This is a genomic window from Enterobacter sp. KBR-315C3_2022, from assembly GCF_041399425.1.
GTDB lineage: Bacteria > Pseudomonadota > Gammaproteobacteria > Enterobacterales > Enterobacteriaceae > Enterobacter.
Genome location: NZ_JBGKEB010000025.1, coordinates 1 through 56,019 on the forward strand (window position 1 = coordinate 1; position 56,019 = coordinate 56,019).

Sequence of the window (56,019 nt, forward strand, 5' to 3'; positions counted from 1 at the left end):
GGGCCCCCCCTGTTTATTCTTGGGGGTTGGGGGGGGGGCCCCCCGCCGCCCCCCGGGCTGGATTCCCCGCCCCCCCCCCCCCCGGCGGGCCGCCCCGGCCTTCAGGAAACACTTCGGCGATTTTCAGTCGGACCAGGGTGTCGCTTTAACTTATTAATTTTATTGATAAAAACGTAATCGCTTCTGGTTAAAAATTTTCTGGGGATCCCTCAGCCCACGGGGAGAGGGTGCAAACACTAAAAACGGTCACCTTCGGGTGATCGTTTTGCTTTTACCTTCGGCTTTTTTGTGCGCCAACCCCCATACAACGGTTACCGGCTCTGAGAGAATCCTTATCATAACTAAGGTTATGACAAGGAAAGTGATCATGAGTGATATCGCGTTAACCGTTAGCGTGTTGGCCCTGGTCGCGGTGGTTGGGCTATGGATTGGCAATGTCAAAATTCGCGGCGTCGGGTTTGGCATCGGCGGCGTGCTGTTCGGCGGGATTTTTGTCGGCCATTTCGCCGAGCAGCTTGGGCTTACGCTCAGCGCCGATATGCTCCACTTCATTCAGGAATTTGGCCTGATCCTCTTCGTGTACACCATCGGCATCCAGGTGGGGCCGGGCTTTTTCGCCTCGCTTCGCGTCTCCGGGCTGCGGCTAAACCTCTTCGCCCTCGGCATCGTGGTGATGGGCGGGCTGGTCACCGCCGTCCTGCACAAGATTTTTGCGATACCGCTTCCCGTGGTGCTTGGCATTTTCTCCGGCGCGGTCACCAACACGCCCGCGCTGGGCGCGGGGCAGCAGATCCTGCGTGATTTAGGCATCGCCCCGGACGTCGTTGACCAGATGGGGATGAGCTACGCCATGGCCTACCCGTTTGGCATTTGCGGCATCTTGCTGTCTATGTGGCTGGTGCGCGTCCTGTTCCGCGTTAACGTCGATAAAGAGGCCAGGGACCACGAAAGCACGCTCACCAACGGCCACGCGCTGATCAAAACCATCAATATCCGCGTGGAAAATCCCAACCTGAACAACATGGCGATTCAGGACGTGCCCATCCTGAACAGCGCCACCATTATCTGCTCGCGACTGAAGCGCGCCGATATGCTGATGGTGCCCTCGCCGGGCACGGTGATCCAGCACGGCGACTTGCTCCATCTGGTCGGGCAGCCGGCGGACCTCAACAACGCCCGGCTGGTGATTGGCCAGGAGGTCGATACGTCGCTCTCGACGCGCGGTACCGACATGCGCGTCGAGCGCGTCGTGGTGACCAACGAGAAGGTGCTGGGCAGGAAAATCCGCGATCTGCAGGTAAAAGAACGCTACGACGTGGTGATCTCCCGGCTTAACCGCGCGGGCGTTGAGCTGGTCGCCAGCCCGGAGGCCAGCCTGCAGTTTGGCGATATCCTCAACCTCGTCGGACGGCCGTCCTCCATCGACGCCGTGGCGGACATGGTCGGCAACGCCCAGCAGAAGCTGCAGCAGGTGCAGATGCTGCCGGTGTTTATCGGCATTGGGCTGGGCGTGCTGCTCGGCTCCATTCCGCTGTACGTGCCCGGCTTCCCGGTGGCGCTCAAGCTGGGGCTGGCGGGCGGGCCGCTGATTATGGCGCTGATCCTCGGGCGCATCGGCTGCATCGGCAAGCTCTACTGGTTTATGCCGCCGAGCGCTAACCTGGCGCTGCGCGAGCTCGGCATCGTGCTGTTCCTGGCGGTGGTTGGGTTGAAGTCCGGCGGCGACTTTGTCGACACGCTGGTTCAGGGCGAGGGGATGAGCTGGGTGGCTTACGGTATTTTCATCACCGCCATTCCGCTGCTCACGGTCGCGATACTGGCGCGAATGTTCGCCAAAATGAACTATCTGACGCTGTGCGGCATGCTCGCAGGCTCGATGACCGATCCGCCCGCGCTGGCCTTTGCCAATAACCTGCACGCCACCAGCGGCGCGGCGGCGCTGTCGTACGCCACGGTTTATCCGCTGGTGATGTTCCTGCGTATTATCACCCCGCAGCTATTGGCGGTGCTGTTCTGGGGGATAGGCTAGCAGGTCGTCCGGGTGAATGCGCCGCAGGTGATAGTCTACCTGATAGTCGCTGGTATTGCGGAACATCACGGAATAATTAAGGAACTCGCCGCTGTCGCTGTAGGAAAGAGAGGTAATGCGCAGTAGCGGCGTCTGTTCCGGCAGGTTCATATAGCTTGCCAGCTGCCTGTCCGCCAGCACCGGCGTCAGGCTCTCATAGTTGCCGCTGATGGTTATCCCGCACTCCTTCTCGATGTAGTCAAACTTCGACCCTTCAAGATGCGCCAGCGAGAGGTTGCGGAACAGCTTCACCGGCATAAAGCTGTCTTCCAGCATCAGCGGCTTCCCCTCAACGTAGCGCACGCGCCGTGAAAAATAGATCCGCTCGTCGACCTGAATCCGCAGCTGGCTGGCGATCGCGGGCGGGGCGGGCATCACCTCAAACTGCAGCACCTTGCTCAACACCTCTTTTCCCTGCTGGCGCAGCACCTCCACCAGCCCGGTCAGGTTGGTGGTTTCATGGTGAACGTCCTTGCGCGCGACGAACGTCCCGCTGCCGTGGCGGCGCTCAACCAGCCCCCAGCTCACCAGCAGGTCCAGCGCCTTGCGGATGGTCATCCGCGCCACGCCAAACTCGTGCGCCAGCGCTTTCTCGCCGGGCAGCGGGCTGCCGACGTTGTAGTCCGACGAATTGAGCCGCAGCCGCAATCTGTCAGCAATAGATTTGTAGATCACCAGTAGACCTCTCTGCCTGCTTCAGCGCGTGGATTACGTCCTTACATGTCCATATTTACCGCAAAAAGTAGACCTCATTGGTCAAATTAAAACCATGAATGCGATCACGAATCGCAGCGGCGCGCCATGTTCACACATTAGTAAATTCTTATGCTCCCTTCAGGCCAGCAAAAAATTACAAAGGCCACTCTCCCCTACAGGTTGTTACGTGAGGATTTAAAAATGCTCAGTCAAATACAACGTTTTGGCGGTGCCATGTTTACCCCGGTGTTGCTGTTTCCGTTCGCCGGGATCGTGGTGGGAATCGCCATTATGCTTCGCAACCCGCTTTTCGTGGGCGAGGCCTTAACCGCGCCCGATCATCTGTTCGCGCAAATTGTTCACATCATTGAAGAGGGCGGATGGGCGGTCTTTCGCAACATGCCGCTGATTTTTGCCGTCGGCCTGCCGATTGGCCTCGCGAAGCAGGCGCAGGGTCGGGCGTGCCTGGCGGTGCTGATTAGCTTCCTGACCTGGAACTACTTCATTAACGCGATGGGGATGACCTGGGGCCATTTCTTTGGCGTCGATTTCTCCGCCGAACCGACCGCCGGAAGCGGGCTGGCGATGATAGCGGGCATTAAAACGCTCGACACCAGCATCATCGGGGCGATCGTCATTTCAGGCATCGTCACCGCCATTCACAACCGCTATTTCGACAAGCCGCTGCCGGTCTTTCTGGGCATTTTCCAGGGCACCTCGTTTGTGGTCATCCTCGCCTTTTTCGTGATGATCCCCTGCGCGTGGCTGACGCTGCTCGGCTGGCCGAAGGTGCAGATGGGCATCGAGTCGCTGCAGGCCTTTCTGCGCTCCGCCGGGGCGCTCGGCGTGTGGGTTTATACCTTCCTCGAGCGCATTCTGATCCCAACCGGGCTGCACCACTTCGTCTACGGCCCGTTCATCTTCGGCCCGGCGGCGGTTGAGGGCGGCATTCAGGTTTACTGGGCGCAGCACCTGCAGGCGTTCAGCCAGAGTACCGAACCGCTGAAAACCCTGTTCCCGGAAGGCGGCTTTGCGCTGCACGGCAACTCGAAGGTGTTTGGCTCCATCGGCATTGCGCTGGCGCTGTGGTACACCGCGTCGCCGGAAAACCGCGTTAAGGTCGCGGGCCTGCTGATCCCCGCCACGCTCACCGCCGTGCTGGTCGGCATTACCGAGCCGCTGGAGTTTACCTTCCTGTTTATCTCTCCGCTGCTGTTTGCCGTCCACGCCGTGCTGGCGGCAACCATGGCGACGGTGATGTATGCCTTCGGCGTGGTCGGCAACATGGGCGGCGGCCTGCTGGACCAGTTCCTGCCGCAGAACTGGATCCCGATGTTCCATAACCACGCGTCGATGATGTTCACCCAGATTGCCATTGGCCTGTGCTTCACCGGGCTCTACTTCGTGGTCTTTAAAACGCTGATTGAGCGGCTGAACCTGAAAACGCCGGGCCGCGAAGAGAGCGAAATCAAGCTCTACAGCAAGGCGGACTATAAGGCGGCGCGCGGGCAAACCACCGCCCCGGCGGCGGCCAGCCAGCAGGTCGGGCAGGCCGCGGGATTCCTGCAGGCGCTCGGCGGCGCGGCCAACATTGAAAGCATCAACAACTGCGCCACCCGCCTGCGCATCGCGCTGGTGGACATGGCGAAAACCCAAAGCGACGACGTCTTCAAGGCCCTTGGCGCGCACGGCGTGGTGCGGCGCGGCAACGGCATCCAGGTGATTGTCGGCCTGCACGTTCCCCAGGTGCGCGACCAGCTTGAATCGCTGATGAAAACCCCTTTAACCCACGAACAAACCACCCTGACAGAGGCTATATCATGAAAAAATTCTCAGTTGTCATTGCCGGCGGCGGCAGTACCTTTACGCCGGGTATCGTCCTGATGCTGTTAGCCAACCGTGACCGTTTCCCGCTGCGCGCCCTGAAGTTCTATGACAACGACGGCTCGCGCCAGGAGACCATTGCCGAGGCGTGCAAAATCATCCTTCAGGAGCAGGCGCCGGACGTCGAGTTCAGCTACTCCACCGATCCGAAAGCGGCCTTTACCGACGTGGACTTCGTGATGGCGCACATCCGCGTGGGCAAATACCCGATGCGTGAAAAAGACGAGAAAATTCCGCTGCGCCACGGCGTGCTGGGCCAGGAAACCTGCGGACCGGGCGGGATCTCCTACGGCATGCGCTCCATCGGCGGCGTGCTGGAGCTGGTCGATTACATGGAGCAATACTCCCCGAACGCGTGGATGCTGAACTACTCCAACCCGGCGGCCATCGTCGCGGAAGCCACCCGCCGCCTGCGGCCTAACGCCAAAATCCTCAACATCTGCGATATGCCGATCGGCATTGAAGGGCGAATGGCGCAGATCGTCGGCCTGAAGGATCGTAAAGAGATGCGCGTGCGCTACTACGGCCTGAACCACTTCGGCTGGTGGACGTCGATTGAAGACCTGAACGGCAACGATTTGATGCCGAAACTGCGCGAATACGTGGCGAAAAACGGCTATGTGCCGCCGTCGGAAGACGCGCACACCGAAGCGAGCTGGAACGACACCTTCGCCAAGGCCAAAGACGTGCAGGCGCTGGACCCGGACACCATGCCGAACACCTACCTCAAGTATTACCTGTTCCCGGACTACGTGGTCGCGCATTCCAACCCGGAACGTACCCGCGCCAACGAGGTGATGGACCACCGCGAGAAGCACGTGTTCAGCTCGTGCCGGGCGATTATCGAAGCCGGAAAATCCTCCGCGGGCGAGCTGGAAATCGACGAACATGCGTCCTACATCGTCGATCTGGCGACGGCTATCGCCTTCAACACCCAGGAGCGGATGCTGCTGATCGTGCCGAACAACGGGGCGATTCATAACTTCGACGCCGACGCGATGGTGGAAATTCCGTGCCTGGTGGGCCATAACGGGCCGGAGCCGCTGACCGTCGGGGACATTCCACACTTCCAGAAGGGGCTGATGAGCCAGCAGGTGGCGGTGGAAAAACTGGTGGTGGACGCCTGGGAGCAGCGCTCGTACCAGAAGCTGTGGCAGGCGATTACGCTGTCGAAAACCGTGCCGAGCGCGTCCGTCGCGAAAGCGATTCTGGATGACCTGATCGAGGCGAATAAGGACTATTGGCCAGAGCTGCACTAACCCTCACGACCGGCATCGCCCGATGCCGGTTTTTTGTCCCTGTCGATTTACGCTATGCTGAAGCCTGCCCGCAGCACGACAAGGAACCTCCATGAAAATTTCCCGCCTCGGCGAAGCGCCGGACTACCGCTTTTCTCTGGCTAACGAGCGCACCTTTTTAGCGTGGGTCCGCACCGCGTTGGGCTTTCTCGCCGCGGGCGTTGGCCTGGACCAGCTGGCCCCCGACTTCGCCACGCCGCTGATCCGCGAAGTGCTGGCCCTGCTGCTGTGCCTGTTCGCGGGCGTGCTGGCGATTTACGGCTATCTGCGCTGGCTGCGCAACGAGAAGGCGATGCGCCTGAAGCAGGATCTGCCCTACACGCGCGGGCTGCTCATTATCAGCGTCCTGTTGCTGGCGGTGGCGGGCGTGGTGATGGTGCTGGTGTTCTATGCCGGATAGCCGCCGGGCGCGGCGCGAAGCCGATCCCGGCCTGCAGCCGGAGCGAACCTCTCTTGCCTGGCTGCGCACGCTGCTGGGATACGGCGCGCTGATCGCGCTGGCGATTAAGCACAACTGGCACCGCACCGGGGCGCCGTTCTGGATCTCAATCGTCGTGCTGGCGCTGGTGGCGGTCATTTTGTGGCGCTACACCCGCAGCCGCAACCTGATGGACGTGGCGCAGGATGATTTTGTCCAGCCGAAAGCGGTGCGGGATAAGTTCCTGATCGCGCTGGCGGTGCTGCTGCTGTCCTTACTCTTTGCCGTTACCCACATTCAGCAAATATTGCACCTGTAGGCCCGGTAAGGCGCAGCCGCCACCCGGCATAATTACTTTCCCTTAGCCAGATACGCCGCCATTTCGTCTTCCGGCACCATGCCGCCGCCGGTCGCCCACACGAGGTGGGTGACGTTGGCCCCCGCGGGGAAGCGCAGCGGCCCGGCCATTCCCGCCAGCGCCGACGGCTCCAGGCGAATGCCTTCCTCCTGCGCCAGCCAGCCGAGCATGTCGTACATGCTCTGGTCGGACAGCGTGTAAAACCCGTCGAGCAGCCGCTCCATCGCGCGGCCCACGAAGCCGGAGGCGCGTCCTACCGCCAGCCCGTCCGCTGCCGTGACGTTATCGATGCCCAGATCCTGCACCGCAATCTTATCGTGCAGGCCGGTATACACCCCCAGCAGCATGCACGGCGAGTGCGTCGGCTCGGCGAAGAAGCAGTGCACGTGGTCGCCAAACGCCAGCTTCAGGCCAAACGCCACGCCGCCGGGGCCGCCGCCGACGCCGCACGGCAGGTAAACATGCAGCGGGTGTTCGGCATCCACGGCGCGGCCCTGCGCGGCAAACTGCGCCTTTAGCCGCTCGCCCGCTACCGCGTAACCGAGGAATAGCGTGCGCGAGTTTTCATCGTCGATAAAGAAGCAGTCAGGGTCGCTCTCCGCCGCCCTGCGCCCCTGCTCGACCGCCACGCCGTAATCCTGCTCATACTCCACGACGATCGCGCCGTGGCTGCGCAGCTTCGCTTTCTTCCACTCGCGGGCGTCGGCAGACATATGCACCGTTACCTTAAAGCCGAGGCGGGCGCTCATGATGCCGATGGACATACCCAGGTTGCCGGTCGATCCCACGGCGATGCTGTACCGGCTGAAAAAGTCCTTGAAGCGCGGCTCCAGCAGGATGCTGTAATCATCATCTGTGTTGAGTAATCCCGCGCGCAGCGCCAGCTTTTCCGCGTGGGCCAGCACTTCATAAACCCCGCCGCGCGCCTTTATCGAGCCGGATATCGGCAGATGGCTGTCTTTTTTCAGCAGCAGCGTGCCGGGAATGGATTTGCCGGACGCTTTCTCCAGCCGCGCCCGCATTGCCGGAATGGCAACCAGTTCAGATTCGATAATCCCGCCCGCGGCTGCCGTTTCCGGAAACGCCTTAGCCAGATAGGGCGCAAAACGGCTGAGGCGCGCGTGCGCCTCGTCCACGTCGGACTGGGTCAGCCCAACGTGCGGAAGACCTTCCGCCAGCGATGCGGCGCGCGGATTCAGCCAGGTGACGTCTTTCAGGGCCATCAATTCCTCAATAAGAGGAAACCGTGCGGCCAGCGCCGCTGCGCGTGTGTTTTCCATTGTTTATCTCGTCGCAATCGGATCGTGTGGGCTATTGGACAAAAAAAAGAGGCATGCTGACAAATGATATATATTGCGTTTCAGGTGAGCCAGATTGGATCAAACCCGGAGGAAAAGCGTGACGGATGGCCAAAATCGGCTGCTTAACGGCTGGCAGCTTTCAAAAATGTACACCTTTGAGGTGGCGGCGCGGCATGAGTCCTTTGCGCTGGCGGCCAGGGAGCTGTCGCTCAGCCCCAGCGCGGTGAGCCACCGCATCAACCTGCTGGAAGCGGAGCTGGGCATTCAGCTGTTTGCGCGCTCGCACCGAAAGGTGGCGCTGACGCAGGAGGGCAGGCGCGTTTACTGGACGCTCAAATCCTCGCTCAATACCCTGAACCAGGAGATCCTGGATATCAAAAACCAGGCGCTGTCCGGCACGCTCACCGTCTACTCGCGCCCGTCCATTGCCCAGTGCTGGCTGGTGCCGATGCTCGGCGACTTCACCCGCCGCTACCCGGCGATTTCGCTGACCATGCTCACCGGCAATGATGACGTCAACATGCAGAGTACGGGCGTCGATCTGGCGATCTACTTCGACGCTGCGCCGCCGGGCCATCTTGCCCATGAATTTCTGATGGACGAGGCGATTCTGCCCGTATGTTCGCCGGAATATGCTCGCGAACACGGGCTGCTTAATAACCCGCAAAATCTCAGCCGCTGCACGCTTCTGCACGACCGACAGGCCTGGAGCAATGATTCGGGCACCGATGAGTGGAACGGCTGGGCGCAGCAATTTGCGGTGAACATGCCGACATCGTCGGGCATTGGGTTCGATCGCTCTGATTTATCCATTATCGCAGCGATCAACCACGTCGGCGTGGCAATGGGGCGACAGCGCCTGGTGCAAAAGCGCCTTGAGCGCGGAGAGTTAATCGCGCCGTTTGGTGAGAAGACGTTGAAATGCCGCCAGCACTATTACGTTGCAACGCTTTCAGGCCGCCAGTGGCCGAAAATTGACGCCTTTATCGGCTGGCTGAAGGAACGGGCGAGCTGAAGAAATTATTACGCATTGGCGCTACACCAAATGTGAAAAAGCGTGCTAAATACAGGCTATTGCTTTTGATTTTTTTCATAAGGTACGCCGTGTTAAAGCCTTTGATTGCCGCTGCGCTCGTGTTGTCTTCCGGCTGGGCCATTGCCGCAGAGCCGCCGCTGACGGCTGCGCGCTACGCGCAGCAGCTCGGCGTGGGCATGGACGTCGACTGGGCCCGCACCGAGCGCGGCATCCGCGAGTTCGATCCGCTGGTGGTTCGCGACTTTCGCGCGAAGGGCATCACCCACGTGCGTATCCGCGTCGCCGGTGAACCGACCGAAGCGCGGCTGATCCACCTGCGCAAGCTGGTCGAGGCCTGCGAGCAGTACGGTGCGATCCCGATTATTGCCTATCAGGCCGATGAATATAAAAACAGCCCGAACGCCGATAACGAAAAAGAGGTGGTTAACTGGTGGATCGCCGTGGCGCACTACTTCGGTAAAAGCGCGCCGCTGCTAGGATTCGATCTTATTTACGAACCGGCGGACAAGCTCAACCATAACCTCGCCTCGCTTAACCGCGTCTACGAAAAAACGATCAAAGCCGTTCACGAGATTGACCCGCAGCGCATGATATTCATCGCACCCCGCCTGCGCGCCGCGCCGGAAGATCTCACCAGCCTCAAGCTTCCCGCACGCAGCCAAAGCTATCTGCTGGCGGAGTGGCATATTTTCCCGTGGGGGCCGCTCAAAAATAACGGTAAATACCCGTGGACGTCGGGAACGGCTCAGGAAAAAGCGGCAATCCGCAGCCGCATTTCTGCCGCGCTGCGCTGGCAGCAAAAAACCGGGCACGTCAGCTGGGTGGGCGGCTGGGGCGTGGGCGAGTCGATTCGCTTTACGCCAACCGCGCCGCAAATGGCGTTCGCCACGTTTATGGCCTGCGAGCTGCAAAAAGCGAAAATCCCGTACGCCATCAATGCCGATATTCAGTTTTATGACGGGGAAGAGGGGGCATGGCGGCCTGCGTCAGAGCCCTTGCTGCAGGCCATGATCGCACCCGTCTGTGAAAAGCCCGGCGAGAAGCCGGGCCATCATGCGGTTAAACCGGCTGCTCGTGATGCGAAACGCGCGACGCCAGCGGCAGCCAGCACAGTAAAATCAGCAGCCCCATCAGCGTCATCAGCAGGCCAAGGCTAGCCTGGCCGGTCTGCGGCATCATCGCCGAGAGCCACGCCAGCGCGCCGGAACCGATATTCTGCAGCCCGCCGACCAGCGCGCCCGCCGTTCCGGCGAGGAACGGGAACGGCTCCATTGCGCCGCTGGTGGCGAGCGGGAACAGCATCCCCGCGCCGAAGAAGAACAGCGCGGCGGGGATCAGCAGCGTCCAGACCGACATCACGCCGAACAGGCCCGGCACCCACATCATCACGCCCGCCAGCAGGCAGCTGATCACCGCCTGCCACATCAGGGTGGAGAACCGTTTGTTGGGGCGTCCGGCAAACCATGCACCGAAAAATGCCGCCGGGATCGGCAGGATAAACAGAATACTGACCACCATGCTGCTCAGGCCAAGCCCTGCGCCCAGCAGCACGCCGGAACAGGCTTCGAACACCGCGATGCCCGCCAGGCCGCCGATCAGCATCAGCAGGTAGCAGGTAAACGATCCGTTGCCGAACAGCGTCTTATAGCTGGCGAGCAGCTTCGTGCGCGGCGCGTCCACCGGACGTGTTTCCGGCATCCAGCGCGCCATGCTGAAGGTGACAATCACGCACAGCACCAGCAGGAAGGCGTAGCAGGCGCGCCAGGACCACATCGTGTCCAGCAGGCCGCCAATCAGCGGCGCCAGCAGCGGGCTGACCAAAATCCCCATATTGAGCAGGCTGTTAGCGTGGCGAAGCTGCGTGCCCTGGTACATGTCGCGCGGCAGCGTGCGCGCCATCACCCCGCCCACGCCCGTCCCGACGCCCTGCAGGGCGCTGGCGGCAATCAGCACGGTAAGGCTGGAGGTGGTAATGGCAATCACGGTGGCCACCATGAATATGCACATGCCGACCAGAATCACCGGGCGGCGGCCAACGCGATCGGACAGCGGGCCGTAAAAGAGCTGCGAGACGCCGTAGGTCAGCAGATAGGCGGCCATCACGCTCTGGACCGCGCCCTCGCGGACGTTCAGTTCCTTTGCCATATCGGCAATCGCTGGAATGTAGATGGTTTGCGCCATCTGACCGACGGCCACCAGCAATACCAGCATCAACAGTAAGTTAACGTTCCTTTGCTTTTTCATGTCGCTGAATACTTTTGCCAAAAGAGAGAAATCAAGAATAAGTGACTACGCATTCCCATAAATGCGCGAGGAATCTACCACACTCAGATGACAAGTTAAGTATTGCTGCGATGAATGCATGAAGGGGATAAGTCAGGTTTTGTACACAACATCGGCAACATAAGTTGCCATTGTGTTACGCCAGGCGCAGCAGGATCGCGCCCCCCGCAATGCCGAGCGCCGCAATAATGCGGATGCCGGCAACCTTCTCTTTTAACAGCAAAAACGCGATCAGCGCGCCGAAGAGGATGGAGGTCTCGCGCAGGGCCGCCACTACCGCCAGCGGCGCCTGGGTCATCGCCCACAGCGCCAGGCCGTAGGAACCCATGGTGCCGACGCCGCCGAGCAGCCCTTTTTTCCCGTGCTGGTGCAGGTAGCGGGACGCTTCGCGGCGGCGCGCCGCCATCGCCCAGCAGAGCAGGCAAAAGCCGTTCATGAAGAACGTCCACAGGGTATAGCCCAGCGCCGTTTCCGACAGCCGCACGCCGGTGCCGTCCACCAGCGTATACCCGGCAATAAAGCAGGCGTTGAGCAGCGCCAGCCAAATCCCCTTGCGCGACTGCATTCTGCCGTTCATCGCCATCGCCAGAATGGACAGGCAAATCACGCCAATGCCTGACCAGGCCAGCCAGGACAGGCTATCTCCCAGCGCCAGCACGCTGATCAGCGCCACCAGCAGCGGCGCCGTGCCGCGCATCAGCGGGTAGGTCTGGCTCATATCAGAAACCTGGTAGGTTTTGGCCACCAGCACGGTGTACACCACCTGCAGCGCACAGGAGACGATCAGGAAAGGCCAGCTTTCGACGGAGGGCTGCGGCGAGAACGGGAGCAGGAACGCGGCGATAAGCGCGGCGGAGCCGCTCACGCTAATGGCGGAGTAGAGCTTGTCCGTTCCGGCTTTAACGATGGCGTTCCAGCTGGCGTGCAGCAGCGCGGCAAACAGCAGGATGCAGAAAACGGTGATGGTCATGGCGCGTCAGGTGGTGAATTGTCATCCAACTGTAACATTCGCACCCTGAAGCCGCCACCGCTTACACCGCGCAAAAAAGACGGTGCGTAACGCGCGGCTCGTCCATCACCGGCGAGAACCCGGCGCGGTGGTAGAACCCGTGCACGGCGTCCGGGGCATGGGCGTTAAGAAAATCAAACCAGATGCTGGCATCGGCCATCACCACGGTTAACAGCTGTTTGCCAATGCCCAGCCCGCGGCATTTTTCGCTGACGTAAAGATGGCGGATACGTCCGGCGCGCGGCTGCTGGCTGAACGGGTCGCGGTTTAACCCGCACACGCCGACCAGCTTGCCGCCAAGAAACGCTCCGAGCAGCTTTTCCCCCGGCGCGTTAAAGCGATTTTCGCCCCGCAGCCAGTTCTCTTCCAGCCTGCGCAGCATGTTGAAATTCAACGCGATACTCTCTGCCTTCAGGGCGATATAGCCCGGTTCATCCGGCGTAACAGGCTCAATTAACAGACGCGACATAGCATTCCCTCGTTATTAAAGAGGGGCGGTTGCCCGCCCCTCTCAGGTGCGACTTGAACCTGAATTACCGAACGTATTTCAGGACAGCATCAAGCAGTTGCAGTACAGCAACAATGAGTTTGAGGACAAGTACAACCATATCCACGACGCTCATACGCGTCTCCTTTTGGTTAAAAGGAGCACGATGCTGGCGTACCTTTCCGCCGCCTGTGGCCAGCACCTGGATTGACGTAACACAGTGTGCTCACTTCAGGGGTTAAGGCACTGACGGCACCACCCGTTTCAGCCAGGACTTCGTTGCGCCGGTAGAACTGCGGCCCCCTCGCTCACTGCGAACACCCTCAGTATAGATAAATACTGTATGCATGAACAGTATTTTATGGACAAAAACGTGAAGCCGATCCATACTCAAAAACGTCAAAATCCGTGCCTGAATTGCGCGGTCGTCTGCGATCGCGTATACTTTTTGCGTTGACGTAACACAGTGTGTTCCGCGGTCACCAGCCGCAAAACCCTGAAAAAAACCTCGCTTAGGCGAGGTTTTTTGTTTTCTGGGCTTCTCACAAAAAATGCCCGTTGACATATTGGCAATAAATGTCACCATTGCCATAATGGCAACGGACGCGGCAGGCATGCAGTATGCATTTAATCTCTATGAAAGCTATTTTGGATGCGGTAACCCAGTTTCCGCAGCACAAAGAAGAACTCCTCTTTTTGGGCCGCACCATAGAAAAGAGCCACTGTCCGACGCCTGCTGCGCTGAAAAAACTGTTTCCTACGCTGGATAACTTGAAGTATCTGGATAAGCATTATGTTATTGATATTGCAAACAACAATCTTAGAGTAGTGGCTCTCATCTTCTTTGAAAGCCAAAAGTTTTATGTGCGCCATGTTTTTACTCATAAGGAATATGACCGTTTTACGGAGAAACATCGCACTAAGGGGAAGAAATGATGATCGTCGCTGATGCAATGAAAGCTACGCATGCCCTTGTTGCGGCCGTTCCTTTACTGGGTGAACAGCCGAACGAGAAAGATTATAAAGATGCGCTTGAGCTGGTTGAGTATCTGCTTATGAACGAGCCCGATAGTCCCTTGCTGGATATTGTGTGCGCCAGGATTAGCCGTTACGAAGCCAATCGGCCAGAGATAGTCGCATTACGCAAGGAGATGGAGTCCGTTCCTGTCGGTATTGCGGTTTTAAGAACCTTGATGGATCAGTACAACCTGACGATATCGGATTTTCAGGATGAAATTGGCAGTAAATCAATGGTTTCACGGGTGTTAAATGGTCAAAGACAGCTTACATTGAACCATATAAAAAAGCTGGCAGCCCGCTTTGGCGTATCGCCAGCGCTGTTTATCGAGTGAGGCAAATCGCGCATTTGCCGTTTTCACTACCCAACAAACGAAACGTGATCCCTGACGCATTTTCGTCCAGATGAAAATATTTCCATTGTCACGCTGAAAAACCTGTGGTTGTATAAATTCCATCAATGATTCCAGAAACAGGTTCCTAATGACTCCATCTCTGTTCACCTCGACCCTACTAAAAACTGCGCAACCAGCCGCAGTGGTCGTCGTGCGTGTGGTGGTGGTCGTCGGCAGTGCGCCGTAGGGACTGGATCAACACACGAATCCAAAACCCCGCCGGCGCAAACCGGGCGGGGTTTTTAGTTTAGAACCCTCCCCGGAAAGTCGGCCCAGAAGAAAAGGACTGGAGCATGGCAAGTTCGGGCACAACATCCACCAGAACGCGTTTTACCGGCGCGCAGTTAATCGTGCATTTACTGGAACGACAGGGCATTACCACCGTCGCGGGTATTCCGGGCGGGACGGTGCTGCCGCTGTACGATGCGTTAAGCCAGAGCACGAAAATCCGCCACGTGCTGGCGCGCCACGAGCAGGGCGCGGGCTTTATCGCCCAGGGCATGGCGCGCACCCAGGGCAAACCGGCGGTCTGTATGGCCTGCAGCGGCCCGGGCGCGACCAACCTGGTGACCGCCATCGCCGACGCGCGCCTCGACTCCATTCCGCTGGTCTGCATTACCGGCCAGGTGCCCTCTTCGATGATCGGCACCGACGCGTTCCAGGAAGTGGACACCTACGGCATCTCTATCCCCATCACCAAGCATAACTACCTGGTTCGCGACATCGCCGAGCTCCCGCAGGTTATCAGCGATGCGTTCCGCATTGCGCAGTCCGGCCGTCCCGGCCCGGTGTGGATAGACGTTCCTAAGGATGTTCAGACCGCAGAGATCGAAATCGACGTGCTGCCGGAGCCGGGCGAGCGCGCCCCCGCGCCGGAATTCAGCGCCGAGAGCGTGCGCGACGCGGCGGCGATGATTAATGCGGCCAAACGTCCGGTGTTCTATCTGGGCGGCGGGGCGATCAACGCCGCTGAGGAAGCGCGTCAGTTCGCCGAAAAAGCCAACCTGCCCACCACCATGACCCTGATGGCGCTCGGCATGCTGCCAAAAGCGCACCCGCTCTCTCTCGGCATGCTGGGGATGCACGGCGCGCGCAGCACCAACTTCATCCTGCAGGAGGCGGATTTACTGATCGTGATGGGCGCGCGTTTTGATGACCGGGCGATTGGCAAAACCGAGCAGTTCTGCCCGAATGCGAAAATCATTCACGTGGATATCGACCGCGCCGAGCTGGGCAAAATCAAGCAGCCGCACGTGGCGATTCAGGGCGACGTGGCGGAAGTGCTGGCGCAGCTGATCCCGCAGACTGACGCCAATCCGCGTCAGGAATGGCGCCAGCTGGTGGCCGATCTGCAAAACGAGTTCCCGAGCGCCATCCCGACCGAGGGCGATCCGCTGAGCCACTACGGGCTGATCAACGCCGTAGCCGCCTGCGTGGACGACAGCGCGATTATCACCACCGACGTGGGCCAGCACCAGATGTGGACCGCGCAGGCGTACCCGCTGAACCGTCCGCGCCAGTGGCTGACCTCCGGCGGCCTGGGCACGATGGGCTTCGGCCTGCCCGCTGCGGTCGGCGCGGCGCTGGCGAACCCGGATCGCAAAGTTATCTGCTTCTCCGGCGACGGCAGCCTGATGATGAACATTCAGGAAATGGCGACCGCGGCCGAAAACCAGTTAGACGTGAAAATCATCCTGATGAACAACGAGGCGCTGGGGCTGGTGCACCAGCAGCAGAGCCTGTTCTACAAGCAGGGCGTGTTTGCCGCGACCTATCCGGGGATGATTAACTTTATGCAGATCGCCGCCGGGTTTGGCCTGCACACCTGCGATCTGAACGCCGAAGAGGACGCGCAGGCGGCGCTGCAGGCGGCGATTTCTCGCCCCGGCCCGGCGCTGATCCACGTGCGTATCGACCCAGAACAAAAAGTGTATCCGATGGTGCCGCCGGGCGCGGCCAATACTGAGATGGTGGGGGAATAAGCCATGCAGAAACAACATGATAACGTCATTCTGGAGCTCACCGTCCGCAACCACCCGGGCGTTATGACCCACGTCTGCGGGCTATTTGCCCGCCGCGCGTTTAACGTGGAGGGCATCCTCTGCCTGCCGATTCAGGGCAGCGAGCACAGCCGCATCTGGCTGCTGGTCAACGACGACCAGCGTCTGGAGCAGATGATGGCCCAGATCGACAAGCTGGAAGACGTGACCAAAGTGGTGCGCAACCAGTCCGATCCCACCATGTTTAACAAAATTGCGGTGTTCTTCGAGTAAATCACTTAAGGTAAGCGGCTTTTGCCGGATGGCGCTGCGCTTATCCGGCCTACAAGGACGTAACCCGTAGGCCGGATAAGGCGTTTACGCCGCCATCCGGCGCGTTCACGCATCAGGATCACACCATGACCACCATCGCCCTTATTGATGACCACCTTATCGTCCGCTCCGGATTTGCCCAGCTTCTGAACCTCGAACCGGATTTTCAGGTCGTGGCGGAGTTTGGCTCGGGCCGCGAGGCGCTGGCGGGTCTGCCCGGGCGCGGCGTGCAGGTCTGCATCTGCGATATCTCGATGCCCGACCTTTCCGGGCTGGAGCTGCTGAGCCAGCTGCCGAAAGGGATGGCGACCATCATGCTCTCCGTCCACGACAGCCCGGCGCTGGTGGAGCAGGCGCTGAACGCGGGTGCGCGCGGGTTTCTCTCCAAGCGCTGTAGCCCGGACGAGCTGATCGCTGCCGTGCGCACCGTCTCGACCGGCGGCTGCTACCTGACGCCGGACATCGCCATCAAGCTGGCGGCGAGCCGCCAAGACCCGCTCACTAAGCGCGAGCGCCAGGTGGCGGAAAAGCTTGCGCAGGGCATGGCGGTGAAGGAGATTGCCGCCGAGCTGGGGCTGTCGCCGAAAACCGTGCACGTCCACCGCGCCAACCTGATGGAAAAGCTCGGCGTCAGCAACGACGTGGAGCTTGCGCGACGCATGTTTGACGGCTGGCAATGAGCGCCGTCTTTTCGCGGCTGATCGCCGTACTCGCCAGCTTTTTTATCTTCTCCGCCGCGTGGTTCTGCCTGTGGAGCATCAGCCTGCACCTGGTAGAGCGCCCCGAGCTGGCGGTGCTGCTGTTCCCCTTCGGCCTGCGCCTGGGGCTGATGCTCCAGTGCCCGCGCGGCTACTGGCCCGTTTTGCTGGGCGCAGAGTGGCTGTTGCTGGTCTGGCTGGCGCAGGAAGTGGCGCTCGCGCATCTGCCCTTATTGATGACCGGAAGCATTCTAACGCTGCTCCCGGTCGCGCTGATCTCCCGCTATCGCCACCAGCGGGACTGGCGAACGCTGCTGCGCCAGGGGGCGGCGCTGATTGCCGCCGCGCTGCTGCAGTCGCTGCCATTGGTGGGCGAAAAAGAGATGCTGAACGCGCTGCTCCTCACGCTCACGGGCGGCCTGACGCTCGCGCCGACCTGCCTCGTCATCTGGCACTATCTCACCAGCACCGTCTGGCAGCCGCTCGGGCCCGCGCTGGTTTCGCAGCCGGTGAACTGGCGCGCCCGGCACCTCATCTGGTATCTGCTGCTGTTCGTGGTGAGCCTGTGGCTGCAGCTCGGCCTGCCCGCCGAGCTTTCACGGTTTACGCCGTTTTGCCTCGCGCTGCCGATCATCGCCCTGGCCTGGCACTACGGCTGGCAGGGGGCGCTGATCGCCACCCTGATGAACGCCATCGCGCTGATCGCCAGCCAGACCTGGCACGACCACCCCGTTGATTTGCTGCTCTCGCTGCTGGCCCAGAGCCTCACCGGGCTGCTGCTCGGGGCGGGCATTCAGCGGCTGCGCGAGCTGAACCAGTCCCTGCAAACCGAGCTGGCGCGCAACCGCCGCCTGGCGGAGCGGCTGCTGGAGACCGAAGAGAGCGTGCGGCAGGAGGTCGCGCGCGAACTGCACGACGACATCGGCCAGACCATCACCGCCATTCGCACCCAGGCGGGCATCGTGCAGCGCCTGGCGGCGGAGAACGCGGGCGTGAAGCAGGGCGGGGCGCATATCGAGCAGCTTTCGCTTGGCGTTTACGACTCGGTGCGCCGCCTGCTCGGCAGGCTGCGCCCGCGCCAGCTGGACGATCTGTCGCTTGAACAGGCGGTGCGTTCCCTGATGCGCGAGATGGAGCTGGAAAGCCGCGGCATCGTTAGCCATCTCGACTGGCGTATTGATGAACGGACGCTGAGCGAAGGCCAGCGCGTGACGCTGTTCCGCGTGTGCCAGGAGGGGCTGAACAACATCGTGAAGCACGCCAGCGCCAGCGCGGTCACGATACAGGGCTGGCAGCAGGACGAACGCCTGATGCTGGTGATTGAGGACGACGGCTGCGGCCTGCCGCCGGGCTCGGGCCAGCAGGGGTTTGGCCTGGCGGGGATGCGCGAGCGCGTGAAGGCGCTGGGCGGCACGCTAAGCATCTCCTGCACCCACGGGACGCGCGTCAGCGTCAGCCTACCGCTACGGAGCCACCATGTTTAATACGCCTGCTAACGCCGCGCCGCTCGTCGACAAAGCGGAAATCGACGCCCGCTACCGCTACTGGCGTCAACACATCCTGATCACCCTCTGGCTCGGCTATGCGCTTTTCTACTTTACGCGCAAAAGCTTCAACGCCGCCGCGCCGGAGATCCTCGCCAGCGGCGTAATGACCCGCACCGATATCGGCCTGCTGGCGACGCTGTTTTACATCACCTACGGCCTGTCGAAGTTTTTCTCCGGTATCGTCAGCGACCGCTCCAACGCCCGCTATTTTATGGGCGTCGGGCTAATGGCGACCGGCGTGGTGAACATTCTGTTCGGCTTTTCCACCTCGCTGTGGGCCTTCGCGCTGCTGTGGGCGCTGAACGCCTTTTTCCAGGGCTGGGGCGCGCCGGTGTGCGCCCGCCTGCTCACCGCCTGGTATTCGCGCAACGAGCGCGGCGGCTGGTGGGCCATCTGGAACACGGCGCACAACGTGGGCGGGGCGCTGATCCCGATGGTGGTCGGCGCGGCGGCGCTGCACTACGGCTGGCGCGCGGGGATGATGATTGCGGGCGGGCTGGCGATTATCGCCGGGCTGTTTCTCTGCTGGCGGCTGCGCGACAGGCCGCAGGCCGTCGGGCTGCCCGCGGTGGGTGACTGGCGGCACGACGAGATGGAGATCGCCCAGCAGCAGGAGGGCGCGGGGCTGACCCGCAAAGAGATCCTCACCAAATACGTGCTGAAAAACCCGTACATCTGGCTGCTGTCGCTGTGCTACGTGCTGGTGTACGTAGTGCGCGCGGCGATCAACGACTGGGGCAACCTGTACATGTCCGAGACGCTCGGCGTCGATCTGGTGACCGCCAACTCGGCGGTGACGATGTTCGAACTCGGCGGCTTTATCGGCGCGCTGGTGGCGGGCTGGGGCTCGGACAAGCTGTTCAACGGCAACCGCGGGCCGATGAACCTGATTTTCGCCGCCGGGATTTTGCTCTCCGTCGGCTCGCTGTGGCTGATGCCGTTCGCCAGCTACGTGATGCAGGCGGCGTGCTTCTTCACCATCGGCTTCTTCGTGTTTGGCCCGCAGATGCTGATCGGCATGGCGGCGGCGGAATGCTCGCACAAGGAGGCGGCGGGCGCGGCGACGGGCTTTGTCGGGCTGTTTGCCTACCTCGGCGCGTCGCTCTCTGGCTGGCCGCTGGCGCGGGTGATCGACATCTGGCACTGGAGCGGCTTCTTCGCGGTGATCGCCATCGCGGCGGGCATCTCCGCCCTGCTGCTGCTGCCGTTCCTGCACGCGCAGGCGCCGCGCGAAGCGTGATGCGCCTCACCTTTCCGCTCCGAATGGCGCAAAACTAGGAAATTTTCCCGGTTTTACCTGGACGCTGTCTCAGGCGCGTTGCCCGGCTGATTTTTACAATGCCTGCAAAAATCAGCTCAGGAGTAACTCAGTCATGCTGGCCTTCTTAAATCAGGTGCGCAAGCCGACCCTGGATCTGCCGCTCGACGTGCGGCGCAAGATGTGGTTCAAACCGTTCATGCAATCCTATCTGGTGGTCTTTATCGGCTACCTGACCATGTACCTGATCCGCAAGAACTTTAACATCGCGCAGAACGACATGATCTCGACCTACGGGTTGAGCATGACGCAGCTGGGGATGATTGGCCTGGGCTTCTCCATCACCTACGGCGTGGGGAAAACGCTGGTGTCGTACTACGCGGACGGCAAAAACACCAAGCAGTTCCTGCCGTTTATGCTGATCCTCTCCGCCATCTGCATGCTCGGCTTCAGCGCCAGCATGGGGTCCGGCTCCATCAGCCTGTTCCTGATGATCGCCTTCTACGCCCTGAGCGGCTTCTTCCAGAGCACCGGCGGGTCGTGCAGCTATTCCACCATCACCAAGTGGACGCCGCGCCGCAAGCGCGGGTCGTACCTTGGCATGTGGAACATCTCCCACAACCTTGGCGGCGCGGGCGCGGCGGGCGTGGCGCTGTTTGGCGCGAACGTTCTGTTCGACGGCCACGTCATCGGCATGTTCATCTTCCCGTCGATTATCGCGCTGATCGTGGGCTTTATCGGCCTGCGCTTCGGCAGCGACTCTCCGGAATCCTACGGCCTCGGCAAAGCCGAAGAGCTGTTCGGCGAGGAGATCAGCGAAGAGGACAAAGAGACCGAAGAGAACGACATGACCAAGTGGCAGATCTTCGTGGAGTACGTGCTGAAGAACAAAGTGATTTGGCTGCTGTGCTTCTCGAACATCTTCCTCTACGTAGTGCGTATCGGCATTGACCAGTGGTCTACCGTGTACGCCTTCCAGGAGCTGAAGCTCTCTAAAGAGGTGGCGATTCAGGGCTTTACGCTGTTTGAAGTGGGCGCGCTGGTCGGCACGCTGCTGTGGGGCTGGCTCTCGGACCTCGCCAACGGCCGTCGCGCGCTGGTGGCCTGCGTTGCGCTGGCGCTGATTATCGCCACCCTCGGCGTGTATCAGCATGCGAGCAACCAGTACGTGTACCTGGCGTCGCTGTTCGCGCTCGGCTTCCTGGTGTTTGGCCCACAGCTGCTGATCGGCGTGGCCGCCGTTGGCTTCGTGCCGAAAAAAGCGATCGGCGCGGCCGATGGGATTAAGGGCACCTTCGCCTACCTGATCGGCGACAGCTTCGCCAAGCTGGGGCTGGGGATGATCGCCGACGGCACGCCAATCTTCGGCCTCACCGGCTGGGCGGGCACCTTTGCCGCGCTGGACGCCGCCGCCATTGGCTGTATCGTCCTGATGGCGATGGTAGCGGTGCTGGAAGAACGTAAGATCCGCCGTGAGAATCGCGCGCAGAAATTGAAAGCAGCCTGAGTGTGCAGGTGACTTTTTGCCCGGCGTGATGGCCGGGCTTTTTTTTATTCGTTGATTTGAGACTTAGCCCAGAACATACACGTCGCCCGTTGACGGGGAGACGGCGTCCGGCAACCACACATTGCCCCACCTGCCGGTGCAATGGCAGCCCATGACACGATCGGGTTTCAGATCGCGTAAAAACTGCCTGACTGCCCAGAGCTTTTGCGGGGATGCACTGCGCAGATGAAAGCCGCCGAAAAGCGCATGAACGTGATGAATGCCGGTTATGCTCTGGCAGTGACGCACAATATCGATCAGCCCGCGATGCCCACAGCCGATAAAAATGACCAGGCCACGGTCAGATTTATAGAGAAGCACCCCTTCATCCGTTACGTAGTCTTCATCCGCATTGTCAGCGCCGAGAACACCGTATGCGTGCGGTACGGCAACGGGGATCTCCCCGGACCACATAAAGCGCTCCCCAATCTGGAGCGGGGCGCGGCTGTATGCCATGCGAAAACGTGAATAGTCATTGTTCAGCGACAGTTTTTTTATTCGCGCGGTATAGCCTGAAAAGCGTATCGCCGAGTAGCGTTCGCTGGCGATAAGGGGATGGCATACGATCCGGCACGCCTCTGGCAGCCAGGGGACGCCGCCACAGTGATCGTAGTGGCCGTGTGAAAGCACCGCGGCGGTCAGGCCGGTCAAATCGACCCCCATCAGCGCCGCGTTGTGGAGGAAGCTATCATCAGGTCCGGTATCAAACAGAATCGAATCATTCTCATCCTGTATAAACAGACTGAGTCCAGCTTTAGCGCGCAGTGAAGGGTTAGCGCTGGAATGAAGTCGGTTTTCCAGCAGGACGCTGATCGTAATGGACATGTTCGCTCTTTCCCTGGCGTGAATATTCGCTATCGGCGGGTATGATTTTTCATCGACGATACACCATTGAGATAGCGCTTTCCTCCTGGCACCTCAAACTTCTGAAAAGGGGAATGCCAAAGGGCTACGCACGCTGGCTGGTCTCCAGCAGCAACCCCCTCAGCCATACCTGCGCCGGATTGCGGTGCGTGCGCCCGTGCCAGGCCATGCTTTTGGTGAAACCCGGAATGTCTACCGGCGCGTTGCAAACGTACATTCCCGTGCGGTTTTCCGCCATCCGCTCCGGCACTATGGCGATCATGTCGCAGATCGCCAGCACGTCCGGTAGCACTAAAAAGCTGCTTACCGATAGCCCCACGCGGCGCGTGCGTCCAATCCTTACCAGCGCGTCGTCCGTCACGCCGTGAAAACTTTCCCCTTCGTAGGAGACCAGCACCTGCTCCAGGGCGCAGAACCGATCTAACGTCAGCGGGCTTCCGGCGTCGGGGTGATCGGCGCGCATCATGCAAGCGTACCGTTCATCATAAAGCGCGCGGCTGTGAAGCTCGTCAGGCGTGGTGTGCGGCGTTAAAAGCGCCAGGTCGATTTTCCCCTGCTCAAGCTGGCTGACCAGACGCTCGGGCTCAACCGGCACCACGCGCACGCGGATGTTAGGCGCCTGCACCTTCAGCGCGGCGATAAACGGCACAACCACCGCGCGCAGCGCGTAGTCGGTGGCGGCGAGGGTCAATGTCAGGTCGGCGTCAGCCGGGTCAAACGCCACGGGCTGCAAGAGGACGTCGATGTCCGCCAGGATGCGCTTCACCGGCGCAGCAAGATCTTCCGCGCGCGTGGTCGGCACCATGCCGTGCGGGGCGCGGATAAACAGCGGGTCGTCGAAGTAGTCCCGCAGGCGGTTGAGCATGCCGCTTACCGCAGGCTGCGTGAGCGCAAGACGCGCCGCCGCGCGGGTGACGCTGCGTTCGTCCAGCAGGGCATCGAGCGTTTTCAGCAGGTTAAGATCCAGCGTGCGCAGATCTGCTTTCATGGCCGTTTTCCACCTCTTTTCAGTTCACTATTATGGCGTTGCCCGCTGTCGACGCCGCGCGTTTCCCGCTATGATGAGCAGCTATTCTAAGGAGAACGCATGGTCTGGATAATGCTGGCAACGCTTGCCGTGGTGTTTGTGGTTGGGTTTCGCGTCCTGACCTCGGATTCTCGCCGCGCCATCAAACGCTTAAGCGAGCGGCTGGGGATCACCCCGATGCCGGTCGAGTCGATGATCGACCAGTTTGGCAAATCGTCCGGCAATGAGTTTATCCGCTACCTTGAGCGCCCGGACGAGGCGCATCTGCAAAACGCCGTCCAGGTGCTGCTCATCTGGCAGGTTTGCATTGTCGACGGCAGCGAAGAGAACCTGCACACCTGGCACCGCCTGCTGCGTAAAGCCCGCATGGCTTCGCCGATCACCGACGCGCAAATCCGCCTCGCGCTCGGCTTTATGCGCGAAATAGAGCCGGACCCGCAGGAGCTTAACGCCTTCCAGCTGCGCTACAACCAGCTTTTCCTGCCAGAAGAGGGCGTGTTTTACCTGCACTGATATCACGAAACGTGATGAAGAGTATAAGGCATTGTCATTAGATTTATACCACTCACGGGCGCACCATCACCTCATCCACTAGCTGATGAGGTGAACTATGAAACAATCCGCCATTATCTGGCCGAACGACTATCTGCCGGGCACTACCGATAACTTTGCATCCAACGAAATCATCGTCGCGGGGATCGGCGCGAAAGAGGTCTGGGCACAGCTCAACGACACTACCCTGTGGCCAACCTACTACAGCAACGCTCAGGATATCCGCTTCCTCGACGGCAGCGGCCCGGAGCTGAGCGCAAACGCCCGCTTCCGCTTCACCACCTTCGGCTTCCCGGTTGAGGCGCTGGTGACGGAGTACGTCCCGCCCGTTGAGGGAGAAGCGGCGCGCATTGCGTGGCACGGCTGGGTGGAAGGGGATGCGAACGCGCGGCTGGACGTGATCCACGCCTGGCTGTTTGAAGACCTGCCGGGAAACCGAGTGCGCATTCTGACCCAGGAGTCCCAAAAGGGCGTTCCGGCGCAGGAATTAGCGCGCGCCGTGCCGAACCCGATGATTAACGGGCATCAGGAGTGGATCGTGGGTTTAGCGAATGCGGCTCGTAAAGTGAACGGAATAACCACCACAGCCGTATGTTCCCCCTCACCCCAGCCCTCTCCCTGAATGGAGAGGGAGTATTCTGTGCCAGCCTGTAGTTCGTGGGGATACCCCTCCCCGTGAGAGAGGGCACGACACTACAACAAAAAACTGCAAAAGTTGTCGAAACGTTAAATTGGTCACACTTTTGATGATAAACTGCGCGACTTTTCCGCACGTTTATATCTTCAGGTGACGCCATGACAGAACACATTCACTCCGCTTCCCACATTAGCGAGGTCTCACGCCCCAACTGGTCGGCGGTTTTCTCCGTGGCGTTTTGCGTTGCCTGCCTGATCACCGTAGAGTTTCTGCCGGTGAGCCTGCTGACGCCGATGGCGCAGGATCTGGGTATTTCCGAAGGCGTGGCGGGGCAGTCCGTTACCGTCACCGCCTTTGTGGCGATGTTCGCCAGCCTGTTTATCACCCAGGCGATCGGCGCTATCGACCGCCGCAAAGTGGTGATTCTGTTCAGCGTGCTGCTGACCGCCTCCTGCCTGCTGGTGTCGTTTGCTAACAGCTTTACCCTGCTGCTGCTCGGGCGCGCCTGTCTGGGATTAGGGCTCGGCGGCTTTTGGGCGATGTCGGCTTCGCTGACCATGCGCCTGGTGCCCGCGCGCACGGTGCCAAAAGCGCTCTCCGTTATCTTCGGCGCGGTCTCTATCGCGCTGGTGATCGCCGCGCCGCTGGGCAGCTTCCTCGGCGGGATTATCGGCTGGCGCAACGTGTTTAACGCGGCGGCGGTGATGGGCGTGCTCTGCATCATTTGGGTGTGGAAAGCGCTCCCGTCCCTGCCGGGCGAAGCGGCGCATCACAAGCAGAACATGTTCAGCCTGCTCAAGCGCCCGGGCGTGCTGGCGGGGATGACCGCCATCTTCCTGGCGTTCGCCGGGCAGTTTGCCTTCTTTACCTACATCCGCCCGGTCTTTATGACCATGGCAGGTTTTGACGTCGACGGCCTGACGCTGGTGCTGTTGAGCTTCGGCATCGCCAGCTTTGTCGGCACCTCGCTGTCGTCCCAGTTCCTGAAACGCTCCCTGAAGGTGGCGCTGGCGGGCGCGCCGCTGGTGCTGGCGATGAGCGCAGCGGTGCTGGTGCTGTGGGGAAGCGACAAGTGGGTTGCGTCTGCCGTTGCGATCGTCTGGGGCTTCGCCTTTGCGCTGGTGCCGGTGGGCTGGTCAACGTGGATCACCCGCTCGCTGGCCGATCAGGCGGAAAAGGCCGGGTCGATTCAGGTGGCGGTTATCCAGCTGGCAAACACCTGCGGCGCGGCGGTGGGCGGCGTTGCGCTGGACCATTTAGGGCTGACGTCGCCGCTGGTGATTTCCGGCACGCTGATGCTGCTGACCGCGCTGCTGGTGGCGGGAAAGGTTAAAGCTAAGTAGTCAATTTTCCCCCCTCACCCTAACCCTCTCCCCAAAGGGGAGAGGGGACTGCTCGGTGCTGTCTTTTCACCCTCGCCCCTTTGGGGAGAGGGCCTGGGTGAGGGGTGATTAGGCTAAGCCGATGCCTTCACCCGCCTTCTCGAATCCATCGAAATCAACACCACCGACGAGACGATCAGCAGCGTGCCCAGCCAGTCCGGCAGGGTGAACGCCACGCCCAGCAGGATCACCGACAGCAATGCGCTGCTCAGCGGCTCGGCGCAGCTCAGGATGCTCGCCTTCGGGCCGCCGATCATCTGCGCGCCCTTCAGGTACAGGCTAAACGTCAGCGCCGTGCCGATCACCACCAGATAGAAAAACGCCAGCAGCAGGCTGCCGTCAATCGCGAACGTGGTCCCGCGTCCGGCGTAGAACGGCGTCAGCACCAGTCCCGCAATCAGCATGCTCCAGCCGACGATCGGCAGCGTGCCGTAGCGGGCGATCAGCGTCGAGGGGTAGGTGGTGTAAAACGCGGCGGCGAACGCCGAGGCGATGCCGAAGAACAGCGCGGCAGGCGAGATGGAAAGCGACGTGGGGTCGCCGTGCGTCACCAGCAGGAAGGTGCCGATAAGCGAGGTCATGATCGCTGCCAGCACAAACGCGCCGGGGCGCGTTTTCCGCGCCAGCGCAAACCACGCGACAATGATGGTCGGCGACAGGAACTGCAGCACGGTGGCCGTCGCGGCGTTGGACTTTTCAATCGTCAGCAGGAAGGTGAGCTGCACGGTAAGCGCGCCGACCAGCGAGAAAAACAGCAGGCTGATAGCGTCCCTGCGATTTTTGATGACCGAGAAAATTTTGTCGCCGTGAACGAAGGAGAGCGTCAGCAGGATCACGCCGGTAAACAGCAGGCGGATCATGGTCAGATAGGGCGAAGAAATGTGGCTTTTCTCCATGATGTACTGCGCGCAAACCCCTGAACTTCCCCACAGAACGGCGGCTATCAGGACGTTAAGCATTCCTTTACGTGTGGAACCCATGTTCTCCCCTGCGATGTTGGTTTTTTTCTAGCATAACACGGGAGCGCGCGCCGCGGCCCACCGGAAACTGGAGTAGGCGGCGAAATCGGGCTATGCAATAGTGGAACGCACAAACGATAAGGAGAATCCTATGCACCTGAATATTACCGATAACGTCACCCCGCAGGAGAAAGACGAGCTGCTAACGGGGCTGCGCGCCTACAACGCGAAGTTTCTGGATCTGGCGACCTTTAGCGGCGACGTGGGCGTTTACGTGCGGGACGAGCAGGGGAAGATGCTCGGCGGGTTAATCGGCGTGCGCAAGGGCGACTGGCTAAACATCGATTTTCTCTGGGTCAGCGACAGCGTGCGCGGCACCGGCGTCGGCAGCCGGATAATCAACGCCGCAGAAGAGGAAGCCAGGCGCAAAGGGTGCAGGCACGCGCTGGTGGATACCGCGAGCTTCCAGGCGCGCCCGTTCTATGAAAAGCAGGGCTACCGGCTGCAGATGTCGCTGCAGGACTACCCGTATCAGGGGATGCAGCGGCACTATCTGACGAAGGCGCTTTAAGGCATATAACCTATCCTTCTTATTGATTCCTTTTCGATTTTTAGCCAGCCGCCGCGTTGTGGATATAGTCATTGAAACAACTTTCAAAGGGATACCTCAGTGAAACGTCAATTCAGCGCATTACTCCTCGCTGGCCTGCTGCTGGCAGGCTGCGACCAGGGCAGCAAAGACGCCAAACACATTAAGGTCGGCGTGATTAACGGCGCGGAGCAGGACGTGGCGGAAGTCGCGAAAAAGGTGGCGAAGGAGAAGTATGGCCTGGACGTGGAGCTGGTGGGCTTTAGCGGCTCGCTGCTGCCGAACGACGCCACCAACAGCGGCGAGCTGGATGCCAACGTCTTCCAGCACCGTCCGTTCCTCGCGGAAGACAACAAGGCGCACGGCTATAAGCTGGTCTCGGTGGGGAACACGTTCGTCTTCCCGATGGCAGGCTATTCCCGCAAGGTGAAATCGGTGTCTGACCTGAAGGATGGCGCAACCGTCGCCATCCCAAACGATCCGACCAACCTTGGCCGCGCGCTGCTGCTGTTGCAAAAAGAGAAGCTGATTACCCTCAGGCCGGACGTGGGGCTGCTGCCGACCGCGCTGGATATCACCGCGAACCCTAAAAACCTGAAGATTATGGAGCTGGAAGGCGCGCAGCTGCCGCGCGTGCTGGACGACCCGAAGGTCGACGTTGCGATCATCAGCACCACCTATCTCCAGCAAACCGGACTGTCGCCGGTGCACGATAGCGTGTTTATCGAAGACAAAAACTCGCCCTACGTGAACATTATCGTGACGCGCGAAGACAACAAAGATGCCGAAAACGTGAAGGAATTTATCCAGTCCTATCAGTCGCCTGAGGTGGCGAAAGCGGCGGAAACCCTCTTTAACGGCGGTGCGGTGCCGGGCTGGTAGACCGCTAGCCCAGCCGCGCCATCCGCGTTTCGCCCTCGTCCATCGACAGCTGGTAGAGCGAAAACGAGCGGTGCTTTTCAATTAAGTTCGCCAGCTCCGGCGAGTGGCTGGTGAGCCAGATCTGCGTATAGCGGCTGGCCTCGGCGATCAGGCTTGCCAGCGCGGGCAGCATCTGCGGGTGCAGGCTGTTTTCCGGTTCGTTGAGCGCGATAAAGGCGGGCGGGCGCGGGCTGAGCAGCGCGACCGCCAGGCACAGAAAGCGCAGCGTGCCGTCCGAAAACTCCGCCGGCTCCAGCGGTCGGCCCAGGCCCTCGCGCTGCATCATCATCCGAAAGCGTCCGCCCGAGTTGTCGCTGTAAAACATGCAGCCGGGGAAGGCCTGGTCGAGGATGCGCATCAGCAGCATCTCGTCGCCGATCTCCACGATGGTCTGAAACGCCGCCGCCAGGTTGGCGCCGTCGCTTGCCAGCACCGGGGAGCGGAAGCCCACCTGCGGCGCGCGGATGGCGGAACCCGACGACACGGAGAACTCGTGGTAGAAGCGCCAGTTGCGCAGCGATTCGCGCATCTGCGAAACCTCCGGGTAGAGATGCGGCTCGCCGAGCTGCCCAAACACCGATTCGTTCTCATACAGCGTGCCGCTGTGCGTCACTTTTTCATGGTGGATGTTGTTCAGAAATACGGTCTGGTTTTTGCGCTGCATCAGGCGCGCAGAGGGGCGGCGGTGTTGGCCGCTGAGCCAGATGCTCTCCTCTTTAATCACCGGATCGAGCTGAAACTGCGAGGGATAGGGCAGCCTTTCAACAAACCCCACCTGCAGTTCGTATTCGTACGTTTCCGTCTCCACCGCCAGGTTCACGCGCCGCAGCTGGTCGGTTCGCGTTTTGCCCGCCCAGAACACCTTTAAAATCCCGCCGTCGTTCGCCAGCGCCTGCGAAAACTGCCCCTGCGCCGCGCTGTGCATCAGGTATATCGCCTTGTAAATATTGGATTTACCCGTGCCGTTCGGCCCGAAGACGATATTCAGCTGTTCAAGATCCAAAGACATCCGGCGAATGGAGCGATAGTTTTCAATGTGCAGCGTTTTGATCATCTGGCGGGCCCGGTGAAGAATAAAAGACCTGTATATAATGCCAGTATTTTTAAGCGGAATGCAAAAAAAAGACGACAGTGAGGTGTCGTCTAACACGGGGTACTGCTTTGGGCCTCTTATAAAGAAAGGGCCTTCGGTTTACTGCTTAGGTTACGGCCAGACGGAGTCCTAAATCATTGGGATAGGGGTCGAAGTAGTTTTGCGTCAGAAGATAACGGTCCGGGTACTCCGCCAGATAGTGCTTCAGCAGGGTGAGCGGCGCGAGGATCGGCAGCAGCCCGTCGCGGTAGTGCAGAATGACGTCGCGCAGCTCGCCGCGCTGGCGGCTGTTCAGGCGCGGGCGGAAATAGCCCTGAATATGCATCAGCACGTTGGTGTGGTTTTTCCGCGAGGCCGGTTTTTTCAGGATCGTCATCAGCTTTTCGCGATAGGCGACGAAGAAGGCGTCCAGATCTTCCCACTCGTGCAGCGAGGCCACAAACGGGCCGATCTCGCGATAGCCTGCCTGGTGGTGCGCCAAAAGCTGGAGCTTGTAGCGGCTGTGGAAGTCCAGCAGCGCGCGGCGCGTTAGCCCATTGGCGCGCAGGGTGTTCAGCTCGTGGAGGGCGAAGACGCGCTCGATGAAGTTTTCGCGCAGCACCGGATCGTGCAGGCGACCATCCTCCTCGACGGGCAGCCACGGCCAGGTTTTAAGGAGGGCGGCGGTGAACAGCCCGACGCCCTCCTTGCGGCCCCGGTTGCCGTTTTCGTCGTACAGGCGCACGCGCTCCATCCCGCAGCTTGGGGATTTCGCGCAGACGATAAATCCGGCGAGATCGCCGATTTTCGGCAGGTAATCGGCGGCGAAATCCGCCATTTTCTGCGTGACGTCCTCGTGCGGCGGCTTGCTGAAGCGCATCTGCGCTTCCCCGTCGGACATCATCACCAGGCGCAGCGCCGGGCGCGGCGTCGGCAGGCCAATTGCCATTTCCGGGCACACCGGCCTGAAGTTTACCCACTGGGCCAGCTCATCCATGACAAAGCCCATGCGCTTATGCCCGCCGTCGAATCGCACGGCGGAGCCGGTCAAACATCCGCTAATACCCAGCACAGGTTTAGTTGTCATGGTGTGTACCTCCCGTTTCTCTACTTTAAAACTTACACAACATGACTGATTTGTCCAAGTATTGACGGCGCTATTTTTTTTTATTTAATAATATCAGCGGGTTCAGCTGCCCTTATACGTTGAGTAACCGTACTGGCTCAGCAGCAGCGGGATGTGCAGCTTTTCATTTGTGGCCGTAACGGTGAACAGCACCGGCACTTCCGGGAAGAAGGAGCCCTGCTTCTGGGCCTTGAAGTATTCGCTGGTTTTGAACGTCACCTTATACACGCCGGGCTGCATGTCCTGGTCTTCCGGATAAAGTGATTTGATGCGGCCATCGCGATCGGTTTTGCCGCTGGCAACCTGAGTCCATTTATCCTGCTGCTGTTTTTCCAGCATCACGGTGACGTCCTGCCCCGGCAGGCCGGTCTGCTGGTTAAGAACGTGCACGCTCAGGGTGCCGGTCGGGGCGCTGAATGCGGCAGGGGCGAAGGCCATCGCGGCCAGAAGCAGCAGGGGAGAAGTCTTTTTCATCGCGTTTTCCTTTTGAGTGAGAAGTCACAGGAAAACGTTAGCACTCGCGTCGCGATAAAAACTTCAATTTTTCGTGATAACTCTCAACGACGTAAGGCGTTAGAGAATAATCACGTCGATGGCGATAAAAGCCTGCCACTGCTCGAGCTGCTTTTTGCGCGCGGCGTTGAGCTTGCCGCTGGTGACCAGCAGCCAGCGGCGATCGGGGAAAATTTCCGGTGCCAGCGCGGCGGGAGGTACGGGCAGCACGTCGATGCGGTGTCCCTGACCGGTGCGCGTCAGCGCCTCGAGCCAGACTTCACACGGATCGCTCAGGTGCCAGCCGCACAGGAGAAGGTTATCGCCCGGCGCTTTTTTGTCGCCCTCAAGGCAAAACGAGGTGTAGGCGACGATGATGCCGTCGAGGATTTCGCGCAGGGTCATCACGGCGGGCACGTTGGCCGACACCTGGCCGCGCAGCGGGCGCAGCACGTGGATGACCAGTTCCGGCCTGGGGTATTCGCGGCCCGCGTCGTAAATCATCTGGCGCAGGGCGTCGATTTTTCCCGCCTTGAGGCGGTCGAGCATGGTTTCCTGAAGCGTCTGCCAGTTGTTGGTGCGCCGCGGCTCCGGGCGTTCCATCAGGGATTTTACCTGGCCGATCGGGACGCCTTTTTTTACCCAGTCGAGGATTTTCAGCGCCTGCTGGACATCGTCCTCACTGTACTGGCGGTGGCCGCCGTCCGTGCGCTCCGGCTTAAGCAGGCCGTAGCGGCGCTGCCAGGCGCGAAGCGTGGTGGCGGTGATGCCGCTGAGTCTTGCAAATTCGCCGATGGAGTAAGCCATGTCTGCGCCCGTGAGGAGGAATAATCTCAATATACTACGAATTCTTGCCGCCCGAATGAAGCCTCTGCCGGGTGCACTACACTAAAAAACCAAACGACAGTGAAAGGAGCTCTCATGAAACTATGGCCTGTTGTGACCGGGGTCGCTATTGCGCTGACGCTGGTTGCCTGTAAATCCCCGACGCCGCCGAAAGGCGTGCAGCCCATCACCGGCTTTGATGCCAGCCGCTATCTGGGCAAATGGTATGAAGTTGCCCGTCTGGAAAACCGCTTCGAGCGCGGGCTGGAGCAGGTCACCGCCACCTACGGCAAGCGCAGCGACGGGGGCATTAGTGTGCTAAACCGCGGCTTCGATCCGAAGAAAAATAAGTGGAGCGAGAGCGAGGGGAAAGCCTACTTTACCGGCGAGCCAACCACCGCCGCGCTGAAGGTGTCATTCTTCGGGCCGTTCTACGGCGGCTATAACGTCATCAAGCTGGACGACAAATACCAGTACGCGCTGGTAAGCGGCCCGAACCGCGACTACCTGTGGATCCTGTCGCGTACGCCAACCATTCCGGACGCGGTGAAGCAGGACTACCTGAACACCGCGCGCGGGCTGGGCTTCCGCGTCGATCAGCTGGTGTGGGTAAAGCAGTAGCGCGCTAGCTGCACATGTCGCTAAACGGTCCGCGCGGGCAGGGACGCAGGATGACGTGGACCTTATCCTCCTTCAGCGTATACATACCGCCGAAGAACGGATCGACGATCAGCCAGCCCGGCACGCCCAGGAAGATCACGTTCCCCATGGTGTACCAGTGGCTAAAGCGGTACGTCAGCGGCGTGCTGGCGGAGTAATAGCCCGGCTGCCTGAGCGTGAGCGAGTACTCGCGCTTGCCGAAATAGCTGCCGTCGGATTTCTTCAGCGTGACGGTTTGCGGCGTGACGCCGGTGGCGGTGATGGCGCCGGTGCGGTCGATAACCGCAAACGGGACGTTGTCCGGCGTGCTGCTGATGGTGACGGTTTCTTCATTGCTGCCGACGATGGCGGCGCAGCCGGTCAGCATCCATGCGGTTAACAGCAGTAGGGTAAGTTTTTTCATCGGGGCGCTCCGTGTCGATATCGATTAAGAGCGACACGGAGGGGATGAAAGTTAAGTGCGAGGCTGCGGAGAAGTGGTTGATTTATCGCGGCAAGCCGAAGATGATCCCCGCATGAAAATTGAAATCGCAGTGCCTGAACAGTTTGAACGTCTCGTCGCGATCTGGGAATCCGCCGTTCGTGCGACTCACCATTTCCTGCAGGAAAGCGATATTGCGGCGCTGCGCCCGCCGTTGCTCAACGCCTATTTGCCCAACCTCAGGGTTGTAATCGCCCGCGATGGGGCGGGAAACATTCACGGCTTTTTAGGCGTGGATGAAAACCGGATTGAGATGCTGTTTGTTGATGACGCCAGTCGGGGAAAAGGCGTGGGGAAATGCCTGCTGAACAACGCGGTTGAGCAGTGCGGTGCGAACGAGGTGGACGTCAATGAGCAAAACCCGCAGGGCGTCGCGTTTTATCGCCATATGGGGTTTGCGCAGGTTGGGCGCTCCGAGCTGGACGGGCAGGGGAATGCGTTTCCGTTGTTGCATATGAAGCTCCGGGATTAGCGCTTAGCCTGCTTATCCCATTTTACTAAGCCGATGATATCTTTCTCACCTTCGGCTTCTTTCAGCAGGCGCTGCTTTTTTTCAAACTCAATGTATTCTGAGCATGCCTTTTCATCAGCCGCTTTCTTGCTGATTTTACCAGCCCCTTCTAAAACGTCCCGATCGTTAAATTGCAGGAACTGATCGAGTTTGGTTTGCCAGTCTCGTAAAAATACCTGCTTGCGGCGTTTGGCCTGATCTTCGGCAAAATCGAGCCACATATTCACGACGCGATTAAGCTCGCTGACTTCATCCTGAGAAAGATAGTTTTTTGCGGTGGTAACATCGCTTTTATGAACTTCTTCACCTTTGTAGCTCGTCAGCCCCATGTGCGGTTGGCTGGCATCTGCGCGGTGGTGAATCAACTCCGCAGCGGTGTAGCCCGTGCAGGCAAAATGCAGTTTATTCTGGATGGTCTGGAAGAATTGTGTGGTTTCTTTGAGCGATGGCTGATAGTCGGCGGCGAGTGCAAAAATCTCCCTCACGCGGAGATAGACCCGGCGTTCGCTGGCCCTTATATCGCGAATGCGTTCCAGCATTTCATCAAAATAGTCGGGAACGGCGGACGATCCGACAGGCGGATTTTTTAGGCGTTCGTCGTCCATAACGAAGCCTTTGACAAGATATTCCCGTAGCGTTTGGGTGGCCCACTGGCGGAACTGGACGCCGCGAGGCGAGCGGACACGGTAGCCGACGGCAAGTATTGCTTCAAGATTGTAGTGCTCGATCTCTCTGGAAACCTGACGTTTTCCTTCCTGGCGAACTATCCGGAATTTCCGGAAAGTTGAGTGTTGATCGATTTCGCCATCGGAAATTATATTCATAAGATGCTCGTTAATGGTGCGAACATCTTTACCGTACAGTTCGGCCATTGCTGCTTGAGATAACCAGAGGGTGTCTGATTCGAAGCGACATTCGACACGCACTCTTCCGTCGCCGCTGGCAAACATAATAAATTCCCATGCCGGAGATTGGATTACGCCTTTATCTGCCATGTCGCCTCCACATCCTCTACGTTTAACGCTTTAAGGGTGTAGTATGCCAGAAACAACCGCTAAGCTAGGTGGTTTGTATTTGATTTTGCGAGGCGCTTTCCAAGATGCTGAGTTTGGATCGCTATAAGCGCGTCCTCAATCTCAATGAGTTTGGCTTTCGTCCGTTTGTAATCGTCCTGCAATCCCCTGCCAGCACCAGCACTGGCGTGCCCTGAGGCCGGTCATGCACCTGCATTAAAAGCGCCCCTTAAGCTGGCAGGCGTGGCGGGGAGAGCATTGCGCGCAAGGTACATGAATTAAGCTCGAAATTCCCATAATTGGTGGTTGAAATGTAGTTAAGGATTATCTTAATTTATTGGATTGTGTAACAAAGTGTTGACTAGAATCTTGAGGATAGTATATGCGTGAGACGGTTTCCCTATATGGTAAAGGAGAGTTCACCCAAGGCTCGGTATTTTCTGGTCTTGAAACATCTGCTGGTAATCCATGTATGGGTATAATAATTACTGCAAGATGTGATCTTGAACACAGGAAACTTAATAAAATTGTTTGCTTACCTGTTTATAGATTTCTCGACTGGATGACTCTATATGGTGATGATGATATTATCGAAAAATCAAAATCTGATGTAATACAACAGCTCGATGCCCTTCTTGTTAAATATGGTCTAAGTTACGAATCCTTCAGGGTGTTCAAGTCTGATGAGGTTATAAGGATTTTAACCGAAAAGAAAATAAAAAAAACAGAGCAAGATAAAATTGAACAGTTTTCTAGCTTCTTAGAAAATAAAAAAATAAAGTGTGGCGTTAAATCTGTTCTTGAGAATGAAAAGAAATATCTAGAATCTTTATTCAATCACTCGAAAGCAAATGTCTATTTCATCGAAGGGCTTATGGGAGATACATCTGAAGCCTATATAATTGATTTAGGTGAGCCAATTACTTTATCCATGCAAGTTATTGTGGATATAGATAAAATATTATACTTTCAAAAATATAATAGAAGTAAGAACACGCTCTATAAGAATTTGCATATTAAAGAGTCTGAAGAAGCTAAATTTTTTTCAACACTAAATTCACCGTATACGGAACGTTTGCTTCAAAGGTTTTCGCAATTTTATAGCAGAATCGGTACTGAAGATATTAATTCTGATACACTCTCGATTATAAAGGATGTTTATGAAAAGCGTTGATTATTTAGGGATGACTGAAGATGCAGTGAAAGCTATTATATCTAATAGGGAACTGCAAAGTTACGATTTTGAGCGCGCACAAGATTTAGTTTCAATTTTTTTAGGTGAAGGAAATAAAGAATCTGCTGAAAATCTTGGTTTAGAAATGGTGGAGTCCAAGAATGGTTATGTTCTTGTTACTTCAGAAGAAAAGTTTTCATCTGAAAAAAATACGCTAACAATAGATCTTGAATGTTTGGATTTTAGTATTGTAAATCACAGTTTAATTGTGGCAGCCGTTCAAAAAACACTACGTTTTTGTGTGAAATATTGGGGCAACTTAAACTTCAATAATAATGAATACATCCCACCAAGTTCAAGTAAAGCAATTGTTTTTCCTTTCCCAATGAACTCCGGAGCACCTTATCGAATTACACTAGAGCGACAACCTAGCGAAAAAAGAATGTCACGAAGATTTCCTGGGAAACATTTGCTCGCCTATAGATTTGGTACAAATGGAGGCGATGGAACAAAAGAAGAATATCCTTCAACTAATTTTAATAAATCTATTGAGATATTGTTCTCCCATGAGTCATATCAAAAGAATAAAAATGAAGAAATACATCTTCAGGCATCTTTTATAACTGCAGATTTAACTGAGGAGAAGATCGACACCTCTAGTATTTTAGGATTTTCAGATCCCTTCAAAAAACTATCATCAAAACAGCTTACATTTATAAAGACTGTATATAATGAACCCGCTAGAATTGAGGGGCCTGCAGGGTCTGGTAAAACAATATGTATGGTGCTTAAAATACTTTATTGGTTAAATGAAGTTAATAGACAAGGGAAGAAAGTTAAGTTTCTGTTTATTGCTCCGAGTACGGAGATGGTAAATAATGTCCATTATTTTTTTGAAGTTTTAAGTGGCAGTGTTGAAGATTATGATGAGAATCTTTTAGACCAAGTTGAGATAAAAACCTTACAAGATGTATGTACTGAGTTTTTAAAACAGGATATACATGAGACTGAATTGTTGGATGAAGATACTTTTGAATCTAAAAACATCCAGCTACTACATCTTGTAGAATTAGTATCAGACGAGAAAAGTACTTTAGAAGAAAAGAAAGGTTTTATAAGTCCTGAGCTTTATAAGTTTATTTGCGATGAAGATGAGTTTCACATAGCTGACATGCTTAGGCATGAGATAAGTGTGGTTATCAAAGGTCGCTCCGATGAAAACCTCGACAGCTACAAAGATGTTAAACGTCCTTCCTATGGCTTACCTATCCAAAATAATAATGATAGAAGCTTTATATTCGATGTTTTTAACAAGTATTCAGAGATATTAAATAATCTTTCCCAGTTTGATGTTGATGATGTGGCTATTTCAGCCCTTTCGAAACTGGATTCACCTATTTGGCGTAGGCGGCGTAAAAACGATGGGTTTGATGCAATTTTTATTGACGAAGTTCATCTGTTTAACATGAATGAATTGTCACTTGTACATTATTTAACGAAGGATAGTAGTTTGTCTCCTATATCTTATGCTATTGATTTAGCACAAGCGCTTGGAGATATAGCTTGGAATGATGTTGATTTTAATAATTCGGTAGGAATAAAGAACGAAACTGAAGAAGTAAAACTTAATGCTGTATTTAGATCCTCTCCTCTAATTACTGATTTGGCCTTCTCAATTACTTCACATGGTGCTAATATATTTACCAATTTTGATAATCCTATATCTGAAGCTCCATATATATATATAGCGACCAATTTGATGACGAACATCCTAAGTACTATTTGATTGACTCCTCATCAAATATATATAGTAAGGCTTTTGAACTTGCAGATACTATAAGAGATAAACTTGGTGCCAGAAAACATCAGGTAGCAATAATATTTTTCGATAGATTTACCTACAGTGAAGGTGTTTCATACGTTAACGATAATAAAAAAAGGATTATTGAAATTACGAAGCGTGGAGATTTATCATCAGTAAACCTTGCTGATAAAGGAAGCCTTTATATTCTTACGATGGCTGACTTTGTTGGTGGCTTAGAATTTGATGCTGTCATATTAGTTGGTGTGGATAAAGGACGAATTCCTGATATTGCTAAAGCAACATCAACCGCAACAAAAATGTATCAAAACTATATCGCACACAATAGAATGTATGTTTCAGTTACTAGGGCGAGGAAAGTTGTGAATATTATAGGTGAAGCAACTCGTGGAGAGAGTGAAGTTTTAGAACATGCTATAAAAACTTCTAAGATTGAAGTTATCAAATAGAACTATGGGGCTGATTTTTAATCAGCCCCATAGTTTGGATAAAGTAAATCAGCATACCATTGCATCATTTCTCTGCGTTGCGATATATATAAGGCATGGTTGTATGTACCACGAATGTGATTTTTATCAGCATGTGCCAACTGCATTTCAATACAAGCAGTATCAAAGCCGTTTTCGTGTAAAACTGTAGACATAGTATGCCTGAATCCATGGCCTGTAGCGCGCCCTTTATCTCCCAATAACTCAATTACTTGAGTTACACTCTCTTTTGAAATAGGCTTTTTACGATTATTTCTACCTATGAAAATAAATGGATAGCAATTTGTAATAGGCTTAAGTTGTTTGAAAAGATCAATTGCCTGAGTAGAAAGAGGCACAATATGTTGCCTACGCATTTTCATTCTTTATGCCGGTATTTCCCATACATCTTTTTCTAAATCAACTTCATCCCAAGTCGCAAAACGCATTTCCTGAGTTCTTACACCTGTTAGCATAATTATTTTTGTTGCATTTTAAGTTATGATGCTACCTGTGTACGCTTCTAAATCGCGAATAAAATCTTGTAATTCTTCGGCAAATAAATACGGGTGATGTTTTTTTGGGGAACGAACAGAGCTACAGCCAGATCGGGGGCTGGGTTATACTCTGCACGACCAGTTATGATTGCGTAGCGAAACACTTCAACGCATCGCTGGCGTACTTTACGTGTTTTTTCCAGTGCTCCACGTTTTTCAATGCGTCGCAGCACTTCAAGCAACACTATTGGCTTAATCTCACCTATTGGTCGTTTACCAATGAAAGGGAAAACATCCTGCTCAAATGTTTTGATGATTTCCTCTCGATAAGCAACCGTCCAACGATCGGCTCTAGTGGAATGCCACTCACGGCTTACTGATTCGAAAGAGTTTTCTGTTGATAGCTTTTGAGCGAGTTTGAATGCTTTGCGTTCCTCTACCGGGTCAATGCCATTAGCAACTTGCTTACGGGCGGTGTCACGCTTCTCACGGGCTTCTGCAAGGCTTACCAAATCGTAGCTACCAAATGACATTAACCGCGCTTTCCCGGCAAAGCGGAAACGGAAACGCCAGCCTTTCGAGCCGTCGGGATTGATAAGCAATGACAGGCCTTGCCATCGTTCAATGTAAATGGCTTGTTTCATGGCTTTGCTCGTTTAATTTGTATATCTGTTAGTGCCATGTGTATAAGCCAAAAATATATATAAAAAATCTATACACATAACTATAGATATTTTCATGGATTCAGGGAGAAGTTGTCGGATGGTTACGGATGAGTGATTTTCTATGTATATTGAAAATAAAGGATTTTAGACCTTTTCAAATGGTGGCGGAGCAACTTTGGCGGAAGATCACAGGAGTCGAACCTGCCCGGGAACGCTGGCGTCCCCAACTGGATTTGAAGTCCAGCCACCTCACCGGAGATGACGATCTTCCGCGCCTCGATTGCTACATGGAGGCGGGGCGCATTATAGCTACTTTCAGGCATTTACCACATACCCCGGCACGCTTTTTTCACGTCTCTTTTGACCTTGACCCACCTGTTTCAGTTAATTCCTAAGAAAATCCTCAGGTTAGCTTTTGATGCCAGCCCACCTTTACCGCGATCACAAAAAACAAGAAACGTAATTTAATAACCATAAAACGCAATACCCGCTCGTGAAACAATGGTTTAAAAACACAGTCACCGGTCTCAGCGCCTCCTACAGCGTGAAGGATATATAAAATATGAGCGAAGTACTGTCCGTTAAAGAGAAGATTGGCTATGGCATGGGCGATGCCGCTAGCCACATCATTTTTGATAACGTCATGTTGTACATGATGTTTTTCTACACCGATATCTTCGGTATTCCCGCCGGATTCGTCGGCACCATGTTTCTGCTGGCGCGCGCGCTGGATGCGATCTCCGACCCGTGCATGGGCCTGATTGCCGACCGCACCCGCAGCCGCTGGGGCAAGTTCCGCCCGTGGATACTGTTCGGCGCGATTCCGTTCGGTATCGTCTGCGTGCTGGCGTATACCACGCCTGACCTCAGCCATAACGGCAAGCTGATTTACGCCGCCGTCACCTACACCCTGCTGACCCTGCTCTATACCGTGGTCAACATCCCTTACTGCGCGCTGGGCGGCGTCATCACCAACGACCCGACGCAGCGCATCTCCCTTCAGTCCTGGCGCTTCGTGCTGGCGACGGCGGGCGGCATGCTCTCGACGGTGCTGATGATGCCGCTGGTCAAGCTGATTGGCGGGGAAGACAAAGCCTTCGGCTTCCAGGGCGGCATTGCCGTGCTGTCGGTCATCGCGTTCCTGATGCTGGCGTTCTGCTTCTTCACCACCAAAGAGCGCATTCAGGTGCCGCCTGCTACCACCTCCATGCGCGAAGACCTGCGCGACATCTGGCAAAACGACCAGTGGTGCATCGTCGGCGTGCTCACCATCCTCAACATCCTCGCCGTCTGCGTGCGTGGCGGCGCGATGATGTACTACTGCACCTGGATCATGGGCTCGCCGGAAGTGTTCGTCGCGTTCCTCACCACCTACTGCGTCGGCAACCTGATCGGCTCCGCGCTGGCGAAACCGCTCACCGACTGGAAGTGCAAGGTGAGCATCTTCTGGTGGACCAACGCCGCGCTGGCGGTGGTGAGCGTCGCGATGTTCTTCGTGCCGATGCATGCCACCGTGGTGATGTTCGCCTTCATCTTCGTGATTGGCGTGCTGCACCAGCTGGTGACGCCCATCCAGTGGGTGATGATGTCCGATACCGTCGACTACGGCGAATGGACCAACGGCAAACGCCTCACCGGCATCAGCTTCGCGGGCACGCTGTTCGTGCTGAAGCTCGGGCTGGCGCTGGGCGGCGCGATGATCGGCTGGATGCTGGCGGGCGGCGGCTACGACGCCGCGGCTAAAACCCAGAACAGCGCCACCATCAGCATTATTGTCGGCCTGTTTACCCTGGCCCCGGCGGTCTGCTACGTGCTGAGCGCCATCATCGCCAAGCGCTACTACACGCTGAAAACGCCGTTCCTGGTGAAGATCATGCGCGAGCTGGCGCAGGGCGCGCGCCGCAACCAGCAGGAATTTGACCCGCTGCCGGGCAGCAAAGAATTACAGAACTAAGAGGACGAAAGTATGAAAATCAGTGACGGAAACTGGCTCATTCAACCGGGCCTGAACGTGACGTACCCGGTGCAGGTGTTCGACGTGGAGCAGCAGGGCAATGACCTCGTGGTCTACGTCGCCCCGCGCGACGTGCGCGAGCGCACCTGGCAGCTCGACACATTGATGTTCACGGTTCGTCTGTTTGCCCCGCAGGAGGGGATTGTCGGGGTGCGCATCGAGCACTTCCAGGGCGCGCTGGACAACGGCCCGCACTACCCGCTGAACGTGCTGAAAGACGTGAAGGTCGAGATTGAAAACAACGACGAGTTTGCCGAGCTGAAAAGCGGCAGCGTCAGCGTGCGCGTCACGAAGGGCGAGTTCTGGGCGCTGGACTTCCTGCGCAACGGCCAGCGCATCACCGGCAGCCAGCTGAAAAACAACGGCTACGTGCAGGACGGCAACAGCGATCGCAACTATATGTTCGAGCGCCTCGATTTGGGCGTGGGGGAAACGGTCTACGGCCTGGGCGAGCGCTTCACCGCGCTGGTGCGCAACGGCCAGACGGTCGAAACCTGGAACCGCGACGGCGGCACCAGCACCGAGCAGTCCTACAAAAATATCCCGTTCTACCTCACCAACCGCGGCTACGGCGTGCTGGTGAATCATCCGGAAAACGTCTCGTTTGAGGTGGGTTCCGAAAAGGTCTCCAAGGTGCAGTTCAGCGTGGAGGGCGAGTACCTCGAGTATTTTGTGATCGACGGCCCGACGCCGAAAGAGGTGCTTAACCGCTATACGCAGTTCACCGGCCGTCCGGCGCTGCCGCCCGCATGGTCGTTCGGCCTGTGGCTCACCACCTCGTTCACCACCAACTACGACGAAGCGACGGTAAACAGCTTTATCGACGGCATGGCCGAGCGCGACCTGCCGCTGCACGTCTTCCACTTCGACTGCTTCTGGATGAAGGCCTTCCAGTGGTGCGACTTCGAGTGGGACCCGGTGACCTTCCCGGATCCGGAAGGGATGATCCGCCGCCTGAAGGAGAAAGGGCTCAAGGTCTGCGTGTGGATCAACCCGTACATCGGCCAGAAGTCGCCGATATTCAAGGAGCTAAAAGAGAAAGGCTACCTGCTCAAGCGCCCGGACGGTTCCCTGTGGCAGTGGGACAAATGGCAGCCGGGGCTGGCGATTTACGATTTCACCAACCCGGACGCGTGCCGGTGGTACGCCGATAAGCTCAAGGGTCTGGTCGACATCGGCGTCGACTGCTTTAAAACCGACTTCGGCGAGCGTATCCCGACCGACGTTCAGTGGTTCGACGGCTCCGATCCGCAGAAAATGCATAACCATTATGCCTACATCTACAACGAACTGGTGTGGAACGTGCTGAAAGAGACGGTGGGCGAAGAAGAAGCCGTGCTGTTTGCCCGCTCCGCCTCCGTCGGCGCGCAGCAGTTCCCGGTGCACTGGGGCGGCGACTGCTACGCCAACTACGAATCGATGGCGGAAAGCCTGCGCGGCGGGCTGTCGATCGGCCTGTCCGGCTTTGGCTTCTGGAGCCACGACATCGGCGGGTTCGAGAACACCGCTCCGGCGCACGTCTATAAACGCTGGTGCGCGTTCGGGCTGCTCTCCAGCCACAGCCGCCTGCACGGCAGCAAATCCTACCGCGTGCCGTGGGCGTACGACGACGAGTCCTGCGACGTGGTGCGCCACTTCACCCAGTTGAAGTGCCGGATGATGCCGTACCTGTATCGTCAGGCGGCGCTGGCCCGCGAGTGCGGCACGCCGATGCTGCGCGCGATGATGCTCGAGTTCCCGGACGATCCGGCGTGCGACTATCTCGACCGCCAGTACATGCTCGGGGATGCGGTGATGGTCGCGCCGGTGTTTTCGGAAGCGGGCGACGTGCAGTTCTACCTGCCGGAAGGCCGCTGGACGCACCTGTGGCACAACGACGAGATCCAGGGCAGCCGCTGGCATAAACAGCATCACGACTTCCGAAGCCTGCCGGTCTACGTGCGCGACAACACCCTGCTGGCGCTCGGTAGTAACGATCGGAAGCCGGACTATGCGTGGCACGAGGGCACGGCGTTCCAGCTGTTTAGCCTTCACGACGGCGCGACGGCGGTCAGCGAAGTGCCTGCGGCCGACGGCTCCGTCATCTTTACCCTGACGGCTACCCGCCGCGGCGATACGGTGACGATCAGGGGCGAGGGCGACGCGCGAAGCTGGTCGATTTGCTTACGCAACGTGCAGAAGGTCGCGGGCGTGCAGGGCGGATCGCAGGCGGGAAGCGAATGGGGCGTGGTCGTGAACGCCGAGGGCAACGAGGTGGTTGTTCAGCTCTAATGCCCAACAGGCGCTCCCTCTCTCGTCAGAGGGAGGGAGCGCTGTGCGCGTTAATGCCAGCAGAAGTGATGCACAACCTGGGTTATCAGCTCGCGCGTTGGCTTGATGAACCGGGTTTCCAGATACTCATCCGGCTGGTGGGCCTGGTTAATCGAACCCGGGCCAAGCACCAGCGTCGGACACAGGGTCTGGATGAACGGCGCTTCGGTGCAGTAGTTCACCACGTCGGTTTTCTCCCCAAGCAGTTTCTCCACCACCGCAACCAGCTGGTGATCCGGCGGGCATTCGTAGCCCGGAATCGGCGGATGCAGCTCGGATACGGTTAAACGCCCCGGCCAGCGCTCGCTCACTGGCGCAAGCGCCTCGTTCAGCAGGCCGTCAAGATCGCTCAGCGTCATGCCCGGCAGCGGGCGAATATCCATATGCAGCTCGCAGCAGGCGCAGATGCGGTTGGACGCATCGCCGCCGTGCAGGCTGCCGAGGTTCAGCGTCGGATACGGCACGGTGAACGCCTCGTAGTGATAGCGCTCTTTCAGGTCGTCGCGCAGCTGCATGATGCGGCCGATGGCGTCGTGCATCAGCTCGATGGCGTTGACGCCGCGCGCCGGATCGCTGGAGTGGCCGGACTGGCCCAGCACGCGCACCGCCGTGGAAATGTGGCCTTTGTGGGCGCGGATCGGCTGCAGCGAGGTTGGCTCACCGATGATGGCGCAGTCCGGGCGAATCGCGGTGTTTTCAGAGAAGTAGCGCGCGCCCGCCATGCTGGTCTCTTCGTCGGCGGTCGCCAGAATGTAGAGCGGCTTTTTCAGTTTTGTCACGTCCACGTCACGCAGCGCGTCGAGGATAAAGGCGAAGAAGCCTTTCATGTCCGCGGTGCCCAGGCCGTAGAGCTTGTTGTCGTGCTCGGTCAGGGTGAACGGGTCGCGCGTCCAGCGGCCATCGTCAAACGGTACGGTGTCGGTATGACCGGCCAGCAGCAGGCCGCCCGCGCCGCTTCCGGTACTGGCGAGCAGGTTAAATTTGCGGCGCGTGCCGGGAACGGGCTGAACCTCAACGTTAAATCCAAGATCGCTAAACCAGCCCGCCAGCAGAGTGATTAAAGACTCATTGCTCTGATCCAGCGATTCTTCGGTTGCGCTGATGGAGGGTGTGGCAATCAGGGCGCGGTAGATCTCGATAAATGGCGGTAAATTCATTTTCATTGTTGACACACCTTAGGTCGTGATAGTATCAATATTCATGCAATAAATGTGAATAAAAATACATTAACGTTGAGCATAAAGGAACCCGATGTTGAATACGCTGATTGTAGGCGCTAGCGGTTATGCGGGCGCAGAGCTTGTAAGCTACGTGAATCGCCACCCACATATGACCATAACCGCTTTGACCGTGTCAGCGCAAAGCAATGATGCCGGAAAGTTAATTTCCGATTTGCATCCGCAGCTCAGGGGCATTGTTGACCTGCCGCTGCAGCCGATGTCCGACATCAGCGCGTTTACCGACGGCGTCGACGTGGTGTTTTTAGCCACCGCGCATGAGGTCAGCCACGATCTGGCACCGCAGTTTCTGGCCGCTGGCTGCGTGGTGTTCGACCTCTCCGGCGCGTTCCGCGTTAACGACGGCGCGTTCTACGAAAAATATTACGGTTTCACCCATCAGCACCCGGATCTGCTTGAGCAGGCGGTGTACGGGCTGGCGGAGTGGAGCACAGATAAACTGAAAGAAGCGAACCTGATTGCCGTGCCGGGATGCTACCCGACGGCGGCGCAGCTTTCCCTGAAGCCGCTGATCGACGCGGGCCTGCTGGATCTGAGCCAGTGGCCAGTGATCAACGCCACGAGCGGCGTCAGCGGCGCGGGGCGTAAGGCCGCGATCGCTAACAGCTTCTGCGAAGTCAGCCTTCAGCCGTACGGCGTGTTCAACCACCGCCATCATCCTGAAATCACCACCCATCTGGGCGCGAACGTGATCTTTACGCCGCACCTGGGCAGCTTCCCGCGCGGCATCCTCGAAACCATCACCTGCCGCCTGAAGCCGGGCGTGACCAAAGAGCAGGTTGGCGAGGCGTTTACGCAGGCGTATGCGGACAAACCGCTGGTGCGTCTGTATGACAAAGGCGTTCCCGCGCTGAAAAACGTGGTCGGCCTGCCGTTCTGCGACATCGGCTTTGCCGTGCAGGATGAGCACCTGATCGTGGTCGCCGCGGAAGATAACTTACTCAAAGGCGCTGCCGCGCAGGCAATGCAGTGTGCAAACATTCGTTTCGGCTTCCCTGAAACGCAGGCTCTTATTTAAGGTGTGATGATGAACCCATTAATTATCAAACTCGGCGGCGTACTGCTGGACAGCGAAGAAGCGCTGGAGCGTCTGTTTACCGCGCTGGTGAACTACCGCGAATCGCACCAGCGCCCGCTGGTGATTGTTCACGGCGGCGGCTGCGTGGTGGATGAGCTGATGAAAGGGCTCAACCTGCCGGTGACGAAGAAGAACGGCCTGCGCGTGACGCCTGCCGACCAGATCGACATCATTACCGGCGCGCTGGCGGGGACGGCGAACAAAACGCTGCTGGCGTGGGCGAAGAAACACCGCATCGCGTCCGTGGGCCTCTATCTGGGCGACGGCGACAGCGTAAAAGTGACCCAGCTCGACGAAGCGCTCGGCCACGTTGGACTGGCGCAGCCGGGTTCGCCTACGCTGATTAACACCCTGCTGGAAGGCGGATTTCTGCCGGTGGTCAGCTCTATCGGCGTGACCGAAGAGGGCGAGCTGATGAACGTTAACGCGGACCAGGCGGCCACCGCGCTGGCGGCGACGCTGGGCGCGGACCTGATCCTGCTCTCCGACGTGAGCGGCATTCTGGACGGCAAAGGCCAGCGCATCGCGGAAATGACCGCGGCGAAAGCCGAGCAGCTGATCGACCAGGGCATCATCACCGACGGCATGATCGTCAAGGTGAACGCGGCGCTGGACGCGGCGCGCACGCTCGGCCGCCCGGTGGATATCGCCTCCTGGCGTCACGCGGAGCAGCTCCCGGCGCTGTTTAACGGCACGCCGATCGGCACCCGTATTTTAGCGTAAGTATTTATTGAATGACCGTAGGCCGGGTAAGCGAAGCGCCACCCGGCGCAACTAACGAATAAAGGAAGCATGTTATGGCACTTTGGGGTGGGCGTTTTACACAGGCAGCGGATCGGCGGTTCAAACAGTTCAACGACTCGTTGCGCTTCGACTACCGCCTGGCCGAGCAGGATATCGTCGGCTCTGTGGCCTGGTCCAAAGCGCTGGTCACCGTTGGCGTATTGACCGCAGACGAACAGCTGCAGCTGGAAGAGGCGCTGAACAACCTGCTGGAAGAGGTGCGTCTGGACCCGCAGCAAATCCAGCAGAGCGATGCCGAAGATATTCACAGCTGGGTGGAAGGCAAGCTGATCGACAAAGTCGGCCAGCTGGGTAAAAAGCTGCACACCGGCCGCAGCCGTAACGATCAGGTCGCGACCGATCTCAAGCTGTGGTGTAAAGAGACCGTGGGCGAACTGCTGGCGGCTAACCGTCAGCTGCAGAGCGCGCTGGTGGAGACCGCGCAAAACAACCAGGACGCGGTGATGCCGGGGTATACCCACCTGCAGCGTGCGCAGCCGGTGACCTTTGCCCACTGGTGCCTGGCCTACGTTGAAATGCTGGCGCGCGATGAAAGCCGCCTGCAGGATACGCTGAAGCGTCTGGACGTGAGCCCGCTGGGCAGCGGCGCGCTGGCCGGTACCGCTTATGAAATCGACCGCGAGCAGCTGGCCGGCTGGCTGGGCTTTGCGTCCGCCACCCGTAACAGCCTGGACAGCGTCTCTGACCGCGACCACGTGCTGGAGCTGCTCTCGAATGCCTCAATCGGTATGGTTCACCTGTCGCGCTTTGCCGAAGACCTGATCTTCTTCAACTCCGGTGAAGCCGGGTTCGTTGAGCTGTCTGACCGCGTGACCTCCGGCTCGTCCCTGATGCCGCAGAAGAAAAACCCGGACGCGCTGGAGCTGATCCGCGGCAAGTGTGGCCGCGTGCAGGGCGCGCTGACCGGCATGATGATGACCCTGAAAGGGCTGCCGCTGGCGTACAACAAAGATATGCAGGAAGACAAAGAGGGGCTGTTCGACGCGCTCGACACCTGGCTGGACTGTCTGCATATGGGCGCGCTGGTGCTGGACGGCATTCAGGTGAAGCGTCCGCGCTGCCAGGAAGCGGCGCAGCAGGGCTATGCCAACTCCACCGAGCTGGCGGATTACCTGGTGGCGAAAGGCGTACCGTTCCGCGAAGCGCACCATATTGTGGGTGAAGCGGTAGTGGAAGCCATTCGTCAGGGGAAACCGCTGGAAGATCTGCCGCTGGCCGATCTGCAGAAGTTTAGCGCGGTGATTGGAGAGGATGTGTATCCGATTCTGGCGCTGCAGTCCTGCCTGGATAAGCGCGCGGCGAAAGGCGGCGTGTCGCCGAAGCAGGTTGCGCAGGCGATTGCGGATGCGAAGAATCGACTGGTTTGAATAGTACGGGCTGGTGCCCTCACCCCGGCCCTCTCCCACGGGAGCAAACAAAGCCTGGCGTTAAGCCGGGCTTTTTTACGCAAAAAAAATGCGGACCACGGGGTCCGCAAAAGTTCACGTTGGCTTTAGTTGTTCGAGTTTTGAGAGAAACTCGCTGACGGTGCGGGGACGTCAAGGGTCAAACACGTGCCGCCTCGTCTATGTGGTGTATTATTCAACAGTATGCTTGATAGGGATAATCGTTCGTTGCTATGCTATCTATCGCCATGAACTATCGTGGCGACGGAGGATGAATAATGAATATTCGTGATCTTGAATACCTGGTGGCGTTAGCCGAGCACCGTCATTTTCGCCGTGCGGCAGATTCCTGCCACGTCAGCCAGCCGACGCTGAGCGGCCAGATCCGCAAGCTGGAAGATGAGCTGGGCGTGATGCTGCTGGAGCGCACCAGTCGTAAGGTACTGTTCACTCAGGCCGGTCTTCTGCTGGTGGATCAGGCGCGCACCGTGCTGCGCGAGGTCAAAGTGCTCAAGGAAATGGCAAGCCAGCAGGGGGAGACAATGTCCGGCCCGCTGCATATTGGCCTGATCCCTACCGTTGGCCCGTACCTGCTGCCGCAGATTATCCCGATGCTGCACCAGACCTTCCCGAAGCTCGAAATGTACCTGCATGAAGCGCAAACCCATCAGCTGCTGGCGCAGCTCGATAGCGGCAAGCTCGACTGCGCCATTCTGGCGCTGGTGAAAGAGAGTGAAGCCTTTATCGAAGTGCCGCTGTTCGACGAGCCGATGATGCTGGCGATCTACGAAGATCACCCGTGGGCAAACCGCGATCGCGTGCCGATGGCCGATCTTGCCGGTGAAAAGCTGCTGATGCTGGAAGACGGGCACTGCCTGCGCGATCAGGCGATGGGCTTTTGCTTTGAGGCGGGTGCGGATGAAGATACCCACTTCCGCGCAACCAGCCTGGAAACGCTGCGCAACATGGTGGCGGCGGGAAGCGGTATTACGCTGCTGCCCGCGCTGGCCGTGCCGAACGAGCGCAAGCGCGATGGCGTAGTCTATCTGCCGTGCATCAAGCCCGAACCGCGCCGCACCATTGGCCTGGTTTATCGTCCGGGGTCGCCGCTTCGCAGCCGCTATGAGCAGCTGGCTGAGGCCATCCGGGGTTCGATGGATGGCCATTTCGACAGCGCGTTAAAACAGGCGGTTTAACCCGTTGAGCGCCGCTACCCGATAGGCTTCCGCCATGGTCGGGTAGTTAAAGGTGGTGTTAACGAAGTACTCGATGGTGTTGCCACCCCCTTTTTGCTCCATGATTGCCTGGCCGATATGAATGATTTCCGCGGCGCGTTCACCAAAGCAGTGAATACCGAGGATCTCTTTCGTCTCGCGATGGAACAAAATCTTCAGCGTTCCCACGCTCATTCCCACGATTTGCGCCCGCGCCAGGTGTTTAAACTGCGCGCGACCGACCTCGTAAGGCACCTTCATGGCCGTCAGCTGCTGCTCGGTTTTACCCACGGAGCTGATTTCAGGAATGGTGTAGATGCCCGTCGGGATGTCTTCGATCAGGTGCGCCGTTGCTTCCCCTTTCACCAGCGCTTGCGCGGCGATGCGCCCCTGGTCGTAGGCCGCTGACGCCAGGCTCGGATAGCCAATGACGTCGCCCACCGCATAGACGTGCGGCAGCGCGGTCTGGTACATGCTGTTGACCTTCAGCTGGCCGCGGCTGTCGGTTTCAAGTCCCAGATTTTCCAGCTGCAGGGAATCGGTGTTGCCGGTGCGGCCGTTGGCGTAGAGCAGGCAGTCCGCTTTCAGCTTCTTGCCGGACTTCAGGTGCATGATCACGCCGTCGTCGCAGCCTTCGATCTTCTCGTACTCTTCATTGTGGCGAATGACCACGCCGCTGTTCCAGAAGTGGTAGGAGAGAGAATCTGACATTTCCTGATCGAGGAACGCCAGCAGGCGATCGCGGGTGTTGATCAGATCGACTTTGACCTCCATACCCCGGAAGATCGACGCATATTCGCAGCCGATCACCCCTGCGCCGTAGATAATGACGTGGCGCGGCTCATGGTGCAGGCTCAGGATGGAGTCGCTGTCGTAGATGCGCGGGTGCGTAAAGTCGACGTCCGCCGGGTGATAAGGGCGCGAACCGCAGGCGATGACGAATTTTTCCGCCGTTAAGGTTTCAACGGTGCCGTCATGACACTCCAGCGCCAGCGTGTGCTGGTCTACGAAATGGGCGTTGCCCTGCAGAATTTCGCAGTGGTTACGCTCGTAGAAACCCTGGCGCATCCGCGTTTGCTGGTTAATCACGGTGTCTGCGTGGTTCAGGATATCGGCAAAGGAGGAGCGAAGAAGTCGTGAATGGTCGCTGTAAAGAGGGTTCTGGTTAAATTCAATGATGCGGCTAACGGCGTGGCGGAGGGCTTTGGACGGGATGGTGCCCCAGTGGGTGCAACCGCCGCCAACGTTATGATAGCGCTCAATGACCGCTACCCGGGCTCCCTGTTTCACCAGTCCCATGGCAGCGCCTTCGCCGCCGGGGCCGGAACCAATAACTATTGCGTCGTAATCGTAGGAATGTGGCATGGCAAGGCTTACCTGTTCTTATACATAAAAGCAACAGAATCATAACATCAATGCAGAAGTAACCCAATTATCGTTGTGCTTTTTTCCGGCAGTGGAGCACAAACCGCACGTAAACAATCATTCACAAAGCTGAGCAAACAGATTAATTTTATTCTCTGGTATAGTGCCAGCAGGCCTTTGGAAGGATTCAACTATCGTGATGGGCGTAAGAGCACAACAAAAAGAGAAAACCCGGCGTTCGCTGGTGGAAGCCGCATTCAGTCAGCTGAGCGCTGAGCGAAGTTTTGCCAGCTTGAGCCTGCGTGAAGTTGCGCGCGAGGCCGGGATTGCGCCAACGTCCTTCTATCGTCACTTTCGTGATGTGGATGAGCTCGGCCTGACCATGGTCGACGAGAGCGGGCTGATGCTGCGCCAGCTAATGCGCCAGGCGCGTCAGCGTATCGCGAAGGGCGGCAGCGTGATCCGCACCTCCGTCTCAACGTTCATGGAATTTATCGGCAACAACCCCAACGCGTTCCGCCTGCTGCTGCGTGAGCGTTCGGGAACGTCGTCCGCGTTTCGTGCGGCGGTCGCGCGCGAAATTCAGCACTTTATCGCGGAACTTGCCGACTATCTTGAACTCGAAAACCACATGCCGCGCGCATTTACCGAAGCGCAGGCCGAGGCCATGGTGACGATTGTGTTTAGTGCCGGCGCCGAGGCGCTGGACGTGGGTATTGAACAGCGTAAGCAACTCGAAGAGCGGCTGGTACTGCAGCTGAGGATGATTTCCAAGGGCGCGTATTACTGGTATCGCCGTGAACAAGAGAAGTTGGCACATCAAACCGAAGAGTGAAGGTGAGTAATGAAACAGTCAGGTCAGGATAGAGGAACGTTGTTGCTGGCATTGATCGCTGGCTTATCCATCAATGGCACGTTTGCAGCGATTTTCAGCTCAATCGTCCCTTTCTCGATTTTCCCGCTTATCTCGCTGGTGCTGACGGTCTATTGCCTGCATCAACGTTACCTGAACCGCACCATGCCGGTCGGGTTGCCGGGGCTGGCCGCCGCCTGCTTTATTCTGGGCGTGCTGCTGTTTAGCACCGTGGTGCGTGCGGAACACCCGGATATTGGCTCTAACTTCCTGCCTGCGCTGCTGTCGGTGGTGTTGGTGTTCTGGATTGGCTCGCGCATGCGCAGCCGCAAGGGTCGGCTGCCGGAGTAGAAGGGTGTTGACGTAGTAGGCCGGATAAGCGAAGCGCCATCCGGCATTTATTGGCAGGTGGCGCTTCGCTTACCTGCCCTACATAAAGCAGATTATTTTGCCGTAAGCAACACGCCGCATTCCATATGGTGCGTATACGGGAACTGATCGAACAGCGCCAGGCGTTCAACCTTATGCGTCTGGCTTAGTGTTTCGAGATTCTTGCACAGCGTCTCCGGGTTGCAGGAGATGTACAAAATACGCGGGTACGCCTGCACCATCTTCTCGGTTTCGCTGTCCAGGCCGCTGCGCGGCGGATCGACAAAAATCGTCTCACACCGGTAGCTCTTCAAATCAATTCCCTGCAGGCGGTTAAATTCACGCACGCCGTTCATCGCCTGGGTAAACTCTTCTGCCGCCATGCGGATAATCTGCACGTTATCAATATGGTTCGCCGCGATGTTGTACTGCGCGGCGGCGACGGACGGCTTCGCGATTTCGGTTGCCAACACGCGATCGAAGTTACGCGCCAGCGCCAGCGAGAAGTTGCCGTTGCCGCAGTACAGCTCCAGCAAATCGCCCGTTGATCCTGTCGTGGCGTTCAGCGCCCACTCCAGCATCTGCACGTTCATCGCCGCGTTTGGCTGGGTGAAGCTGTTCTCGACCTGGCGATAAATCATCTCTTTACCCGCCACCGGCAGGCGTTCATCGACGTAATCCTGATCCAGCATGATTTTGGTTTTTGTCGCGCGGCCAATCAGGTGAACGTTGATGTTCTGCGCGCGCAGCGCATCGCGCAGGGCTTCTGCCTGCTCGCGCCACTCGTCGTTCAGCGCCTTATGATAAAGAAGGGAGACGATGGCCTGGTTGCTTTGCGTGGTCAGGTAGTCGATCTGGAAAAGCTTGTGGCGCAGCACGGGATTGTTGCGCACGCCTTCGATCGTCAGCGTCATGAGCTGGTTAATCAGCTCGCTCGCCGCCGGGAAGCTGTCCACGCGGATGCGGGACTTCGTCTGCTGATCGAAAATGATGTGGTACAGGTCGTCGCCGTCGTGCCAGATGCGAAATTCGGCGCGCATGCGGTAGTGGCTGACCGGAGAACGAAACACCTCGGGAACGGGCGCGTTGAAAGGCGTCATCATACTTTGCAGGCGGACAACTTTCTCTGCCAGCTGTGCGTCGTACTGTTCTGTCGGGAGGTGTTCGGGGGTCATGATACGTCCTGAGTGATAAAGAATTACGCGGGGATTGTAGGGATTGTGCAGGCGATGTCCAGATTTAATGGCTCATGGCTGTCTGGACATCTATCCGTATCTAATTGTAGCATTCTGTTTCCGGTCTCCTGAGAGTGAAAAGGGAATCCAGTGTAAATCTGGAGCTGACGCGCAGCGGTAAAGACTGGCGGGATAATCAATGCAGACACTGTGAAAACGGGAAGTCTTTTATCCGCAAAACGCCACCTAGCCCGAAGACCTGCCGGGATCACGTCGCATTTGGTTTCATCATCGCGTGCTATGGATGAGGCCTGCGGCATCCTTCTTATATTGTGGATGCTTTAACAATGATTAAAAAAGTATCGCTGTGTACGGCGCTGTCCGTCACGGCATTTTCGGGCTGGGCGCAGGATAGCGCCGACTCGCTGGTGGTGACTGCAAACCGTTTTGAACAGCCTGCTAATACCGTTCTTGCGCCAACGTCCGTGGTGACGCGTGAGGATATCGACCGCTGGCAATCGACAACGCTCGTGGATGTAATGCGTCGCCTGCCCGGCGTTGATACGGCGCAAAACGGCGGAATGGGGCAGCTTTCCTCTCTTTTTATTCGCGGGACTAACTCCAGCCACGTGCTTATCCTGGTCGACGGTATCCGCCTCAATCAGGCCGGCGTTACGGGTTCTTCCGACCTCAGCCAGTTCCCGATCGCCCTGGTGCAGCGTATCGAATACATTCGCGGCCCGCGCTCCGCCATTTACGGTTCGGATGCGATTGGCGGCGTCGTCAACATTATCACCACGCGCGCAAAGGACGGTACGACGCTGAATGCGGGCGTAGGATCGCATGGCTATCAGAACTACGGCGGCAGCACCCAGCAAACGCTTGGCGACAGCACGCGCGTGACGCTGGCCGGTGATTACACCTATACCAAAGGCTTTGACGTGGTTGCAGACGGCAACAACGGCGGCCTTGCCCAGCCCGATCGCGACGGCTTTATGAATAAAACGATCTACGGCGCGCTGGAACATGCCTTCTCGGAGCAGTGGAGCGGCTTTGTTCGCGGCTATGGCTACAGCAACCGTACAGCCTACGACGGCTACTACAGCTCGTTTACGCCCGATGTGCTGGTCGACACCCGCCAGCTGTATAGCCAGACCTGGGACGCCGGGCTGCGCTTCAACAAAGACATCTTCCACTCACAGCTGCTCTCCAGCTATGGCCACAGCAAAGACTATAACTACGATCCGCATCTGGGACGCTACGACTCAACGGCCACGCTGGATGAAATCAAACAGTACAACCTTCAGTGGACGAACTCCGTGGATGTTGGGCAGGGCAACGTTGGGGCCGGCGTTGACTGGCAGAAGCAAAGCACGGAACCGAATACAAGCTATGTCTCAAACGGCTACGACATCCGTAATACCGGCGTCTACCTGACCGCGCTGCAAAAGTTTGGTGATTTCACCCTGGAAGGGGCGGCTCGCAGCGACGATAACTCCCAGTTCGGTCAACATGGAACGTGGCAGAGCAGCGCGGCATGGGAGTTCGTAGAGGGGTATCGCTTTATTGCCTCTTACGGTACGGCCTATAAAGCGCCGAACCTGGGGCAACTTTACGGCTTCTATGGCAACGACCATCTCGATCCCGAAGAGAGCAAGCAGTGGGAAGGCGCGTTTGAAGGCCTGACGGCGGGCGTGAGCTGGCGCGTATCGGGTTATCGCAATGACGTTGATAACCTGATCGACTTCAACAATAACCTTCAGGAGTATTACAACGTCGGCAAAGCGCGCATTAAAGGTATAGAAGCGACGGCGTCGTTTGATACCGGTCCGCTGATGCACACCGTTGGCTACGATTATGTGGATGCGCGCAACGCGGCAACCAATGCGCTTCTGGACCGCCGTGCGAAGCAGCAGGTGAAGTATCAGCTTGATACGCAGATCTATGATTTCGACTGGAGCCTGACGTATCACTACCTGGGCACGCGTTACGATACGGACTTCAACACCTATCAAAAGGTTAAAATGGGCGGCGTAAGCCTGTGGGATGCTGCCGTTTCATATCCTGTCACCTCACATCTCACAGTTCGTGGTAAAATAGCCAACCTGTTCGATAAAGATTACGAGACAGTTTATGGCTATCAAACTGCAGGACGGGAATACACCTTGTCTGGCAGCTACACCTTCTGATCCGCGTCCCACCGTGCTGGTGTTTGATTCCGGCGTCGGTGGGCTTTCAGTCTACGATGAGGTTCGGCAGCTCCTGCCGGATCTCCATTATATCTACGCCTTCGATAACGTCGCTTTCCCTTATGGGGAGAAGAGCGAAGAGTTTATTGTTGAGCGCGTGGTTGAAATCGTCACCGCGGTACAACAGCGCTATCCCCTCGCGCTGGCAGTGATTGCCTGCAACACGGCGAGCACGGTTTCCCTTCCTGCCCTGCGCGAAAAATTCCAGTTTCCAGTTGTTGGCGTGGTGCCTGCCATTAAACCCGCGGCTCGCCTCACGGCGAACGGCATTGTCGGCCTGCTGGCAACGCGCGGTACGGTAAAGCGCCCGTATACGCGCGAGTTAATTGACCGTTTCGCCAACGAATGCCAAATCGCCATGCTGGGTTCGGCCGAGCTGGTGCAAATGGCGGAAGCGAAGCTGCATGGCGAAACGGTATCGCTCGACGAGCTGCGCCGTATTCTGCGCCCGTGGCTGAAAATGCCCGAGCCGCCGGACACGGTCGTGCTGGGCTGCACGCACTTCCCTTTATTGCAGGACGAGCTGTTAGAAGTGCTGCCGGAGGGAACGCGTCTGGTGGATTCCGGCGCGGCAATTGCGCGTCGCACGGCGTGGCTGCTTGAGCACGAAGCGCCTGA

At 57.7% G+C, this 56,019-nt stretch carries 54 protein-coding genes, 1 tRNA gene, 1 pseudogene and 1 riboswitch (1 of these 57 only partly in view); of the genes and pseudogenes, 36 read left to right on the forward strand and 20 right to left on the reverse strand.

Features of this window, described 5'->3' with window-relative positions; genetic code table 11:
- Window positions 1–367: 367 nt before the first annotated feature.
- A complete protein-coding gene (locus AB8804_RS19740; RefSeq protein ID WP_371189531.1) occupies window positions 368–2,029 on the forward strand; it encodes a putative transporter in 1,662 nt (553 codons plus the stop codon).
- Here the strand turns inward: AB8804_RS19740 and AB8804_RS19745 are convergent.
- Window positions 1,997–2,743, reverse strand: a complete 747-nt coding sequence (locus tag AB8804_RS19745; protein ID WP_371189534.1) for a GntR family transcriptional regulator — start codon at window positions 2,741–2,743, stop codon at window positions 1,997–1,999. The genes AB8804_RS19740 and AB8804_RS19745 overlap by 33 nt on opposite strands.
- 222 nt (window positions 2,744–2,965) lie before the next feature.
- Here AB8804_RS19745 and AB8804_RS19750 point away from each other — a divergent pair, with 222 nt between their 5' ends.
- The 4 genes from AB8804_RS19750 (at window position 2,966) to AB8804_RS19765 (ending at window position 6,683) form a co-directional block, all read left to right on the forward strand.
- Window positions 2,966–4,588: an alpha-glucoside-specific PTS transporter subunit IIBC gene (locus AB8804_RS19750; protein ID WP_371189538.1), complete on the forward strand. Its 1,623-nt coding sequence runs from the start codon at window positions 2,966–2,968 to the stop codon at window positions 4,586–4,588.
- Window positions 4,585–5,907 carry a 6-phospho-alpha-glucosidase gene (locus tag AB8804_RS19755; protein WP_371189542.1) on the forward strand — a complete coding sequence of 441 codons (1,323 nt, stop codon included), beginning with the start codon at window positions 4,585–4,587 and terminating at the stop codon, window positions 5,905–5,907. Before AB8804_RS19750 ends, AB8804_RS19755 begins: the two co-directional genes overlap by 4 nt.
- A gap of 91 nt (window positions 5,908–5,998) precedes the next feature.
- Complete coding sequence (locus tag AB8804_RS19760; RefSeq protein ID WP_112012360.1) at window positions 5,999–6,346, forward strand: YidH family protein; 348 nt, start codon at window positions 5,999–6,001, stop codon at window positions 6,344–6,346.
- A complete protein-coding gene (locus tag AB8804_RS19765) occupies window positions 6,336–6,683 on the forward strand; it encodes a DUF202 domain-containing protein (RefSeq protein WP_112012359.1) in 348 nt (115 codons plus the stop codon). The genes AB8804_RS19760 and AB8804_RS19765 overlap by 11 nt, the downstream gene beginning before the upstream one ends.
- A 32-nt stretch (window positions 6,684–6,715) precedes the next feature.
- Here the strand turns inward: AB8804_RS19765 and dsdA are convergent, their stop codons facing one another.
- Complete coding sequence (gene dsdA / locus AB8804_RS19770) at window positions 6,716–8,002, reverse strand: D-serine ammonia-lyase (RefSeq protein ID WP_371189550.1); 1,287 nt, start codon at window positions 8,000–8,002, stop codon at window positions 6,716–6,718.
- Between the two features lie 118 nt (window positions 8,003–8,120).
- Between dsdA and dsdC the strand changes: the two genes are divergently transcribed.
- Both dsdC and AB8804_RS19780 read left to right on the forward strand, forming a co-directional pair.
- Window positions 8,121–9,038: a DNA-binding transcriptional regulator DsdC gene (gene dsdC / locus AB8804_RS19775; RefSeq protein WP_371189554.1), complete on the forward strand. Its 918-nt coding sequence runs from the start codon at window positions 8,121–8,123 to the stop codon at window positions 9,036–9,038.
- 89 nt (window positions 9,039–9,127) lie between these two features.
- Window positions 9,128–10,216 (forward strand): cellulase family glycosylhydrolase, encoded by a 1,089-nt coding sequence (locus AB8804_RS19780; protein ID WP_371189558.1) that lies wholly within the window; start codon window positions 9,128–9,130, stop codon window positions 10,214–10,216.
- Here AB8804_RS19780 and emrD read toward each other — a convergent pair.
- From emrD to tisB, 4 genes are all read right to left on the reverse strand, one after another.
- Complete coding sequence (gene emrD, locus AB8804_RS19785; protein ID WP_371189563.1) at window positions 10,119–11,303, reverse strand: multidrug efflux MFS transporter EmrD; 1,185 nt, start codon at window positions 11,301–11,303, stop codon at window positions 10,119–10,121. The genes AB8804_RS19780 and emrD overlap by 98 nt on opposite strands.
- Before the next feature lie 175 nt (window positions 11,304–11,478).
- Complete coding sequence (locus tag AB8804_RS19790; RefSeq protein ID WP_371189565.1) at window positions 11,479–12,312, reverse strand: EamA family transporter; 834 nt, start codon at window positions 12,310–12,312, stop codon at window positions 11,479–11,481.
- A 61-nt stretch (window positions 12,313–12,373) separates the two neighbouring features.
- Entirely contained in the window at window positions 12,374–12,820 is a 447-nt protein-coding gene (locus AB8804_RS19795; protein ID WP_371189569.1) for a GNAT family N-acetyltransferase, read from the reverse strand.
- Window positions 12,821–12,884: 64 nt separating this feature from the next.
- Complete coding sequence (tisB, locus tag AB8804_RS19800; protein ID WP_371189574.1) at window positions 12,885–12,974, reverse strand: type I toxin-antitoxin system toxin TisB; 90 nt, start codon at window positions 12,972–12,974, stop codon at window positions 12,885–12,887.
- Between the two features lie 485 nt (window positions 12,975–13,459).
- On the opposite strand from tisB, the gene AB8804_RS19805 reads away from it, so the two are divergent.
- The 9 genes from AB8804_RS19805 (at window position 13,460) to uhpT (ending at window position 21,572) form a co-directional block, all read left to right on the forward strand.
- Complete coding sequence (locus AB8804_RS19805; protein ID WP_371189579.1) at window positions 13,460–13,774, forward strand: type II toxin-antitoxin system HigB family toxin; 315 nt, start codon at window positions 13,460–13,462, stop codon at window positions 13,772–13,774.
- Window positions 13,771–14,190, forward strand: coding sequence for a type II toxin-antitoxin system HigA family antitoxin (locus AB8804_RS19810; protein WP_371189583.1), 420 nt, complete (start codon window positions 13,771–13,773; stop codon window positions 14,188–14,190). Before AB8804_RS19805 ends, AB8804_RS19810 begins: the two co-directional genes overlap by 4 nt.
- Before the next feature lie 148 nt (window positions 14,191–14,338).
- Window positions 14,339–14,437: an ilvB operon leader peptide IvbL gene (gene ivbL / locus AB8804_RS19815; protein WP_112012348.1), complete on the forward strand. Its 99-nt coding sequence runs from the start codon at window positions 14,339–14,341 to the stop codon at window positions 14,435–14,437.
- Window positions 14,438–14,543: 106 nt separating this feature from the next.
- The gene (gene ilvB / locus AB8804_RS19820) at window positions 14,544–16,232 is read left to right on the forward strand and encodes an acetolactate synthase large subunit (protein ID WP_371189590.1); all 1,689 of its coding nucleotides are present in this window, start codon (window positions 14,544–14,546) and stop codon (window positions 16,230–16,232) included.
- Window positions 16,233–16,235: 3 nt separating this feature from the next.
- Window positions 16,236–16,523 carry an acetolactate synthase small subunit gene (ilvN, locus tag AB8804_RS19825; protein WP_181621639.1) on the forward strand — a complete coding sequence of 96 codons (288 nt, stop codon included), beginning with the start codon at window positions 16,236–16,238 and terminating at the stop codon, window positions 16,521–16,523.
- Between the two features lie 125 nt (window positions 16,524–16,648).
- A complete protein-coding gene (gene uhpA, locus AB8804_RS19830) occupies window positions 16,649–17,242 on the forward strand; it encodes a transcriptional regulator UhpA (protein WP_371189598.1) in 594 nt (197 codons plus the stop codon).
- Window positions 17,239–18,744: a signal transduction histidine-protein kinase/phosphatase UhpB gene (gene uhpB, locus AB8804_RS19835; protein ID WP_371189602.1), complete on the forward strand. Its 1,506-nt coding sequence runs from the start codon at window positions 17,239–17,241 to the stop codon at window positions 18,742–18,744. Before uhpA ends, uhpB begins: the two co-directional genes overlap by 4 nt.
- Window positions 18,737–20,047: an MFS transporter gene (locus AB8804_RS19840; RefSeq protein ID WP_371189606.1), complete on the forward strand. Its 1,311-nt coding sequence runs from the start codon at window positions 18,737–18,739 to the stop codon at window positions 20,045–20,047. The genes uhpB and AB8804_RS19840 overlap by 8 nt, the downstream gene beginning before the upstream one ends.
- 133 nt (window positions 20,048–20,180) lie before the next feature.
- Entirely contained in the window at window positions 20,181–21,572 is a 1,392-nt protein-coding gene (gene uhpT / locus AB8804_RS19845) for a hexose-6-phosphate:phosphate antiporter (RefSeq protein WP_371189610.1), read from the forward strand.
- A 63-nt stretch (window positions 21,573–21,635) separates the two neighbouring features.
- Here the strand turns inward: uhpT and AB8804_RS19850 are convergent, their stop codons facing one another.
- A complete protein-coding gene (locus AB8804_RS19850; RefSeq protein ID WP_371189614.1) occupies window positions 21,636–22,436 on the reverse strand; it encodes an MBL fold metallo-hydrolase in 801 nt (266 codons plus the stop codon).
- Between the two features lie 124 nt (window positions 22,437–22,560).
- Window positions 22,561–23,463, reverse strand: a complete 903-nt coding sequence (locus tag AB8804_RS19855) for a LysR family transcriptional regulator (protein WP_371189616.1) — start codon at window positions 23,461–23,463, stop codon at window positions 22,561–22,563.
- A gap of 99 nt (window positions 23,464–23,562) precedes the next feature.
- On the opposite strand from AB8804_RS19855, the gene AB8804_RS19860 reads away from it, so the two are divergent.
- The 3 genes from AB8804_RS19860 to nepI all read left to right on the forward strand — a co-directional run bounded on the left by AB8804_RS19860 (window position 23,563) and on the right by nepI (window position 26,034).
- Window positions 23,563–24,015 carry a DUF1198 domain-containing protein gene (locus AB8804_RS19860; protein WP_371189619.1) on the forward strand — a complete coding sequence of 151 codons (453 nt, stop codon included), beginning with the start codon at window positions 23,563–23,565 and terminating at the stop codon, window positions 24,013–24,015.
- A 97-nt stretch (window positions 24,016–24,112) separates the two neighbouring features.
- The gene (locus tag AB8804_RS19865) at window positions 24,113–24,676 is read left to right on the forward strand and encodes an SRPBCC domain-containing protein (protein ID WP_371189622.1); all 564 of its coding nucleotides are present in this window, start codon (window positions 24,113–24,115) and stop codon (window positions 24,674–24,676) included.
- A 173-nt stretch (window positions 24,677–24,849) separates the two neighbouring features.
- The gene (gene nepI, locus AB8804_RS19870; protein WP_371189625.1) at window positions 24,850–26,034 is read left to right on the forward strand and encodes a purine ribonucleoside efflux pump NepI; all 1,185 of its coding nucleotides are present in this window, start codon (window positions 24,850–24,852) and stop codon (window positions 26,032–26,034) included.
- A gap of 113 nt (window positions 26,035–26,147) precedes the next feature.
- On the opposite strand, the gene AB8804_RS19875 is transcribed toward nepI, so the two are convergent.
- Window positions 26,148–27,053: an EamA family transporter gene (locus tag AB8804_RS19875; protein ID WP_371189629.1), complete on the reverse strand. Its 906-nt coding sequence runs from the start codon at window positions 27,051–27,053 to the stop codon at window positions 26,148–26,150.
- Window positions 27,054–27,183: 130 nt separating this feature from the next.
- Here AB8804_RS19875 and AB8804_RS19880 point away from each other — a divergent pair, with 130 nt between their 5' ends.
- Window positions 27,184–27,603 (forward strand): GNAT family N-acetyltransferase, encoded by a 420-nt coding sequence (locus AB8804_RS19880; RefSeq protein ID WP_371189633.1) that lies wholly within the window; start codon window positions 27,184–27,186, stop codon window positions 27,601–27,603.
- Window positions 27,604–27,702: 99 nt separating this feature from the next.
- Complete coding sequence (gene nlpA, locus AB8804_RS19885) at window positions 27,703–28,503, forward strand: lipoprotein NlpA (protein WP_371189637.1); 801 nt, start codon at window positions 27,703–27,705, stop codon at window positions 28,501–28,503.
- Between the two features lie 4 nt (window positions 28,504–28,507).
- On the opposite strand, the gene AB8804_RS19890 is transcribed toward nlpA, so the two are convergent.
- From AB8804_RS19890 to AB8804_RS19905, 4 genes are all read right to left on the reverse strand, one after another.
- Complete coding sequence (locus tag AB8804_RS19890; RefSeq protein WP_371189641.1) at window positions 28,508–29,596, reverse strand: AAA family ATPase; 1,089 nt, start codon at window positions 29,594–29,596, stop codon at window positions 28,508–28,510.
- A 145-nt stretch (window positions 29,597–29,741) separates the two neighbouring features.
- On the reverse strand, window positions 29,742–30,701 hold the full coding sequence (locus AB8804_RS19895) for a YbgA family protein (RefSeq protein ID WP_371189644.1): 960 nt from the start codon (window positions 30,699–30,701) through the stop codon (window positions 29,742–29,744).
- Between the two features lie 102 nt (window positions 30,702–30,803).
- A complete protein-coding gene (uraH, locus tag AB8804_RS19900; protein WP_371189648.1) occupies window positions 30,804–31,214 on the reverse strand; it encodes a hydroxyisourate hydrolase in 411 nt (136 codons plus the stop codon).
- Window positions 31,215–31,313: 99 nt separating this feature from the next.
- On the reverse strand, window positions 31,314–32,039 hold the full coding sequence (locus AB8804_RS19905; RefSeq protein ID WP_371189651.1) for a MerR family transcriptional regulator: 726 nt from the start codon (window positions 32,037–32,039) through the stop codon (window positions 31,314–31,316).
- Between the two features lie 114 nt (window positions 32,040–32,153).
- On the opposite strand from AB8804_RS19905, the gene AB8804_RS19910 reads away from it, so the two are divergent.
- On the forward strand, window positions 32,154–32,678 hold the full coding sequence (locus tag AB8804_RS19910) for a lipocalin family protein (protein WP_371189655.1): 525 nt from the start codon (window positions 32,154–32,156) through the stop codon (window positions 32,676–32,678).
- Window positions 32,679–32,682: 4 nt separating this feature from the next.
- Here AB8804_RS19910 and AB8804_RS19915 read toward each other — a convergent pair whose 3' ends face one another.
- Window positions 32,683–33,120: a hypothetical protein gene (locus tag AB8804_RS19915; RefSeq protein ID WP_371189659.1), complete on the reverse strand. Its 438-nt coding sequence runs from the start codon at window positions 33,118–33,120 to the stop codon at window positions 32,683–32,685.
- A gap of 112 nt (window positions 33,121–33,232) precedes the next feature.
- Here AB8804_RS19915 and AB8804_RS19920 point away from each other — a divergent pair, with 112 nt between their 5' ends.
- A complete protein-coding gene (locus AB8804_RS19920) occupies window positions 33,233–33,670 on the forward strand; it encodes a GNAT family N-acetyltransferase (protein ID WP_371189662.1) in 438 nt (145 codons plus the stop codon).
- Here AB8804_RS19920 and AB8804_RS19925 read toward each other — a convergent pair.
- Window positions 33,667–34,704: a virulence RhuM family protein gene (locus AB8804_RS19925; RefSeq protein WP_371189666.1), complete on the reverse strand. Its 1,038-nt coding sequence runs from the start codon at window positions 34,702–34,704 to the stop codon at window positions 33,667–33,669. The genes AB8804_RS19920 and AB8804_RS19925 overlap by 4 nt on opposite strands.
- A 400-nt stretch (window positions 34,705–35,104) precedes the next feature.
- Here AB8804_RS19925 and AB8804_RS19930 point away from each other — a divergent pair, with 400 nt between their 5' ends.
- The 3 genes from AB8804_RS19930 to AB8804_RS19940 are packed head-to-tail and all read left to right on the forward strand — an operon-like array spanning window position 35,105 to window position 38,167.
- Window positions 35,105–35,896 carry a hypothetical protein gene (locus tag AB8804_RS19930; protein WP_371189669.1) on the forward strand — a complete coding sequence of 264 codons (792 nt, stop codon included), beginning with the start codon at window positions 35,105–35,107 and terminating at the stop codon, window positions 35,894–35,896.
- Window positions 35,883–37,682 carry a UvrD-helicase domain-containing protein gene (locus AB8804_RS19935; RefSeq protein WP_371189673.1) on the forward strand — a complete coding sequence of 600 codons (1,800 nt, stop codon included), beginning with the start codon at window positions 35,883–35,885 and terminating at the stop codon, window positions 37,680–37,682. The genes AB8804_RS19930 and AB8804_RS19935 overlap by 14 nt, the downstream gene beginning before the upstream one ends.
- A complete protein-coding gene (locus AB8804_RS19940) occupies window positions 37,679–38,167 on the forward strand; it encodes a 3'-5' exonuclease (protein WP_371189675.1) in 489 nt (162 codons plus the stop codon). Before AB8804_RS19935 ends, AB8804_RS19940 begins: the two co-directional genes overlap by 4 nt.
- Window positions 38,168–38,184: 17 nt before the next feature.
- Here the strand turns inward: AB8804_RS19940 and AB8804_RS19945 are convergent.
- Together AB8804_RS19945 and AB8804_RS19950 are read right to left on the reverse strand one after the other, a co-directional pair.
- A pseudogene (locus AB8804_RS19945) lies at window positions 38,185–39,307 on the reverse strand (tyrosine-type recombinase/integrase).
- A gap of 216 nt (window positions 39,308–39,523) precedes the next feature.
- Window positions 39,524–39,618: transfer RNA gene (locus AB8804_RS19950), tRNA-Sec, on the reverse strand.
- Between the two features lie 291 nt (window positions 39,619–39,909).
- Between AB8804_RS19950 and AB8804_RS19955 the strand changes: the two genes are divergently transcribed.
- The gene (locus AB8804_RS19955) at window positions 39,910–41,301 is read left to right on the forward strand and encodes a glycoside-pentoside-hexuronide family transporter (RefSeq protein ID WP_371189677.1); all 1,392 of its coding nucleotides are present in this window, start codon (window positions 39,910–39,912) and stop codon (window positions 41,299–41,301) included.
- 12 nt (window positions 41,302–41,313) lie between these two features.
- Window positions 41,314–43,632, forward strand: a complete 2,319-nt coding sequence (gene yicI, locus AB8804_RS19960; protein WP_371189679.1) for an alpha-xylosidase — start codon at window positions 41,314–41,316, stop codon at window positions 43,630–43,632.
- A gap of 50 nt (window positions 43,633–43,682) precedes the next feature.
- Here yicI and argE read toward each other — a convergent pair whose 3' ends face one another.
- Window positions 43,683–44,834 (reverse strand): acetylornithine deacetylase, encoded by a 1,152-nt coding sequence (gene argE, locus AB8804_RS19965; RefSeq protein WP_371189680.1) that lies wholly within the window; start codon window positions 44,832–44,834, stop codon window positions 43,683–43,685.
- 88 nt (window positions 44,835–44,922) lie between these two features.
- Between argE and argC the strand changes: the two genes are divergently transcribed.
- The 4 genes from argC to oxyR all read left to right on the forward strand — a co-directional run bounded on the left by argC (window position 44,923) and on the right by oxyR (window position 49,372).
- The gene (gene argC, locus AB8804_RS19970; protein WP_371189681.1) at window positions 44,923–45,927 is read left to right on the forward strand and encodes an N-acetyl-gamma-glutamyl-phosphate reductase; all 1,005 of its coding nucleotides are present in this window, start codon (window positions 44,923–44,925) and stop codon (window positions 45,925–45,927) included.
- A 6-nt stretch (window positions 45,928–45,933) separates the two neighbouring features.
- Window positions 45,934–46,710, forward strand: coding sequence for an acetylglutamate kinase (gene argB / locus AB8804_RS19975; RefSeq protein WP_371189682.1), 777 nt, complete (start codon window positions 45,934–45,936; stop codon window positions 46,708–46,710).
- A gap of 74 nt (window positions 46,711–46,784) precedes the next feature.
- A complete protein-coding gene (gene argH, locus AB8804_RS19980; RefSeq protein ID WP_371189683.1) occupies window positions 46,785–48,158 on the forward strand; it encodes an argininosuccinate lyase in 1,374 nt (457 codons plus the stop codon).
- Window positions 48,159–48,454: 296 nt separating this feature from the next.
- Window positions 48,455–49,372 carry a DNA-binding transcriptional regulator OxyR gene (gene oxyR, locus AB8804_RS19985; RefSeq protein WP_371189684.1) on the forward strand — a complete coding sequence of 306 codons (918 nt, stop codon included), beginning with the start codon at window positions 48,455–48,457 and terminating at the stop codon, window positions 49,370–49,372.
- On the opposite strand, the gene sthA is transcribed toward oxyR, so the two are convergent.
- On the reverse strand, window positions 49,355–50,755 hold the full coding sequence (gene sthA / locus AB8804_RS19990) for a Si-specific NAD(P)(+) transhydrogenase (RefSeq protein ID WP_371189685.1): 1,401 nt from the start codon (window positions 50,753–50,755) through the stop codon (window positions 49,355–49,357). The genes oxyR and sthA overlap by 18 nt on opposite strands.
- Before the next feature lie 196 nt (window positions 50,756–50,951).
- Between sthA and fabR the strand changes: the two genes are divergently transcribed.
- A complete protein-coding gene (fabR, locus tag AB8804_RS19995; RefSeq protein WP_371189686.1) occupies window positions 50,952–51,590 on the forward strand; it encodes an HTH-type transcriptional repressor FabR in 639 nt (212 codons plus the stop codon).
- Between the two features lie 9 nt (window positions 51,591–51,599).
- Window positions 51,600–51,959, forward strand: a complete 360-nt coding sequence (locus AB8804_RS20000) for a YijD family membrane protein (RefSeq protein WP_371189687.1) — start codon at window positions 51,600–51,602, stop codon at window positions 51,957–51,959.
- Window positions 51,960–52,051: 92 nt separating this feature from the next.
- Here AB8804_RS20000 and trmA read toward each other — a convergent pair whose 3' ends face one another.
- Window positions 52,052–53,152 (reverse strand): tRNA (uridine(54)-C5)-methyltransferase TrmA, encoded by a 1,101-nt coding sequence (gene trmA, locus AB8804_RS20005; protein WP_371189688.1) that lies wholly within the window; start codon window positions 53,150–53,152, stop codon window positions 52,052–52,054.
- 104 nt (window positions 53,153–53,256) lie between these two features.
- Window positions 53,257–53,434: riboswitch (cobalamin riboswitch) on the forward strand.
- 65 nt (window positions 53,435–53,499) lie between these two features.
- Here trmA and btuB point away from each other — a divergent pair.
- Both btuB and murI read left to right on the forward strand, forming a co-directional pair.
- Window positions 53,500–55,341 carry a TonB-dependent vitamin B12 receptor BtuB gene (btuB, locus tag AB8804_RS20010; protein ID WP_371189689.1) on the forward strand — a complete coding sequence of 614 codons (1,842 nt, stop codon included), beginning with the start codon at window positions 53,500–53,502 and terminating at the stop codon, window positions 55,339–55,341.
- Window positions 55,286–56,019 carry the 5' portion of a glutamate racemase gene (murI, locus tag AB8804_RS20015; RefSeq protein WP_371189690.1) on the forward strand. Its footprint extends 148 nt past the window's final position, so 734 of the gene's 882 nt are visible here — the first part of the coding sequence; its start codon is at window positions 55,286–55,288; the stop codon falls past the right edge of the window. The genes btuB and murI overlap by 56 nt, the downstream gene beginning before the upstream one ends.

Coding starts and splice junctions, on each gene's coding strand:
- AB8804_RS19740 (WP_371189531.1), top strand. CDS start 368: ATGAGTGATATCGCGTTAACCGTTAGCGTGTTGGCCCTGGTCGCGGTG.
- AB8804_RS19750 (WP_371189538.1), top strand. CDS start 2,966: ATGCTCAGTCAAATACAACGTTTTGGCGGTGCCATGTTTACCCCGGTG.
- AB8804_RS19755 (WP_371189542.1), top strand. CDS start 4,585: ATGAAAAAATTCTCAGTTGTCATTGCCGGCGGCGGCAGTACCTTTACG.
- AB8804_RS19760 (WP_112012360.1), top strand. CDS start 5,999: ATGAAAATTTCCCGCCTCGGCGAAGCGCCGGACTACCGCTTTTCTCTG.
- AB8804_RS19765 (WP_112012359.1), top strand. CDS start 6,336: ATGCCGGATAGCCGCCGGGCGCGGCGCGAAGCCGATCCCGGCCTGCAG.
- dsdA (WP_371189550.1), bottom strand. CDS start 8,002: ATGGAAAACACACGCGCAGCGGCGCTGGCCGCACGGTTTCCTCTTATT.
- emrD (WP_371189563.1), bottom strand. CDS start 11,303: ATGAAAAAGCAAAGGAACGTTAACTTACTGTTGATGCTGGTATTGCTG.
- AB8804_RS19790 (WP_371189565.1), bottom strand. CDS start 12,312: ATGACCATCACCGTTTTCTGCATCCTGCTGTTTGCCGCGCTGCTGCAC.
- AB8804_RS19795 (WP_371189569.1), bottom strand. CDS start 12,820: ATGTCGCGTCTGTTAATTGAGCCTGTTACGCCGGATGAACCGGGCTAT.
- tisB (WP_371189574.1), bottom strand. CDS start 12,974: ATGAGCGTCGTGGATATGGTTGTACTTGTCCTCAAACTCATTGTTGCT.
- AB8804_RS19805 (WP_371189579.1), top strand. CDS start 13,460: ATGCATTTAATCTCTATGAAAGCTATTTTGGATGCGGTAACCCAGTTT.
- AB8804_RS19810 (WP_371189583.1), top strand. CDS start 13,771: ATGATGATCGTCGCTGATGCAATGAAAGCTACGCATGCCCTTGTTGCG.
- ivbL (WP_112012348.1), top strand. CDS start 14,339: ATGACTCCATCTCTGTTCACCTCGACCCTACTAAAAACTGCGCAACCA.
- ilvB (WP_371189590.1), top strand. CDS start 14,544: ATGGCAAGTTCGGGCACAACATCCACCAGAACGCGTTTTACCGGCGCG.
- ilvN (WP_181621639.1), top strand. CDS start 16,236: ATGCAGAAACAACATGATAACGTCATTCTGGAGCTCACCGTCCGCAAC.
- uhpA (WP_371189598.1), top strand. CDS start 16,649: ATGACCACCATCGCCCTTATTGATGACCACCTTATCGTCCGCTCCGGA.
- uhpB (WP_371189602.1), top strand. CDS start 17,239: ATGAGCGCCGTCTTTTCGCGGCTGATCGCCGTACTCGCCAGCTTTTTT.
- AB8804_RS19840 (WP_371189606.1), top strand. CDS start 18,737: ATGTTTAATACGCCTGCTAACGCCGCGCCGCTCGTCGACAAAGCGGAA.
- uhpT (WP_371189610.1), top strand. CDS start 20,181: ATGCTGGCCTTCTTAAATCAGGTGCGCAAGCCGACCCTGGATCTGCCG.
- AB8804_RS19850 (WP_371189614.1), bottom strand. CDS start 22,436: ATGTCCATTACGATCAGCGTCCTGCTGGAAAACCGACTTCATTCCAGC.
- AB8804_RS19855 (WP_371189616.1), bottom strand. CDS start 23,463: ATGAAAGCAGATCTGCGCACGCTGGATCTTAACCTGCTGAAAACGCTC.
- AB8804_RS19860 (WP_371189619.1), top strand. CDS start 23,563: ATGGTCTGGATAATGCTGGCAACGCTTGCCGTGGTGTTTGTGGTTGGG.
- AB8804_RS19865 (WP_371189622.1), top strand. CDS start 24,113: ATGAAACAATCCGCCATTATCTGGCCGAACGACTATCTGCCGGGCACT.
- nepI (WP_371189625.1), top strand. CDS start 24,850: ATGACAGAACACATTCACTCCGCTTCCCACATTAGCGAGGTCTCACGC.
- AB8804_RS19875 (WP_371189629.1), bottom strand. CDS start 27,053: ATGGGTTCCACACGTAAAGGAATGCTTAACGTCCTGATAGCCGCCGTT.
- AB8804_RS19880 (WP_371189633.1), top strand. CDS start 27,184: ATGCACCTGAATATTACCGATAACGTCACCCCGCAGGAGAAAGACGAG.
- AB8804_RS19890 (WP_371189641.1), bottom strand. CDS start 29,596: ATGATCAAAACGCTGCACATTGAAAACTATCGCTCCATTCGCCGGATG.
- AB8804_RS19895 (WP_371189644.1), bottom strand. CDS start 30,701: ATGACAACTAAACCTGTGCTGGGTATTAGCGGATGTTTGACCGGCTCC.
- uraH (WP_371189648.1), bottom strand. CDS start 31,214: ATGAAAAAGACTTCTCCCCTGCTGCTTCTGGCCGCGATGGCCTTCGCC.
- AB8804_RS19905 (WP_371189651.1), bottom strand. CDS start 32,039: ATGGCTTACTCCATCGGCGAATTTGCAAGACTCAGCGGCATCACCGCC.
- AB8804_RS19910 (WP_371189655.1), top strand. CDS start 32,154: ATGAAACTATGGCCTGTTGTGACCGGGGTCGCTATTGCGCTGACGCTG.
- AB8804_RS19915 (WP_371189659.1), bottom strand. CDS start 33,120: ATGAAAAAACTTACCCTACTGCTGTTAACCGCATGGATGCTGACCGGC.
- AB8804_RS19920 (WP_371189662.1), top strand. CDS start 33,233: ATGAAAATTGAAATCGCAGTGCCTGAACAGTTTGAACGTCTCGTCGCG.
- AB8804_RS19925 (WP_371189666.1), bottom strand. CDS start 34,704: ATGGCAGATAAAGGCGTAATCCAATCTCCGGCATGGGAATTTATTATG.
- AB8804_RS19930 (WP_371189669.1), top strand. CDS start 35,105: ATGCGTGAGACGGTTTCCCTATATGGTAAAGGAGAGTTCACCCAAGGC.
- AB8804_RS19935 (WP_371189673.1), top strand. CDS start 35,883: ATGAAAAGCGTTGATTATTTAGGGATGACTGAAGATGCAGTGAAAGCT.
- AB8804_RS19955 (WP_371189677.1), top strand. CDS start 39,910: ATGAGCGAAGTACTGTCCGTTAAAGAGAAGATTGGCTATGGCATGGGC.
- yicI (WP_371189679.1), top strand. CDS start 41,314: ATGAAAATCAGTGACGGAAACTGGCTCATTCAACCGGGCCTGAACGTG.
- argE (WP_371189680.1), bottom strand. CDS start 44,834: ATGAAAATGAATTTACCGCCATTTATCGAGATCTACCGCGCCCTGATT.
- argC (WP_371189681.1), top strand. CDS start 44,923: ATGTTGAATACGCTGATTGTAGGCGCTAGCGGTTATGCGGGCGCAGAG.
- argB (WP_371189682.1), top strand. CDS start 45,934: ATGATGAACCCATTAATTATCAAACTCGGCGGCGTACTGCTGGACAGC.
- argH (WP_371189683.1), top strand. CDS start 46,785: ATGGCACTTTGGGGTGGGCGTTTTACACAGGCAGCGGATCGGCGGTTC.
- oxyR (WP_371189684.1), top strand. CDS start 48,455: ATGAATATTCGTGATCTTGAATACCTGGTGGCGTTAGCCGAGCACCGT.
- sthA (WP_371189685.1), bottom strand. CDS start 50,755: ATGCCACATTCCTACGATTACGACGCAATAGTTATTGGTTCCGGCCCC.
- AB8804_RS20000 (WP_371189687.1), top strand. CDS start 51,600: ATGAAACAGTCAGGTCAGGATAGAGGAACGTTGTTGCTGGCATTGATC.
- trmA (WP_371189688.1), bottom strand. CDS start 53,152: ATGACCCCCGAACACCTCCCGACAGAACAGTACGACGCACAGCTGGCA.
- btuB (WP_371189689.1), top strand. CDS start 53,500: ATGATTAAAAAAGTATCGCTGTGTACGGCGCTGTCCGTCACGGCATTT.